Origin of the sequence: Streptomyces sp. PH10-H1 (assembly GCF_030063355.1) — a bacterium.
Classification (GTDB): Bacteria; Actinomycetota; Actinomycetes; order Streptomycetales; family Streptomycetaceae; genus Actinacidiphila.
On sequence record NZ_JASISZ010000065.1, the window covers coordinates 1 to 46848 of the forward strand.

A 46848-nucleotide genomic window follows, 5' to 3' on the forward strand; every position below is an offset into this window, starting at 1 on the left:
CACGCGCCATCAAACGCATCATCTCCCGCTACCGCATCAAGAAACCCGACGACCGGCAAGCTCCCACACCACCCCGCACCCCCACGCTCATACCACCCCACCCGAACTCTTAACCTAACGGCATTGGTTCCTGATCGGCTCCGCACGATCCGGGCCGACCATCGGGGAGCCGGCAGGAGGACGGTCAGGCAACGGGGAGACCGCCGACCGGATCAGCGCCGGCCTGCACGCGCTCATGGGCGCGGCCATGAGCGCGATGGTGTGGCCGTGGGGGGTGTCCGTGCCCGTCTGGCTTCAGGCGGCGGTCTTCGGGCCGGCCACGATCTGGTTCCTCGCCCGGGCCGCAGACCAGCGCCTGCGCGTCTCGCCCCGCCCCATCGGCCTGACCGCGCTGCGACGCTTGCATCACGCGCTCATGGCCGCCGCCATGCTGTGGATGACCACCGCACTGTCGATGCCTGGGACGATGCCCATTCCGGAGTCGATGTCCAGGTCGATGAGCATGTCGGGATCGATGGCGATGGCGATGCCGGAGTCGCCCCGGTCGCCCACGGTCGTCGCCGTCGTCAGCGTCCTGCTCGGCGGGTACTTCGTGCTCGTCGGCCTCGCATGGGTGCCGGGGGCCGTCGCCGCACATGCCCCGCGCCGCCGCGTACTGGACGCGGCCGGCCACGCGGCGATGAGCCTCGGCATGGGAACGCTCCTACTGGCGAGGCTGTGATCTGCGCAGCGATGAGTTTTCGCCGCCTGTCGGATCTGTACAGGTGACGATGAGTGCGGGCGGTGAGAGGAGCAACGGTGTCATCGACCACCCAGCCCCCGGCGGCGACAGCCGGGCCAGTCGGCAAGGACTTCGCCACGCTCACCGATCCGTTTCGACGGGAGCTGCTGGCGCACTGCTACCGGATGCTCGGCTCGGTCCACGAGGCCGAGGACCTGGTCCAGGAGACCTACCTGCTGGCCTGGCGCGGATACCGCGCCTTCGAGGGACGGTCGTCGCTGCGCACCTGGTTGTACCGGATCGCGACCCGGGCGTGCCTGAAGGCTCTGGAGCGCGGAGCCCGGCGCCCGCTGCCGTCCGGACTGGGCGGCCCCAGCAATGACCCGGAGGGCCGCTTGGACCCGCGACAGTCCGAGACGCCGTGGCTGCAGCCCATCCCCGACGCGCTGTTCGGCTCCGCGTCGGCCGATCCGGCCGCCACCGTGGAATCCCGGCACTCCATGCGGCTGGCCTTCATCGCGGCATTGCAGCACCTGCCGCCGCGACAACGCGCCGTGCTGCTGCTGCGTGACGTGCTCGCCTGGCGGGCGGCCGAGGTCGCCGAACTGCTCGGCTCCACGACAGCCTCCGTCAACAGCTCGCTCCAGCGCGCCCGAGCACAGCTCGCCCAGGTGGATCCGGCCGAGGACGAGGTCGTCGAGCCCACCGACCCGCAGCAGCGCGCGCTGGTCGACCAGTACGCCACCGCCTTCGAGAACGCCGACATCGCCGCTCTCATGCGGTTGCTGACCGCGGACGCGGTCTTCGAGATGCCGCCGATCCCGACCTGGTTCGCCGGCCGCGAGAACATCGGACGATTCCTCGCCACCCGGGTGCGCACCCCCGGCGACATGCGAATGGTCCCCACCTCGGCCAACGGACAGCCCGCGTTCGGGGTCTACATGCGCGACGAGGGAGGCGAGCACCGCGCGCACGCCATACTGCTGCTCACCCTCACGGCCGCAGGGATCACGCGGATCACCATGTTCCACGACCCCGGACTCTTTGGGGTGTTCGGACTCCCGGACCGCCCGACGTCGCCGTGATCGATCACCTCAGGTAGTCGTGTCATCAGCCCGGGCTGCCCGTCGCTCGGCTTCCTGCCGGATCGACACCAGCGAGGTGGTGACGGCCGCCTCCCAGCGGCAGGCGACGATCCGCCTCCAGCCCTCCCCGATCCCTCCTCAGGTCGGAGCTCAGCTCGCCTGCGTAACTCCAGGCGTGTGCCCGCTCCGTGCGCGCCGCCGCAGCGGTCCCGGCATCACGGGTCATGGTCTTGTCCTCCGGGTCCGGCCGGACGGCATACTCCAAGTGCGGCCGAGGTCGACCTGAAGATGAGCAGGATTCTGGTGACCGGCGCGACTGGCAATGCAGGCAAACACGTCGTCTCCTCGCCGGCCGGGGCGGGGCAGACTCCGCCAGGAGTTCCCCACCCACATAGGGCAGCTGCCGCCACGTGCACCCCGAAGTGGCCACGAACACGATTGCCGTCAGGACCTCCCGGTCACCCGCCCGCCACCGGCCACCGCCCTGCGGGCGTACTACCTCAGTCGGTCCTACGTTGTTGATGGGTCGGATGGGCCAGTCGTAAGGTCCGGAGATCCAGAGACACCGGGTATGGCTTTCAGTCGGTTGCCCTCGATGGTTCCCGCGACCTGGCCGCCCGGTGTCTCACGACGACTCGACCGCTGATTAGGAGGTGGCACCACCCGCCAAAACAGTGCCCATATCTCATCCGACACCAACCGCTCAGCGTGAAGCGTTCCGGCCTTCTTCTGCGACATGCCAAGGAGGTAATCCTCTGCGTCCTATAGGGTCAGCCAGCTCACCAGAGAACGGATGAACTCGTGCCCATATCCATGGCCCGCACCACCACGGGCGTGGTCGCCCTTCTGGCCGCCGTTGCCCTGGCCTCCTGTTCCGCCGGCCCTTCCGACCAGTCGCGACAACAAGTGCCAACCCCCCGGGCGACGTCAGCACCGGCGGCGAGCCAATCGCCGGCCGAGAGCTTTACAGACATGCCCAGCGCACCCCCGTCGCCAGACGTCGAGAAGGTCCGTGACGCCTTCGCGGGCCTCCAGGCCACCTTGCAAGACAGCTGCACCCCGGGGAACTGCGAGTACTTCCTGGGCCGTGTGCACGATGAGCTCACCCGCATGGACGGAGCGATGAAGGCGGACCCGCGGGGCCCCGGGCACTTCAACGCGCCCCTGGCGTGGATCGCCCAGCTGCGCAAGAAGCTGGGCAGCGACACATCGTTCCCCAACCTCAAGGCGCACCAAGACGCCCTCATCAGCACGCGCGGCAAGATCAACACGTGGATGCAAAGTCATCCGGAGGACTACCGCTGACGCCGACGGCTGTGCTGTCGCACTGCGGTTGAGGTGGTGAGCGTGCCTCTCACCTGCGGGACCGCAGACACGGTCGCTGGCCCGACCTGGTGCCGACAGGGCCATCAAGACCGCCCCGACGGCGGCGATGGCGATGCCGGCCAGGCACACCGCGGTCCAGCCGGCCAGGGTCCAGGCGATCGAGGCGATCGCAGATCCCAGAGAACTGGTTCGCGGCCAGTGCGCCGGCCGCGCCGAGCAGTGCGAACAGGCCGATCGTCGAAGGGCTGTAGCGGTAGTGCTCGCCGGACAGTACGAAGGGGACCGTTGACCAGAACAAACTGAAGGCAGCGAACGCCACCGCGCCGAACGCGGAACGCAACCGCAGTTGGGGGTATTGGCGGTACAGGCCGATGGTCGAGCGCAGGACCGCTGCATACGCCGGGTGCGCCGTGTCCGATCGCGGCCCGGCCAGCACCCGAGTCATCACGATCGCGTTGACCACCATCAGCCTGGAAGCGAATAGGTACATCGGGACGCCAGCCGACGAGATCGCCGACGGCCCCGGACACGGTGCGGGCCAGCAGCATCCCGGTGAGCATGCCGCTGATCACCGTGCCCACGACTTTCCCGCGACTTTCGGCATCGGCGAGGGCGGCTGCGGCCGGTACGACGACCTGCGCGGCCACATTGGCCAGCCCGACCATGTCGTCCAGCGGCAGCACGAACACCAAGCCGACGGCGAACAGCGCCTGCGAGATCGTGACGGTCATGCCGACCAGCCCGGCGCCGACGTGGAAATCGGTGCTGATCAAGTGCAGCAGCGGCTGGACGTAGTACAAGTTCGCGACGATCGTGCCGGCGGATACCGCCAGCACGGTCACCTTGCCCCAGCTCAACGTCGTCGGCGGGGCCGTGTCTCAAGGACCGCACTCATATTATCGGCTCCTTTCCCGATTTCTGTTCCGGAATTCGAGCGATATCCACAATGCGCGGCCGCCGAGCCTGTCGTCCAAGACATTTTCGGGTTGCTGTGATACCCGGAGTACATCACAGCGGATAATACCCAATGGGTATCACGGCAGGCAGAACAGGTATTGGATCGACGACCCAGGCGGCACCCTGTCGATCACCCCGTCGACGGACATGCTGATGCAGTTCAGCACGTTCCCGGCCACCGGGCGCGCGATCGCCCACGGCATCACCTCCGGCTTCGGCGTGGACACCATCACCAGCGCCGGCAGCGACCTGTTCTCCGAGATGCGTCTCGCCCTGGCCGCCGAGCGCTCCCGGGCCAACGCCGGAACCCTCGCCGCCGGCCAGGCGGTGCCCACCGTTGACCTGCATCCGCGTGACATGCTCCGCCTGGCCACCCTGGACGGCGAGAGAGTGTGGTCGCTCGACGCCGAGACCGGCAGCCTCACCCCGGGCAAGCAAGCCGACATCGCGGTGATCGACATGCGCACACCGCACCTGGACGGCCACGGCGACCCCATCGCCCATCTGGTGTTGGGCGCCGGCCCGGCCGACGTCGAGACCGTGGTGGTCGGCGGCGACGTCGTCAAGCTGAACGGAAGGCTCCTCGGCGACCGGGCCGCGGCCGCCCGAGAGCTCATTGCGCGGATCCGGGCACGGCTCGAAGCCTGACCCGCGGCCACATCGCCGTCCCCCACGGCGGCTGTCCCGCTTCGAGAGTCGCCGCCTCCACGGCCGCGAACATCCACGCAACCCACGCCCAGACGTGCGATCCGCTACCCGCCACACGCATCACCGCTACCCGCGCCAACACTCCGAAGGAGCCTTCATGTCCACCCCGCGACTCGAACTCGATCCTGAACATGTGCTCTGGTCGGCACCGGAATCGCAGCGGGCCGACCGCCCGCTGCTGGTCGCCATGCACGGCTGGAGCTATGACGAAACCCACCTGTTCGCCTTCGCCGATCTGCTCCGCGACGAGGTCGTCATGGCCTCGGTTCGCGCGCCCTACGCCGAGGCCGGAGGTTACGCCTGGTTCCCCAGCCGCGGAAACCCGATCGGCGACCCGCAGCCTAAGGTCGCCAACGCCGCCGCCAGGTGCGTGCTCGACTGGCTGGACACCACACCCCCTGCTCCGTCGATCGGTCTCCTCGGATTCTCCCAGGGCGGTGCAATGGTGCTACAGCTCATGCGACAGGCGCCTGAACGCTTCGCGTACGGGGGCTCAACTTGCGGGGTTCATCGTGGATGACCGGCTACCGGGTGACGACACCCTCGCTCATACCCGGCCACCGGTCTTCTGGGGGCGTGGCGAACACGACACGGTCATTCCCCAGAGGGCCATCGCGCGCACCCAGTCGTGGATGGCCACGCACGCCACCCAGGACAGCAACATCTATCGCGGTCTCGGCCACGACGTCGCCGGTCCCGAAGTGCAGGATTTCGTCACCTTCGTCAAGCGACAGATCCGATCGAGCATGAACACATCCATGGCCTGATATACCCGGCCAGCCGTTCGCGGATCCGGGCGGGCGTGGACGACACCGACGCCGCCCTGACCTACGGATCCGTCGTCCCGGCGGTCGTCCGCAGCGTGGTCGGGTCCGACTCGCTGCTGCTCGGCGGCCTGGCGCTGTTCACCCTCGCCGGAAGCGGCGCGGTGTCCGTGCTCCGGCTCCGCAAGGCAGCCCCGGCCCGGGTGATGCTGCTCGGCACCGTCGCCCTCATTGTGGGCGTCGGCGTCCCCCTGCTCGCGGTCGCCCATAGCTCGGCGGCCGCCTTCTTCATCGGGACGGTCATCGCAGGAGTCGGCTTCGGCGGCGGTTTCCAGGGCGCGATTCGCACCGTCGTCCCGCTGGCCGCACCGCACGAGCGGTCCGGACTGCTGTCCACCATCTACGTGCTGTCCTACCTGGCCATGGGACTGCCCGCGGTGATCGGCGGCTACCTGGTCGTGCACGGCGGGGGACTGCTGCCGACGACGCGGGAGTACGGGATCGCCGTGATGGGCGCTCGGTGCGCTCGCGCTGCTCGGACTGGCGGTACCGGCGCCGGGGCTCCGGCGGGGCACAGGGGTCCATCGTGGTGAGCGGCAGCGTTTCCGCGGTGCAGCGGGCCGCGGTGCAGGAAGCGGAGTACGCGAAGCGGTAGCAGGGAACGAGACCCCGCAGGCCGTTCCGGCGTGGACGACGAAGGCCCTGCCGCCCCGCTTCAGCGGGACGGCAGGGCCTTTCGGCAGCCAGGGGCTGCGTCAGATGGTGGCTGTGTCGATGACGAAGCGGTACCGGACGTCGCTGGCGACGACGCGGTCGTACGCCTCGTTGATCCGGTCGGCGGAGATCAGCTCGATCTCGGCGCCCAGGCTGTGCTCGGCGCAGAAGTCCAGCATCTCCTGGGTCTGGCGGATACCGCCGATCATCGAGCCGGCCAGGCTGCGCCGGCCCCCGATCAGCGAGAACACGTTCAGCGAGACGGGGTGCTCGGGCGCGCCGACATTGACCAGAGTGCCGTCCACCCGCAGCAGGGCGAGGTACGCGTCCAGGTCGAGGTTGGCCGAGACGGTGTTCACGATAAGGTCGAATGTCCCGGCGAGCTGCTGGAACGTCGACTCGTCGTTGGTGGCGTAGTAGTGGTCTGCGCCGAACCTCTTGGCGTCGTCCTGCTTGCGCAGGCTCTGGCTGAGAACGGTGACCTCGGAGCCGAGAGCGGCGGCGATCTTGACGCCCATGTGCCCGAGGCCGCCCATGCCGACGATGGCGACCTTCTTGCCGGGGCCGGCGTTCCAGTGCTTCAGCGGTGAGTAGAGGGTGATCCCGGCGCACAGCAGCGGGGCGGCGACATCGAGCTCGACGCCCTCCGGAATGCGCAGGACGAAGCTCTCGTCCACGACGATCCGGGTGCTGTAGCCGCCGTAGGTGGGCTCGCCGTCCCGCCCGGTGGAGTTGTAGGTGCCGGTGCCGCCGTTCAGGCAGTACTGCTCGTCACCGGCCAGGCAGTTCTCGCACTTACGGCAGGAGTCGACGAAGCAGCCCACGCCGACCCGGTCGCCGACGGCGTACTTGGTGACGCCGGGGCCGACCTCGGTGACGATGCCGGCGATCTCGTGGCCCGGCACCATGGGGAACTTGGCGCCACCCCACTCGTCGCGGACCTGGTGGATGTCGGAGTGGCAGATGCCGGCGAACTTGATGTCGATCAGCACGTCGTGCTCGCGCACGGCGCGTCGGGGGATGGTGGTCCGCTCCAGCGGCGAGTTGGCGGCGGGAGCGGCGTAAGCGGGGACAGTGATCGTCATCGTGCGTGAATCTCCAGAGAATCGTCGGGATCGGCGAGCGCGGGCCGCAGCGCGGCCGGAGTCGGTGAGGTCAGGGGTGCGGTGAGGTTGGCCAGCAACTGCAGCGCGGTCTCGGAGGGCGAACCCGGCTCGGTGGTGTAGACGAAAAGGGTCTGGTCCGCGTCGCCCGGCGGGGTGAGAGCCTCGTACGCGACGGTGATCTCCCCGACCTGGGGGTGGCGGTAGCGCTTGGTGCCGTGCGAACGGCGGCTCACGTCGTGCGCTGCCCACGCGGTACGGAACTCCTCGCTCTTGACCGCGAGTTCGCCGATCAGCTCGCAGAAGGACCGGTCCTCGCAGTTGCGCCCCGCATCGAGCCGCAGGACGGCAGCGGTCTCCGCGGCGATCCGTTCCCAGTCCGGGTACAGCTGCCGGGCGGATTCATCCAGGAAGATGAACCGGGCCAGATTCCGCTCCCGGTGCGGCAGCGCCTCGAAATCGGAGATCAATGAGCGGGCCAGCCGGTTGCTGGCCAGCACCTGCATCCCGCGGCCGACGATGAATGCCGGCGTCAGTCCGTCCAGCGTCTCCAGCATCCGGTGCAGCCCAGGCCGTACCCGTTGGGGGCGGGCCGCCGGACGCCGGGCGGCGCGCGGCTGCGGACGGGCGAGCTGGATCAGATAGGTGTGCTCCACTTCGTTGAGCTGCAGCGCGCGGGCGACGGAATCCAGCACGCTTCCGGAGACATTGCGGTGCCGCCCCTGCTCCAGCCGCGCGTAGTAGTCGGTACTGACCCCGGCCAGCCGGGCCAGCTCCTCCCGGCGCAGCCCCGGCACACGGCGGGCAGATCCATTGACGGCGAGCCCCGCGTCCCCGGGACCCAGCCGGGCCCTGCGGGAGCGGAGGAACTCGCCCAGTTCGACGTTGTGGTCCAGACCCATGACTCAAGTATTGACGCTGCCGGAGCGCTTATACGGCCCCAGGGTAGGTCTGCCAGACCCACCCCCCTCGGCCGGCGCTAAGCGGGAGGCGCGGGTGGCTTTCCGGCGAGGATCGTCGTGGTCAGGCTCTGGAGTGCGCGCATGTCGGTCAGGGGGTCGTTGTCGACGACGATGGGGTCGGCGTCGTAGCCGGCCCGGACGTGGCCCTTGCGGGCGCCCAGTCCGCAGGCCTCGGCGGCGACCGATGTCGCGGTCGCGAGCGCGTCGGCCGGTGACACGCCGCCGGACACCAGATCGGCGATGGCGAGGGGGAGGATGCCGTGCGGCTTGACCGGGTTGATGCCTCCGTCTGTACCGGAGACGATCGTCACTCCCGCACGGTGTGCCTGGGCGACCTGCTCGCGCCGGGTCTCGTAGTCCATGCCGGCCTTGAGCAGGCGCTCGAGCAACTGCGGTGGCGGTACCGCGCCCGGAGCACGGCCGAGTGTCGGGCAGACCACAATGCCCTGCGCGGCCAGTGCGGACGACGGACCACGCCTTGTCGCCCAGGTCCCGGACCGTGGTGACACCGGTCGACAACTGGACCCGGAGGGATTGTTCGATCGTGCGCGACAGGTCGTCGGGGGAGAACCCGGTCAGCCGCTCCAGCGCCCCCGGCCCGGAGTCGCCGACCAGGTGCACGTGGGAGTCGATCAGACCGGGAAGCAGGGTCCCGGTCGGGTGATCGAGGACCTCGCAGCCCTCCGGGATGTCGAACCCGGCCGGCTCGACCCCGGCGATCCGTCCGCCGTCCACAAAGGCGATGCCCGCGCCCGGCACGAGGTCACGTCCGTCGAAGATCCGTGCGACGCGAAGAGCCAGCATGGTGATCCTCCCGCTGTCCGCCGCCATGGGGGCGCCGAATCGCCACTATCGCCACTATCGCCACCGGGACGGGATCGGGTGGGAGGATCTGGTGAGGCATCGCCGCCCCGCGCGCTGAGCCCGCCGGTCATCGGATCGGAGTCGCGGAGCGCGGCTGAGACCGGCACGGCGGAGGGGTTCCCTACTGGGTCAGCGCTGCTTGCCCAGTGTCGAACCCCGGACCACCAGCTCCGGCTGCAGCACGATCTGCTGGTGCCGGTGCTCGCCGGCACGGTCGCCGGTCTCCGCGATGAGCAGTTCGGCGGCGGTCCGGCCCATGCGGTGGGCGGGCTGGCGCACCGAGGTCAGCGGGACCGCGGCCGCCGCCGCGAACTCGATGTCGTCATAGCCGACGAGCGCGAGCTCCTGCGGCACGGCGACCCCCGCCGCGTACAGTGCCTGCAGCACTCCCAGCGCGAGGAGGTCGTTCGCGCAGAACACCGCGGTGGGCCGGCCGGCCATGCCCAGCAGCCGGGCGCCCGCGTCCCGTCCCGCGGCGACGTCCAGCCGGTCCGTCTCGATGTGGGACAGCGCCTCCGGGGGCAGCCCCGCCGCGGCCAGCGCGTCGAGTGCCCCGGTCCGGCGGTCCCGGCACTGGGTGAGATGCATGGGGCCACTCACGTAGACCAGACGTTGGTGGCCCTGGTCCAGGAGGTGGCCGGCGGCCAGCCGGCCGCCGGCGATGTCGTCCACCGACACCGAGCACGCCGACGCGCTGGGCACCACGCGGTCGACGAAGACGAAGGGGATGTCGTGGCGCCGGAAGGAGTCGAGGTTGCGCCCCGTGGTGTCGGCGGGCGTGACCAGCACCCCGCGTACCCGGTGCTCGGCGAACAGGCCCAGGTACTCCGCCTCCTCGGTCGCGCTGCCGGCGCTGTTGCAGAGCATGACGCCGAGTCCCGCCTCGCGGGCTGCGCGCTCGGCGCCCGACGCCACGTCGACGAAGAAGGGATTGGCCATGTCCAGGACGAGCAGGGCGATGATCCGGCTGTGACCGGCGCGCAGCTGGCGGGCCGACTCACTGCGCACGTAGCCGAGTTGGTCTATCACCTCGAGCACCCGGGTGCGTGTCTGCTCGGAGACCATGTCCGGGCGGTTGATCACGTTCGATACGGTGCCGACGGAGACCCCGGCCTCCCGTGCGACGTCCTTGATGCCCATCATGCGCGCCACGAGCTCCGAACCACCGTCTTCCGCGGCTCTCCGCGGCCGCGGTCTCATGCTACGCACATCTTGTGTGGTCAGCCTCCGCCGCGAGGACCGAGCGATGACGTCCTGACGACCAGTTCCGGCTGGAACACGATCTTCTGGTGCCCATGTGTGTCGGGGCGCCCGTCCGTCTCCTCGATCAGCAGTTCCGTGGCGGTGCGGCCGATGCGGAACGAGGGCTGGCGCACGGAGGTGAGCGGGACGGCGGCGCCCGCGGCGAACTCGATGTCGTCATAGCCGACGAGCGCCATGTGGCCCGGCACCCGGATCCCGGCCGCGAACAGCGTCTGCAGCACGCCCAGAGCCAGCAGATCGTTCGCGCAGAACACGGCGGACGGGCGGTCGGCGGCAGCCAGCAGACGGGCCCCCGCGTCCCGGCCCGAGGCGACGTCGAACCGCTTCGCCTCGACCACCGTCAGACTCTCCCGTGCGACGCGCGCCTCGTCGAGGGCGTACAGCGCGCCCTGATACCGGTCCCGGGACTGGGCCAGGTGCGGGGGACCGCTGACGTAGGCGATACGGCGATGGCCCGATGCGAGCAGATGCCGCACGGCGAGCCTGCCGCCGGCCACGTCGTCGACGGACACCGAGCACGCCTCGGCACTGGACCATTCCCGGTCGGCGACGACGAAGGATATGCCCCGGCGCCGCAGTGCCCGCAGATTGTTGCGGGTGCCGTCGGTGGGAGTGACCAGCACACCGCGCACCCGCTGTTCGGCGAACATGTCCAAGTACTCGGCCTCCTGCGACGGATCGCCCGCACTGGTGCACACCATGACGGCCAGTCCCGCCTCACGGGCCGCCTGCTGGGCCCCACGGGCCAGCTCGACGAAGAAGGGATTGGCCAGGTCCAGGACCAGGAGCGCGAGCATCCGGCTGCGACCGGCCCGCAACTGGCGGGCCGTCTCACTGCGGACGTATCCGAGCCGCTCGATCACCGCGAGCACCCGCCGCCGGGTGGGCTCGGACACCGTGTCGGGCTGGTTGAGGACATTCGAGACCGTGCCGAGTGAGACACCCGACTGTTCAGCGACCTCCTTGATGCCGATCGTGCTGCGCTTCACCCGGCTTCCCGGCGCGCGGCCGGGGCGCTGAACGGGTCCGCCGGCGCCGTCCGCGCGGTGGGAGAGCGACCGGTCCCCGGTCAAGAGACCTCGACCAGTTCCAGGCCCGTGAGGTCGGCCACCGCGCGCAGTTCGGGCACGATGTGACCGGTGGCCAGTGCCCAGTGATGGGCGACGCCCGTGGCGCTCCAGGCGTCGGTCCACTCGCCGGGATCGGTGCCGAAGTCCACCCGGGACGTGGTGTTGCCGATTTTCAGCAGCGGGCCGCCGACCACCTCGCCCTGGGAGGTGACCAGCTTGTAGCGGCCGTCGCGGGTCTGGCCGAGACCGACCAGGGTGACCGGGCCGTGCCGCACATCGAACTCGACGGACACGCCCCAGCCGCGTTTGCCGTGGAAGACCCCGAGGCCGCGCAGGAGCGGCCGGTGCTGGCTGATGCCGAGGTGCGCGGGCCCGTCGTGGCCCATCTCCACCACGCCGTCGCGGAAGTTGAGCGCTTGCAGCTCGGTGAAGGAACCGCCCGCGCCGAGCCGGTCGGCGATCAGCATCGCCAGCGACGTACGCAACTCGTACTCGCCCGCCGCCGGGACACCGCGGGCGGTGAGCAGTGACGCGCCGAGGATCATGCCGGCGCCCAGCCGCTCGTGGATCTCGCCGTCCAGGCCCCGGTGGTAGTACGCGAGGCTGTCGAGGTCGAAGTCGGCCACCAGCCGGTCGAGCCCGGCCGACACCCGGGCGGCCCACTCCACGTCGTCCGCGACGACGGAATCGTCGAACTCGAAGGTCTCCCTGGCCTCGGCGAGCTTGTCGGAGACCTCCGCCTCGGTGACGCTGTCCACCCGCACCCGCAGATCGTCGAACTCCAGCACCTCGACATGGCCGCCGAGGTTGCCGGAGACCATGGCCAGGTCGGTCGAGACGTCGTACATGCCCGGGTAGAGGTGGCCCATCAGGCCGTGCCGGCCGTTGCGGAGCACCGATCGCACTCCGGCCGCACGAATCCACCGGCCGATGCGGGCCCAGGCCCGTTCGTCCTCCAGATAGCCGGAGACGGAGCGGAACGGGACACCGGCCCGCTCGAAGGAGTTGGCCATCTCGGGCAGCGGGCAGGCGCCGCAATACGCGAGCCACTGGCCGGTGTCGAAGGTGGCGTGGTCCATCGCCTCGGTGGGCTGCAGATTGATCAGCAGGACCGGAGCGCCCGAGCGCTGGGCCACCGGCGTCAGCATGGTGGCGGTCATGTACGTGGTGAGGAACCCGACGATGAGGTCGCATCCGGCGGCGCGCAGCTTCTCCGCGGCCGCCGCGCCCTCCTGGGCGTCCGAGATGAACCCGACGTCCACGACCTCGGCGTCGAAGTCCTTCATGCGCTCGGTGACGCGTGCGGCGGAGCGGCGCAACTGGGGCAGCAGGTCGGGGAACTGGGGCCAGTAGGCGCCCAGTCCCCCCGCCACGAGACCGATCTTCGGCCTGCGCGCGGTGGCGGGGGTGCGGGTCATGGCGGATGTCTCCGTTCGTGGGGTCGGCCGGGGAGGGGGCCGGGTCGCCGGCCGTCACACGAGGTGGAAGACCTCGGTGAGGGGGCGTATGGCCCGGTCGGGCCGGTCGTCGTCGGGGGCTTCGAAGAACTCGGCCATCTCCGTCTGCCAGCGGGTGTTGACCTCGGTGGCGGCCATGGCGCTCTGGGCCGCGGCGAAGTCGTCGGTCTCCAGATAGCCCACGAGCAGTCCGTCCTCGCGGAGGAAGAGGGAGTAGTTGTGCCAGCCGGCGGCGGACAGCGCGGCGGTCATCTCCGGCCACACGGCGGCATGCCGGCGGCGGTATTCGTCGATCCGGTCCCTGCGGACCTTGAGCAGGAAGCAGACACGCCGCATGTTCCCTGGCCTTTCGCCGTTGACGGCCGGCCGCGCCGCGCGCAGGCGGCGGGCCGGGATGCGGGGCACGCTCAGAAGTCGAAGCCATCGATGTTGGATGCGTCGAAGACTGTGGGCTTGCCGAGGATGACCTCGCCGTTCTTACCGACGGTGAAGGTACCCAGGTCGCCGGCCTTGAACGTCTGCCCCTCCGCGCCGGTGATCTGGCCGGAGCACAGGGCGGACGCGGCGTACGCGGCGAGTCGGCCGAGCTTCTTGGGATCCCACAGGGAGAACTGCGCGACGGTGCCGTCCTTGACGTACTTGCGCATCTGGTTGGGGGTGCCCAGCCCGTTCACCACGACCTTGCCCTTGTAGGACGAGGAACTGATGTAGCGGGCGGATGCCGCGATGCCCACGGTGGTCGGGGCGATGATGCCCTTCAGGTCCGGGTAGGCCTGCAGCAGGCCCTGGGTCTGCTGGAAGGACTTCTGGTCGTCGTCGTCCCCGTAGGCGACCTTGACCAGTTCCATCCCCTTGTACCCCGGCAGCGCCAGCTCCTTCTTCATGAACTCGATCCAGGTGTTCTGGTTCGTCGCGTTCTGGGTGGCGGACAGGATCGCGATCTTGCCCTGGTAGCCGAGCTGCTTGCCGAGGTTCTGCACCAGGCTGCGGCCGATCTGTTCGGAGCTCGCCTGGTTGATGAACAGCTGGCGGCAGTCCTTGGCGGTGTCGGAGTCGTAGGCGACGACCTTGATGCCCTTGGCCATCGCCTGCTTGAGCGGGCCGCAGACCGCGTTGGGGTCGTTGGCCGCCAGCAGGATCGCGTCCTGCTGCTGCTGGATGAGCGTGTTGATGTAGGAGACCTGCGAGGACGCGCTGGCGTCGGAGGGTCCGACCTCCTTGGCGGTGCTGCCGATCTTCTTCGCCGTGGCGATGCCCGAGTTGTCGACGATGGTCTCGTAGGGGTTGTTGATCTGCTTGGGCAGGAACGCGAGCTTCAGACCCTTCTTGAGCGCGGCGCCGGGGTCGGCGGAAGCCGTCGAGGCCGTGCCGGGACCCTGGTCGGCGCTGGACTTCTTCGTCGTGCCACCGCAGGCGGTCGCGGTGAGGGCGAGAGCGCAGACGGCGGTCAACGCGGTGAGCGCGCGCACCGAGGCGGTGGTGGGGAGGGACATGGCGAAGCCCTTCTTCGGGTTCGGGGAATTCTTCGGGTAGCGGTGGTGCGGAGGGGGCGGTGCGCGCCGTCAGACAGCCGCGGCCGCGCGCCGGTGGCGCCGTTCGAGTGCCGCGGCGATCACCCGCGGGGTCAGTACAGAGGCCACCAGCAGGAGTCCGGTGACGATCACCTGGACCTCGTTGGCCACATCGTTGAGGATGAGCAGGTTCTTCAGCAGGCCGATCAGCAGCACCCCGGCGATGGCGCCGCCGAGCGTGCCCTTGCCGCCGTCGAAGTCGACGCCCCCCAGCAGCACGGAGGCGATGACGAGCATCTCGAAGCCCTGGCCGTTGTCTGCTCGGGCGCTGCCGTAGCGCAGGGTGAAGACGATGCCCGCGAAGGCCGACAGCAGACCGGTGAGGACGAACAGCAGCAGCTTGATCCGCTTGACCCGGATACCGGAGAAGTAGGCGGCCTCCTCCTGGGCGCCGGTGGCGAACAGGGAGCGGCCGAACCCGGTGGCGTGCAGAACCACGCCGGTGACGGCGGCCAGGACGATGAACAGGGCGAAGGGGTAGGGAAGGATCCCGAGCACGGTGTTGGTGTCCGACGTCCACCGGGCGTACGTGTCGGGGAAGTCGGTGACCGCGTTGCTGCCCAGCGCCACCGATGCCAGGCCCCGGTAGAGCGTCAGCGTACCGATGGTGACGGCCAGTGAGGGCAGCCCGACCCGGGTGACCAGCCAGCCGTTGAGCAGGCCCCCGAGGACTCCGATGGCCAGGACCACCGGAATGATGGTTTCGAACGCCCAGCCCGATTCCCACAGTTTGCCGCTGACCGCGCTGGCCAGGCCCAGCATGGAGGCGACCGACAGGTCGATCTCGCCCGCCACGACCAGCAGCGTCATCGGCAGTGCGATGATCGCGACCTCGGCGATGTCGTTGAGGGCGAAGGACAGGTTTCCGGTGGTGGCGAACCCCTCGGTGGTGCCGGCCCCGGTGGCGAAGACGGCCACGAGCAGGACGCCGACCGCGACGTCCCAGCGCAGGAACCTGCTCAGTTCAGGCTTGGTGGACATGGCGCGCGTTCCTCTTCCTCAGGGCGCTGGTCATGCGCAGGGTCACGATCCGGTCGACGCTGATGGCCGCGAGCAGCAGGGCTCCGGTGATGGCGCTCTGCCAGAAGGAGTCGACCTTCAGGACGACCAGGACGCTTCCGACGGTGGTGAGCAGTAGTGCGCCCAGGGCCGCACCCCAGACGCTGCCGGTGCCGCCGGTGATGGCGACGCCGCCGACCACCACCGCGCTGACCACCGTCAGTTCCCAGCCGTGGGCGTTGTCGGCGACGACGGTGCCGAAGCGGGCCAGCCACAGGGCGCCGGCGAATCCCGCGATCGAGCCGGAGAAGACGTAGGCGGCCAGGATCCTGCGGCGGATCGGGATGCCCGCCAGCCGGGCGGCCTCAGGGCTGGAGCCGATGGCGTACAGCTCCCGGCCGCTGCGGTAGGACCGCAGGTAGTAGGAGGCCGCGGCGAGTACAGCGACGGCGATCAGCGCGAGGTACGGGACGCCGAGGACGCTTCCGCTGCCCAGGTCGAGGACGGAGGCGGGGACGTCGGCGGCGTTGATCTGCTGACCGTGCGCCCACCAGTAGTCGGTGCCCTGGATGATGTAGAGCATCCCCAGCGTGACCACGAGCGCCGGTACCCGCCCGAAGCTGACGAGCAGTCCGCTGATGAGGCCGCAGAGCGCGCCGACGCCGATGCCGATCAGGAGGGCGAGGACGGCGTTGCGGTCGGTTCCGGAGACGAACTTCCCGCAGGCGAAGGCGGACAGTCCCACCACCGAGCCGACCGAGAGGTCGATATTGCGGGTGAGGACCACGACCGACTGGCCGACGGCCAGCAGGATCAGGATCGACGCGTTGAGGAGCAGGTCCTTGATGCCCTGCTCCGACAGGAAGCGGTGGTTGGCCGCCCAGGTGCCGAGGACGAGCAGCGCCAGGCACCCGGCGATGCTGATCTCCCGGGCCCGGAAGACGGTCTCGGTGAGCGAACGCGCCGTCACCTTGCGAGCGCCGGGCGGCGCCGTGGGCTGTTCCACTGTCGCTGTCATCAGGCTGCCCTCTCTCCGCCGGCGTTCCGGCCCGTGGCCGCGGCCATGACCGATTCCTCGGTGGCCAGTGCGCGCGGGAGCTCCGCGGTGATACGTCCCTCATGCATGACCAGCACCCGGTCGGCCATGCCGAGGACCTCCGGCAGGTCGGAGGAGACCATGAGGACGGCGAGTCCTTCGGCGGCGAGGGAGGACAGCAATCGATGGACCTCGGCCTTGGTGCCGATGTCGATGCCCCGGGTCGGCTCGTCGACGATCAGTACGCCGGGTTCGGTGGCCAGCCATTTGGCCAGCACGACCTTCTGCTGGTTGCCTCCGGAGAGCACACCCACCGGGTCGGAGAGCCGGTTGTACTTCAGTTGGAGCCGCACCGCCCAGTCCGCCGCCCGGCCGTGCTCCAGTGCCCTGCGGACCAGGCCGCCGCGGCCAAGCCGGTCGAGTCCGGTCAGGCCGATGTTCCGTTCGATGGACAACTCCATCACCAGGCCCTGTTGGCGCCGGTCCTCCGGAACCAGGGCGACGCCGGCGGCCATCGCGGCCGTGGGCGAGCCGGCCGGCAGTCTGTTGCCGGCCACGTGCACGTCGCCGGCGTCGGCGCGGTCGACGCCGAAGACGGCGCGCACGACCTCGCTGCGGCCGGCGCCCACCAGTCCGGCCAGCGCGACGATCTCTCCGCGGCGGACGTCGAACGAGACATCGGTGAAGACGCCCTCGCGGGTGAGGCGGCGCACGGACAGGGCCGTTTCGCCGATCCGCGCCGGCTGTTTGGGGTAGAGCTCGTCGAGGTCGCGGCCGACCATCAGGCGTACCAGGTCGTCCTCGGTCAGCCCGCCGATGGTGTCGCTGGAGATCAGCCGGCCGTCCCGCAGGGTGGTGACGCGTTGGCAGAGGGCGAAGATCTCCTCCAGCCGGTGGGAGATGAACAGCACGGCGGTGCCCTGTTCGCGCAGCGTCCGCACCACGCCGAAGAGCCGGGCCACTTCGGCTCCGGTCAGCGCCGCGGTGGGTTCGTCCATGATCAGGACCCGGGCGTCGAAGGAGAGTGCCTTGGCGATCTCGACGAGTTGCTGGTCGGCGATGGACAGGCCGCGGCAGAGCTGCCCGGGGTCGAGATCGACGCCCAGCCGTTCGATGAGGGCCTGGGTCGCGTCCCGTACCGACCGGTGGTCGACCCGGCCGAAGGAGCGGCGCGGCTGGCGGCCCATGAAGATGTTCTCGGCGACGGTGAGGTCGGGAAAGAGCGTCGGTTCCTGGTAGATGACCGCGATGCCGGCTTCCCGGGCGTCGGAGGGTCCGTGGAAGGTGGCGGGCTCGCCGTCGACCAGTACCCGCCCGGCATCGGGCCGGTGTACTCCCGCGAGCATTTTGATCAGGGTGGACTTGCCCGCTCCGTTCTCGCCGGCGAGTGCGTGTGCCTCCCCGGCGAAGAGAGCCAGGGAGACACCCTGCAGGGCCCGGACCGCACCGAAGGACTTGCTGGCGTCCTCCAGCGAGAGTACGGGCCGTTCCGCCGACTTCGGCTGGTCCATGGTGGGGCCTCACATGAAAGGTTTCAACTGAGTTGCACGGACGTTAAGGCAGCGCGACATGACGCGTCAATGGTTTCGATTCAAGTTTTCCGCTCCGGCGTCCACAGTCGGTTGAACTCCCGCAACCAGGAGGTTGACACTCCCTCGTCGGGCACCTAGCTTCCCCTCAGTGAAACGATTCATGGCGGGAGCGATGAACATGACCGACCTGTCCACGGTGAAGGCCGCGCTGAAGGCCCAGTCCATCGAGACGCCGTCCTGGGCGTACGGCAACTCCGGCACGCGCTTCAAGGTGTTCGCGCAAGCGGGCGTGCCCCGCACCCCGACGGAGAAGATCGACGACGCGGCGCGCGTCCACGAATGCACCGCGGCCGCGCCCTCGGTGGCGCTGCACATCCCGTGGGACAGGACCGACGACTACCCGGCGCTGGCGGCCCATGCGGCCGAGCGCGGTGTGCGGCTCGGGGTGATCAACTCCAATGTCTTCCAGGACGACGACTACAAACTCGGCTCAGTCACCCACCCCGATCCCAAGATCCGGCGCAAGGCCACCGACCATCTGCTGGAATGCGTCGACATCATGGACGCCACCGGCTCGCGCGATCTGAAACTGTGGTTCTCCGACGGGACGAACTACCCCGGACAGGACGATATCGCCGATCGTCAGGGACGGCTGGGCGACGCGCTGACCGAGGTCTACGAGCGGCTCGCCGTCGACCAGCGGATGCTGCTGGAGTACAAGCTCTTCGAGCCCGCCTTCTACGCAACGGACGTACCGGACTGGGGCACCGCGTACGCCCACTGCCTCAAGCTCGGCCCCAAGGCACAGGTCGTCGTCGACACCGGCCACCACGCCCCCGGCACCAACATCGAGTTCATCGTGGCGACGCTGCTGCGGGAGGGGAAGCTCGGCGGCTTCGACTTCAACTCACGCTTCTACGCCGACGACGACCTGATGGCCGGCGCGGCGGATCCGTTCCAGCTCTTCCGGATCATGTACGAAGTGGTGCGCGGCGGAGGGCTCGCGGCCGAGACCGGAGTGGCGTTCATGCTCGACCAGTGCCACAACATCGAGGCGAAGATCCCGGCGATCATCCGGTCCGTGATGAATGTGCAGGAAGCCACCGCCAAGGCGCTGTTGGTCGACCCCGACGCGCTGCGCGCCGCGCAGCAGGCCGGTGAGGTGCTGGAGGCGAATGCCGTGCTGATGGACGCGTACAACACCGACGTCCGTCCGCTGCTGCGCGAGGTCCGCGAGGAGCAGGGCATCGACCCGGATCCGATCGCCGCCTACAAGCGTTCCGGCTGGGCCGATCACATCGTCGCCGAACGGGTCGGCGGGACGCAGGCGGGCTGGGGGGCGTAGAGCCTTTCCGGCGGGCCCCAGCCCGCTCCGACCTCAGCCGCAGCACAGTGCCCGCGACGCCGGTGACCCCGACGCCGATGCCCCGTCCGTCCGCCCCGCCCGACGATTCCGCTCCCATCCGCAAGGGGTTCCACGATGACCGCAGAACTGCACCCGCAGGCGGCGGAGCTGCTGGCGCGCAGCCACCGACTGGGCGCCGATCCCCGAAACACCAACTACGCCGGCGGCAACACTTCCGCCAAGGGCACCGCCACCGATCCCGTGACCGGGCAGGACGCGGAGCTGATGTGGGTCAAGGGTTCCGGGGGCGACCTGGGCACCCTGTCGGCGTCCGGGCTCGCCGCGCTGCGGCTCGACCGGCTGCGCGCCCTTGTGGACGTCTATCCGGGCGTCGACCGCGAGGACGAGATGGTGGCCGCCTTCGACTACTGCCTGCACGGCAAGGGCGGTGCGGCGCCCTCCATCGACACCGCGATGCACGCTCTGGTCGGGGCCGTACATGTCGATCATCTGCACCCGGACTCCGGCATCGCGCTCGCCTGCTCCGCCGACGGCGAGGCGCTGACCAAGGAGTGCTTCGGCGACCGGGTGGCCTGGGTGCCGTGGCGCCGCCCGGGATTCCAACTGGGCCTGGACATCGCCGCCGTCAAGGAGGGGAATCCGCAGGCCATCGGCTGCGTCCTCGGCGGTCATGGCATCACCGCATGGGGCGCGAGCTCGCAGGAGTGCGAGCAGAACTCCCTCGACATCATCCGTACTGCCACCGCGTTCCTCGACCGGCGCGGCGGCAGCGAGCCGTTCGGGCCCGTCCTGCCCGGCTTCGAGCCGCTGCCCTCGGCGGAGCGCAGGGCCAGGGCGGCCGCGCTCGCCCCCGTCCTGCGGTCCATCGCCTCCGCCGACCGACCCCAGATCGGCCATTTCTGCGACTCCGAGGCGGTGCTGGACTTCCTCGCCCGGGCCGAGCACCCGCGCCTGGCCGCGCTCGGCACCTCCTGCCCCGACCACTTCCTGCGCACCAAGGTCCGCCCGCTGGTCCTTGACCTGTCCGGCGACGCGCCGCTCGACGAAGCGGTCGCGCGGCTGCGGCAGCTGCACACCGAGTACCGTGAGCAGTACGCCGCCTACTACGCGCGGCACGCCACGCCCGACTCGCCTCCGATGCGCGGCGCCGACCCGGCGATCGTCCTGGTCCCGAGCGTCGGGATGTTCTCCTACGGCAAGGACAAACAGACCGCACGGGTCGCGGGGGAGTTCTACCTCAATGCGATCAACGTGATGCGCGGTGCCGAGGCGGTCTCGTCGTATCTGCCGATCGAGGAATCCGAGAAGTTCCGTATCGAGTACTGGGAATTGGAGGAAGCCAAGCTGCGCCGTATGCCCCGGGCGCAGCCGCTGGCGACCAGGATCGCGCTGGTGACCGGTGCCGGCTCGGGCATCGGCAGGGCGATCGCCCACCGGCTCGCCGCCGAAGGTGCCTGCGTGGTCGTGGCCGACGTCAACGCGACGAGCGCCGCCGCTGTCGTCGAAGAGCTCGGCGGGGTGGACCGCGCGGTCGCGGTGACGGTCGACGTCACCTCCGAGGAGCAGGTCCTGGCGGCGTTCGACGCGGCGGTCCTCGCCTTCGGCGGAGTGGATCTGGTGGTCAACAACGCGGGCATCTCCATCTCCAAGCCGCTGTTGGAGACCACCGCCGCGGACTGGGACCTGCAGCACGCGATCATGGCGCGCGGATCCTTCCTCGTCTCACGGGAGGCCGCGCGCGTCATGATCCAGCAGAGCCTGGGCGGTGACATCGTCTACATCTCCAGCAAGAACGGGGTCTTCGCCGGCCCCAACAACATCGCCTACGGCGCCACCAAGGCCGACCAGGCCCACCAGGTGCGGCTGCTCGCCGCCGAGCTGGGGGAGTACGGCATCCGGGTCAACGGCGTCAACCCCGACGGGGTGGTCCAGGGCTCGGGGATCTTCGCGGGCGGTTGGGGCGCCCAACGCGCAGCGGTGTACGGGGTGAGCGAGGAGAGCCTCGGCGAGTTCTACGCCCAGCGCACCCTCCTCAAGCGCGAGGTCCTGCCCGAGCACGTGGCCAACGCCGTCTTCGCTCTGACCGCTGGTGACCTCAGCCATACGACGGGCCTGCACATCCCCGTCGACGCCGGCGTGGCAGCGGCGTTCCTGCGGTAACGGGTCCCGGCCGGCTGTCGGGCGGATCCCCTCCGGCGGCCGGCGAGTCTCCGTTCCCAAGACTTTCTGTGAGGCCCTTCATGTCACTGCGCGACCCCCGTGCCCTCGCCGCCGTCGACCTCGGCGCTTCCAGCGGGCGGGTCATCGTCGGCCGGGTGACCGCACGGTCGGTCGCCCTGGACGAGGTCCACCGCTTCCCCAACATCCCGGTACGCGTCGGCGGCACCCTGCACTGGGACGTGCTGGCGCTGTACCGCGGGGTCCTGGAGGGTCTGCGCGCGGCCGGTCCGGTGACGTCCGTCGGTATCGACACCTGGGCCGTGGACTACGGGTTGCTGGCGGCGGACGGTTCGCTGCTCGGCAACCCCGTCCACTACCGCGACGGCCGGACGGAGGGCGTTCCGGAGCGGATCTGGCGGACGGTGCCGCAGGCCGAGCTGTACGCGGCCACCGGTGTGCAGCATGCACCGTTCAACACCCTCTACCAGCTGGCCGCCGCCCGGGGGACTCCGCAACTGGAAGCCGCCGCGCAGCTGTTGATGATGCCGGACCTCATCTCGTACTGGCTCACCGGGACGGCCGGCACCGAGCTGACGAACGCCTCCACCACCCAGCTCCTGGACCCCCGCACCGGCGACTGGGCGCACGCACTGGCCGGGCGGCTCGGCATCGACCTGTCGCTCTTCCCGCCGCTGCGCCGGCCCGGCGACCCGGCGGGTGAGCTGCTGCCCGAGGTCCTGGAGGCGACCGGGCTGCAGCGCCCCGTGCCGGTGGTCGCGGTCGGATCGCACGACACCGCCTCGGCGGTCGCCGGGGTGCCGGCGGACACCGACCGTTTCGCGTACATCTCCTGCGGCACCTGGTCGCTGGCCGGAGTGGAACTGGACGCTCCCGTCCTGACCGAGGACTCGCGCGCGGCGAACTTCACCAATGAGCTGGGCGTGGACGGCACTGTCCGCTATCTGCGCAACATCATGGGCCTGTGGCTGCTGCAGGAATGTCTCCGCTCCTGGCAGGCCGCGGGGCTTCCGCACGACCTCGACCACCTGCTGGCTCGAGCCGCACAGGCCCCGCCGCTGCGTTCGGTCGTGGACGCCGCCGACCCGGGATTCCTCGCCCCGCTCGGCATGCCGGACCGCATCGCCGCATCCTGCCGCCGGACCGGACAGCCCGAACCGCGCGATCCCGCGGAGACGGTGCGCTGCATCCTGGACTCCCTCGCGCTGGCACACCGCGCGGCGATCGAGGACGCCCAGCGCCTGTCGGGACGGCACGTCGACGTCGTCCACATCGTCGGTGGCGGCGCGCGCAACGAACTGCTCTGCCAACTGACGGCGGACGCCTGCGGGCTGCCCGTCGTGGCAGGTCCCGCCGAGGCGGCGGCACTGGGCAACATCCTGGTGCAGGCGCGGGCCGCAGGGGTGATCGGGGGCGGCCTCGCCGACATCCGCTCCCTGCTGCGCGCCACCCAGCCGCTGCGCCGCTACGAGCCGTCCGGCGACCGCACCCGATGGAACGAGGCGGCCGCCCGGCCGGGCCGCGCGAAGGACACGGTTCGTACGTAAGCCCGGGTGAGGCGCTGCGCGACGGCTGTACCGCGCCGACTTGAGCCACCCCACATCGCCGAAGGCATCACTGCAGACATCCGGCGTGTCACCCACCCACCCCGGGTCCCGGCCGGCGCACCGTTCTCCGGGGTCCGGTGTCCGGATCCACCGGATTCGGCAGCTGATCGGCGGCAGCCGGGCATGGCGGTTGCGTCGGGTGATCCGGTGGATGTCCCTGGCCTGCACTTTTTTCCTTTCCAACCCGGGCACAATCGGGCAACCTCTTGCCCGGAACGGGGCGGTGCACGGCCTTGGCGCGACGGTATAACTCATGGACGGGCCCATTCGGGCCCAGGATGCCCGAACGGGCGCAGAAGGGCGGGTGCGGGCGATGCAGTCGGAAGAGAGGCACCGCCGGTTGCTCGCTCTGGCGCGCCAGGCGGGCCGGGTCGAGGTCGCTGTCGCGGCCGCCGACTTCAGGGTCGCTCCGGAGACCATCCGGCGGGACCTGAGCGCACTGGAGCGCAGGGGGCTGGTCCGTCGCACCCACGGCGGCGCCTACCCCGTCGAGAGCGCGGGCTTCGAGACCAATCTGGCCCAGCGCGTCACGCTGCACGTCGAGAGCAAGCGCCGTATCGCCGCAGAGGGGGTCCAGCTCCTCGACGGTGCGGAAACGATCTTTGTGGACGAGGGCTACACGCCTCAGATCCTCGCCGCGGTGCTGCCGACCGACCGGCCCCTGACGGTGGTGACGGCATCGCTGTCGACGGCCGCGGCGGTCGCCGAATCGGACAACACCACCGTCCTCCTCCTGGGCGGCCGAGTCCGCGCCCGGACGCTGGCAACCGTGGGCTCCTGGGCCTGCGCCATGCTCTCGGGCTTCGTCATCGATCTGGCGTTCATGGGATCGAACGGGATCTCCCGGGAGTTCGGGCTCACAACGCCGGACCCGGTCGTGGCGGACGTCAAGGCCAAGGCGATCGAGGTCTCCCGCAGACGGATCTTCCTGGGGCACCACGGCAAGTTCGGAGCGAACAGCTTCTGCCGGTTCGCGGAGGTCGCCGACTTCGAGGCCATCGTCACCGACACCGGACTGTCCAGCGCGGAAGCGCACCGCTACACCCTCCTGGGCCCTCAGGTCATCCGCGTCTGACCCGACCGCTCTCCAACCCCCTGTATCCGGCTGCTCCTGGGTGACGGGCACCTGTGGCGTGGGCGAAATCAACTGACACCCGGTCCCACCCGACCGGATCACCAACGAAGGGATCCAGCGTGACGACAAGACCGAAGAACGCGCCTCGCACCGTTGCGATGGGAGCCATCGTCCTCTGCACCAGCCTGCTGGCGGCGTGTTCGGGCGCCGGTGGCGGGGGCGGCGGTTCCCAGGCGCACTTCATCAACGTGCTGATGGTCAACAACCCGCAGATGGTGGATCTGCAGAAGCTGACCGCGGGCAACTTCACGAAGTCCACGGGCATCAAGGTCAATTTCACCGTGCTGCCGGAGAACGACGTCCGGGACAAGATCAGCCAGGACTTCGCCAGCCAGGCCGGACAGTACGACGTGGCGACCATCAGCAACTACGAGACGCCGATCTACGCCAAGAACGGCTGGCTGTCGCCGCTGACCGCCCAATCCAAGGCCGACACCGCGTTCGACCAGAGCGACATCCTGCCGAGCATCAGTGAGTCCCTGACCTCGGGCGGACAGATATACGCAGAGCCGTTCTACGGCGAGTCGTCGTTCCTGATGTACCGCAAGGACGTCTTCGCGGCCAAGAACCTGACCATGCCCGCCAACCCGACCTGGACCCAGGTCGCGGACCTGGCGGCGCAGGCCGACGGGGCGCAGCCCGGTATGAAGGGCATCTGCCTGCGCGGGCAGCCCGGATGGGGTGAGCTGATCGCGCCTTTGACCACGGTCGTGAACACCATGGGCGGCACCTGCTTCGACAAGGACTGGAAGGCCCAGGTCAACAGCCCGGAATTCATCAAGGCGACGAAGTTCTATGTCGACCTGGTGCGCGCGCACGGTGAGGCAGGCGCCCCGCAGGCCGGATTCACCGAGTGCCTGAACAACATGGAGCAGGGCAAGGTCGCCATGTGGTACGACGCCACCTCGGCCGCCGGCCTGCTGGACGGAACGGGTTCACCGGTCGCCGGGAAGATGGGGTACGTGCCCGCGCCGGTCGACCGGACCAAGAGTTCGGGATGGCTCTACACCTGGGCCTGGGGTCTGCAGAAGGCCAGCAAACACCAGGACGACGCCTGGAAGTTCATCTCCTGGGCGTCGGGCAAGAACTACGAGAACCTCGTCGGCGGCAAGCTGGGCTGGTCCAAGGTCCCGGCCGGCAAGCGCACTTCGACGTACTCCAACGCCCAGTACCTCACCGCCGCATCGGCGTTCGCCGCGGCCACCAAGACCGCACTGACCAACGCCGACCCCCTGAATCCCGGTGTGCAGGAACGACCCGCCCCCGGCATCCAGTTCGTCGGCATCCCCGAATTCACCGATCTCGGCACTCAGGTCTCCCAGGAGATCAGCTCCGCCATCGCCGGCCGGACCAGCGTCGAGAGCGCCCTGAAGACCAGTCAGTCCCGCGCCGAGGCGGTCGCCGCCAAACACGCGGGCCAGTGACGACGGGGTTCCGCACCCGCCGGCACGCTCCCGGCCCACCCTCACCGGCACACTCCCGACCCACTCCCGGCCCGCCCCGCGCGGGCCGGGAGGCCACCCGCGCGAAGCGGAGAGACACCATGACCGTCCCCCTGACCGCAAAACGCCCGCGACTCCTGCGCCAGGGCCTGCGGGAATCGTCCCCTCCCGCCAACAACCGGCCCCGTGGCGCCTGGGCCCGCCGGGCACCACTGCTCCCCGCACTGGTCTTCCTGATCGTGGTCACCCAGCTGCCGTTCCTGGGAACCCTGGGCATCTCGTTCATGCGCTGGAACGCCCTGGACCCCGGTGACCGGGGCTTCGGCGGCCTGGCCAACTACAAGACCGCACTGACCGATCCGGCGCTGCGCTCGTCCATCACCACCACTGTCATCCTGACAGCCGCGGTCGTACTGGTGAGCCTGTTGTTCGGCCTGGGCCTGGCCCTGCTGCTCGACCGGCAGTTCCGCGGTCGCGGCATCGTCCGCACGATGCTCATCACCCCCTTCCTCGTCGTGCCGGTGGCGTCCGCCCTGCTGTGGAAGCACGCCCTGTACAACGCCTCCTACGGGCTGATCAACGGCACTCTGACCTGGATCTGGAGCCTGTTCGGCAGCTCCGACGCACCCCAGACCGACTGGCTCTCCACCAACCCCCTGATAGCGGTCGAGGCCTCACTGGTCTGGCAGTGGACACCGTTCATGATGCTGATCCTGCTCGCCGGACTGCAGAGCCGACCGCTGGACATCGTGGAAGCCGCACGCGTCGACGGAGCCGGCACGTGGCAGGTCTTCCGTTACCTGACCTTCCCCCACCTGCGCCGCTACCTGGAACTGGCCTCGCTGCTCGGCAGCATCTACGTCGTCCAGAACTTCGACGCCGTCTTCACCCTCACCTCCGGCGGCCTGGGCACCGCCAACCTGCCCTACTCCGTCTACCAGACCTTCTACCAGGCCCACGACTACGGCCTGGCCTCCGCGCAGGGCGTCATCGTCGTCGCCTGCTCCATCCTCATCGCCACCTTCGCACTGCGCACCGTCTCATCCCTGTTCCGAGAGGAGACGTCATGACGAGCACGACGACCACCGCTCCGGCCCGTCGACTCCGCCGTCGTACCGGCCCGCTGCGGCACCGCGGCAGCATCTGGGGCCTGCTGGCCTGGGTCTGTGGTCTGCTGTTCTTCCTGCCGTTCGGCTGGATGCTGCTCACCTCTCTGCACAGCGAGCCGGCTGCCGCGACGAACCCGCCCAACGTCGGCGCGGGCCTGACCCTTCAGGGCTTCCGCGAGTTCTTCGGCGAGAGCACCGGAGTCAGCCCCTGGCCGCCATTGATCAACTCGCTGACGGCGAGCATCGCCTCCACCGTCCTGGTGCTGGTCCTGGCCATCCCCGCCGCGTACGCACTGTCCATCAAGCCGGTCCTCAAATGGACCGACGTGATGTTCTTCTTCCTGTCCACCAAAATGCTTCCCGCGGTTGCCGGGCTACTGCCCGTCTATCTCATCGCCCAACACGCCGGTCTGCTCGACAACATCTGGCTGATGGTCATCCTCTACACCTCGATGAATCTGCCGATCGCGGTATGGATGATGCGCTCCTTCCTCGCTGAAGTCCCCAAAGAGATCCTGGAAGCGGCCTCCATCGACGGGGCGGGTCTGCTGACCACGCTCACGCGGATCGTGGCCCCGGTCGCCGCACCCGGTATCGCGGCCACCGCACTGATCTCCTTCATCTTCAGCTGGAACGAGCTGCTGTTCGCCCGGGTCCTGACCGGTGTCGTGGCCGGCACGGCACCGGTCTTCCTCACCGGATTCGTCACCAGCCAGGGCCTGTTCCTCGCCAAAGTGTGCGCCGCCGCCGTCTGCGTCTCCCTGCCCGTACTCATCGCCGGGTTCGCCGCCCAGGACAAACTCGTCCAGGGCCTGTCCCTTGGAGCAGTCAAGTGAAAGCAGCCGTCATCAGCGCCCCCGGCGTCGTCGCGATCGAGACCGTCGACGATCCGACGCCCGGCCCCCGGGACGTGGTGGTCCACGTCGCCGCCGTCGGCCTGTGCGGCACCGATCTGCACATCCTGCAGGGCGAGTTCGCACCCACCCTGCCGATCGTCCCCGGGCATGAGTTCGCCGGCGAGATCGTCGCTGTCGGCAGTCAGGTCCACGAGTTCACCCTCGGCGACCGGGTTGCCGTCGACCCGTCCCTGTACTGCCACGAATGCCATTACTGCCGCATCGGACGGAACAACCTCTGCGAACGCTGGGCCGCGATCGGTGTCACCAACCCCGGCGGAGCCGCCGAATATGCCCTCGCCCCGGCGGCCAACTGCGCGAAATTGCCCGACCACATCCACACCCAGGACGCCGCCCTGATCGAACCCCTCTCCTGCGCTGTCCGCGGATACGACGTCCTCCGAAGCCAACTGGCCACCAACGTTCTCATCTACGGATCCGGCACCATGGGCCTGATGATGATGGAACTCGCCAAGCGCACCGGCGCCGCCACCGTCGACATCATCGACATCAACCCCGACCGCCTCGAAACCGCCCGAACTCTGGGCTGCACGCATGCTGTCACCTCCGCCGACGAGATCGCCCGACCGCGCGGCTGGGACGTCGTCATCGACGCCACCGGAAACGCCAAGGCCATCCAGGAAGCCATCGGCCGCGTCGGCAAGGGGGGCACGTACCTCCAGTTCGGTGTGGCGGACTACGCGGCGCGCGCCACGATCGAGCCGTACAGGATCTACAACCAGGAAATCACCATCACCGGCTCCATGGCGGTCCTCCACAGTTACGAACGCGCGGCCCAGCTGTTCGCCGCAGGGGTGCTCGACCCGCAGGTCTTCATCAGCGACCGGCTGCCGCTGACCGACTACGCAGCCGCCCTCCAGCAGTTCCAGGACGGCAAAGGCCGAAAGATCCTGGTCACTCCCTGACCCGGAACACCGTCCCGACCGGTCCGGGAAAACCCCGTCCTCCAGCGCCCGGCGAGCCCGCCGCCGCCGGACGATCCCTCTCCCACGGAGTTGCTCATGCCGCCGCCCCCGCCGATACCCCTGTCGCCGACAGCTGAAATGCCGACGCTCGTCATCGGTGAGGCACTCACCGACATCATCACCGGTCCCGACGGATCCCGGCGCTGCTGTCCGGGCGGAAGCCCCGCGAACGTGGCGCTGGGCCTGGCCCGGCTCGGCCACCCGGTCCGACTGGCCACCCGGATGGGCCGCGACCCCTTCGGCCAGGTGTTGCAGACCCATCTGGGCCGAAGCGGCGTGGTGCTGACGGAAGGGTCCGTTTCCGACGTCCCGACATCGACCGCCACCGCGCGTCTCGATGCCGTCGGGGCGGCCGACTACACCTTCGACATCACCTGGCAGCTGCCTGCCAGGGCCATCGAGTCCGCCCGTACCGGTGCGACAGGCCACCTCCACACCGGATCGATCGCCACGGCGCTCGCTCCCGGTGCCGATCAGGTGCTCGCCGCCATCGAGTCCGCACGTGACGCAGCCACCGTCTCCTACGACCCGAACCTCAGGCCCGTACTGCTCGGAAAGCCCGGCGACGAGCGTCCCCGCGTCGAGCACCTTGTCTCGGTCAGCGATGTGGTGAAGGCCAGTCAGGAGGACATGGCCTGGCTCTACCCCGGGCAGGACATCCATGAGGTGGCCCTCCGCTGGTCGCGAAGCGGACCCTCGCTGGTGGTCCTCACCTTCGGCGCCGATGGCTCAGAGGTCTGGTGGCGACAGGGCCGACACGCCATGCCGGCACCGTCGATCGAGGTCATCGACACCGTCGGAGCCGGCGACGCCTTCATGTCGGGACTGATCAGCGGCCTGCTCCGGGCCGGTTTGCTCGGCGCGGGAAGAATCGCCGGGGAACCCGGCGAATCCCCACCGCGGACGAGACTCCACTCCGCGGCCTCCAGCACCCACCTGCACCAGGACGTGCTCCGCGCCCTGCGCCTGGCCACCCGCGCCGCAGCCCTCACCTGCACCGGAGAGGGCGCCGACCCGCCGACCCGGGCCGACATGAAGGAACGGTGGGGCCCCCGGCCGCGCCCGGCGCCGTGACGTGACTTCGTCCGTGCCCGGCGCGCTTCTCCGGTCGCGTCGGTCAGGCGCCGAAGAACTCGGCCAGCACCGGGGCGAGAGCTTCAGGGGCCACGTCCTGCGTCTGGACGTTGAGCGTCCGGTGGCCGGCCGTGGGGAGCGCGTCCGCGGTGGCCCTGGCTGCCTGCTGAAGGCCCCATGGGCCGGCGCCACCGGCGAGGACCAGCGCCGGTACGGCGATCATCGATGCCAGGTCGCGCGGCACGCTGCCGTCGCCGAGTACCTCGTCGTCGTACTCGAGTGTCGGAGCGATCGCCTCCAATGCGGCCCAGCCCGGCTGTGTCCGGATGTGAGCCACGGCCTGCGCGGGGATACCGACGTGCGTCATGAACAGCGCCACGGCATCGCCCCTGCGCCCGGCGTCGAGCAACTCGTGGAGCTGTTCGGTGTACTTCTTGATTCCGGTGCCGTCTTCGGACTCGGCCATGAACGGTGGTTCATAGAGCGCCAACTTGGTGATGCCGGGGCTCGCTGCCGCGGCCGCCAGCGCGAGGGCAGCACCGGAGGAGATGCCGTAGAGGTATGCCTGGCCGCCGGTCTGTGCGATGAGGGCGTGCAGGTCCTCGACTTCGCGGGCGACCGCGTACGGCGCGGTGGTGCGGCCTCGTCCGTTCGGGCAGCGGTTTGTACCTCCTGCCGAGGCAGGAGTGGATGGTCGTGGAGACTCCGGGATCGCAGTCATCGCTGCACCGGGCCAACCTTCCTGCGGGTGGCGGTGGGGAACCTCGCCCCACCAGGGCTGGCCGCCAATGACGGCATGGCCGGCGGTATCGCCACCGCCCTCAAGGGCGCGGGCATCAACGTCCCGCTGACCGGTCAGGACGCCGAGCTCGCCGGTGTCCAGCGGATCCTGGCGGACCAGCAGAGCAGCACCGTCTACAAGGCCTTCAGGCCCGAGGCCGACGCGACCGCCGAGATCGCGGTCAAGCTGCTCAACGGTGAGGACATCAAGTCCGTCGCGGACATCACCGCACCAGCGGCTCCGGCACCACCGTCCCCGCGGTGTCGGTGACCAAGGCCAACATCAAGGACACGGTCCGAGAAGAGCCAGGTAGTTGCGGGGATGACGCTCGTGCCGGTGGTTGAGTCGGCGGTAGCCGGTCAGCCAGGACATCGTCCGCTCGATCACCCATCTACGACGGCCCAATCATTCGCCGGACTTGATGCGTTGACGGTCGACGCGGACGCCGATGTGCTTGCCGCATAACCATTTCTGCAGGTGAGGGATGTCGTCGGCCTTGTCATCGAGCAGGCCCGCGTCGTCGAGGCGACGCAGGATCGTCTCGTGCGGGCGGCCCCACACGCCGGCCCTGGGCCACAGCAGGAAGCGGCGGTGCGCGGTCGACTTCGATACCCCGGGACGCGCTTCCGGGCCGGGCTCGGGCCGCCCGCGGTTGCGGCCGGCCCGATTCGCGGAACCACCACCAAAACGATGACCAGCTGAGCCGCCCGATGTCCTGCACCGACGCTGATGGCGATGGGTCCCTGCCAACGCCCTGGGCCTCTGTAGAACTGCGAATGGGCTAACCGCGTGGGAGCGATTCCGGCCAGGCGGGGGGTGCCGGCATGTCGCCCCGCACGGACGGCCGGCACCGCCTCGGTGTCCGGGGAAGTGCCGGGAACAGACCCCATCGACCCCGCCGACTGGCGGAGGGAACGTCATTCTGCGCACATCCGGGGAGAGTCGAACGCATCGCGCCACACCGCCCCAGGACGCGGCCGGTTCGATACCGTTCGGTAACTTGGTTGTTCCAGAGGGTGATACACATGCTGCGAGACTGCTCGGGCGTACGTGGGTGGGAACCGCCCGGATGGATGCCGCACAGGCTTGTGTTGCTGTTGCGCGTCCGTAGGGAGCGGCCGGCGGCTCGGTGATCCCGATCGCCGTCGGCGAGCAAGGCCATCCGGCCCCGGTGGGCGCAGGGCCCGACGCCGCGGACGAGTACCAGGGGCTCGATCGCCCCGGCGTGCGACGTTCCGCCGTGACCCACGGTGCGCCGCAGCCGCGCGGTGAGGGGCGCGTGACCGAGCCCGCGGGCCGGCAGTCGTCCGAGGCGCGTGCGCGAAGGTGCCGTCGCCGTCCGCTGGAACGATCGGAAGGGGCATCGATGTCCACCAGGGGTACCGCGGCCGTGGGGAAGCAGCAGGTCGGGCACAGGTCATATCCCAGGTCGCAGGGCACGGCCGTGCCCGAGGGGGCCGACGCCTCCGAGGGCCGGATCACAGGAGGCCCGCCGGGCAGGGCTCGCGAGGGCCGGCTGGAGGAGTTACCGGGCCGTGAGCATCCGGCAGTCGACCCGGATCCTGCCTCCGCCCGGGTCGTCGCGGAGGCCTCCGGCCATGGAGAAGTGGTACCGCTCTCCTGGCATCACGGGGAGAGCGGACCCACCCCGGTGGTACGGGGCCTCGCTGAAAGTCTGCTGAGACAACTCCCTCACCTCGTGGAAGAGCTCATGGATCTGACGGTGGGCAGGGGGGTGCGGCACCTGGAGCTCGTACCAGGTGCCGAGATACGTCGTTCCCTCCACGAAAACGTCCTCGGGTTCCTGCGGATCCTCGCGGGGAAGCCTCACGCCAGCAGTGACCCGTTGGCCGTGCCGATGGCGTGGGGACGCTACCGCGCTCAGGAGGGGGTGTCGGTGGAGTCGCTGCTCCGCGTTCACCGGCTGGCCACGCAACTGCTGTGGGAGAAGCTGTTCGACGAGGCCCGAGCGCTGTCCCCGGAGGTTCTGCAGCGACTTCTCGACGAGAGCGGGCCCGTGTGGGAGGCGCTCGACAGCTACTCGCAGGCCTTCGTCGAGGGGCACCGCGTGGCAGAGGCGGAGACCCAACGCCGCAGCACCGAGCGCCGCGAGACGCTGATCGACGCGCTGATCGAGGGGCGGGGCGTCGAGCCGGTGGTCGCAGCTGAGGCGCAGGTGACCCTCGGTCTTCCAGCGCGTGGCCGGTTCGTCGTCATCGCCGTGGCCGTAGAGGCGGCCCCGGTGACGGGCGGCGAGCACGACGGCGCCGGGGACTGGAGTGGAACGCTGCGGGCGCTGCGTCATGCCCTGCCCTCCCATGCGGTGCCGGCCGTCTGGCGCAGCCGGGCCGACCGGCACATCGGACTGCTGGAACTGGGCAGCACTCCGCTGGGGCGCCTGGTCGAAGGGCTCGCCGCCGGCACGGGCCGGCGCGTGGGGATCTCCTGCGAGGTCGGCGGCCTCGCTGACATCGCCACCGCCTACCACTGTGCCGAGACCGCCCTGCAGACGCTGCCCCCGGCCACGGAGGGAGTCGCGTCCTTCGACGACCACCTGCTGGAGGCCCTCGTGGTGACCAGCCCGCACGTGGCCCAGCGGCTGGCCCACCACACATTCGGGCGGCTGCTCGACTGCCCTCACGAGGAGCGGGACCTGCTGCTCGCGACGCTGGACGCCTGGTTCCGCTGCGGTTGCTCGGCCGCCAGGGCCGCGGATGAGCTGCATTGCCATCGCAACACCGTGCTCAATCGCCTGCGCCGTATCGAGACGCTCACCGGCAGCATGCTCGATGACGACCGGCACCAACTCGCCTGCCGAATGGCACTTGTCGCGGTGCGCTGCCCCTGACCGTCCTGACCTGGTGCGTTGTGCTCGGTGCACAGCCGGGTCGGGGTAATCCGCAGCAAGCGACCATCGACTCCGGCGGCGCCGCACGGGACGCTGGATCCGGGGGAACACGCACACGTGGCCGGCTTCACCGCCGGTTCATGGCCCGGCTTCCAGATGAGCGGCCGACCCTCTCGGGCCGACGGTCCCGTCTGCAACGGAGCAGACGGCGAGGACCGCGGTGCGGCGCCTGGTCCCCGATTGCGTGCTGGGAGAGATGCTGTGACCGACATATTCGTCGACTCGTTCGTCCACGCACTGGGCGAACGGAAAACACATGTCAGTGAGACAGGTGCCGCAGGGCGCCTGATCTCCACCGCGCGGGACCTGGAGTCGGCCGGTTTCCGCTGGCACCACGTCTGTGAACCCACGACCGGCGCCTATGACCTGGCCAAGGACGTCACCGCGCAACTCGCCGACTCCGGCCGGCTGGGCGACGTGGACGCGATCGTCTACGCGACGTGTCTGCCAGGCAACGGCAACGCCGGAGACACCGCGGCATGGGAGCGCAGCCGGGATGTGAAGCACCTCATGGACTTTCCCGCCGGCCGGCTGCAGGCCGACTTCGGGCTCGGGAAGGCCGTCGTCATCGGGCTCAATCAGCAGGCGTGTACGGCGATGCTGGGCTCTCTGCGGCTGGCCGGGGCGATGCTCCAAGCCGAGGAGGGCTGGGAGCGGGTGTTGTGTGTGACGGCCGACCGCTTCCCGGAGGGGGCGCGGTACGAGCAGGCCTACAACCTGATCTCCGACGGCGCGGCCGCCTGTGTCGTCAGCCGGAGGCCCGCCGCTTTCCGCCTGGTGACAGCACATCAGATCACCAACGGCGGCCTCGGGCAGGCAGGGGACGACGAGACGGTCGGCATGTACTTCGCGTACACCCACCGCCTGGTGCGCGAGACCCTGGCCCGCGCCGGGATGACGGCCGCGGCCCTCGACTGGGTCGTCACCCAGAACACCAACGACAAGGCATGGCAGATCCTGGCCCGGCTGCTGGGGGTGGACGCAGGGAAGGTCTTCTTCTCGTCCATGCGAGACGTGGGTCACGTCATCTCCGCCGACAACATGATCAACCTCGCGGAACTGATCGCTTCCGGCCAGGTACGGCCCGGTCAGTACGTCGCGCTCGTCATGGCCGGATTCGGTCTGAACTGGCAGTGCGTCATCCTCCAGGCCACCGAGAGGATCGTGTGAGCAGTCCATCGAACGCCCCGAAGGCCCAGCTGGCAGAGGCGATCACCTCGCTCGGTGACACCGTGAGCAGGCTCAGCCACCTGTCGAAGCGCTCCTACCGGAACCCCTACACCACGCTGCGGCAGTGGCCGCCGGAAGTCCGGCCCGAAGCGGAGTGGTTCAGCTCCCCCGAGTACCTGAGCCTGTACGGCACTCCGTTGTGGGTCACGCTCGGCGAGCCCGCCAGGCGACGGCTGGCCTTTTATGAGGCCGTCAACTTCTACAGTCTCAACATTCACGGCGAAAAGGGTCTGATGCAGGGGCTGGCGGAGCGGCTGTACCGCAAGGACCTGCTGGAGGTCTCGGAGTATCTGCACCACTTCCTCGACGAGGAGAACAAGCACAGCATCTACTTCGGCGGTTTCTGCACCCGGTACGCGAAGGTGTACCGGAGCCGCCAGTTTCCGCTGCGGGAGCCCCGTCCGCAGAGTGTCGAGGACTTCCTCTTCTTCGCGAAGACCATGATCTTCGAGGAGATCGTGGACCGCTACAACTGGGTGCAGGCCCGGGACGCCCGGCTGCACCCCGTGGCGCGGTTCATCAACGACAACCATCACGTCGAGGAATCGCGGCATCTGGTCTTCGGACGCCAGCTGGTAACGGCGTTGTGGGGGGCCTGCGTCCCTTCCTGGGGTGACGCCACGGTGGCGGATCTGCGCCGCCAGCTGGAGCAGTTCTTCGTCGTCAGCTGGCGCGAGTACTACAACCCCGACGTCTACACCGACGCAGGGATCGACGATCCCTGGGAGGTCGCCGAACAGGCCTGGTCCGCACCGGCGCAGCGCGCTCACCGCCGCGAAGTGTCGACCAAGGTCGTGTCGTTCCTCACCGCGGCGGGAATTCTCGACAAGGAGCCAGCCGATGCCTTCTGACCAGGAAATCCGGGACCTGCTCCGGTCCTGGGTGCTCACCAAGGCCCCCGATCTGTCCGCCGACGCGTTCACGGACCGGACGCTCCTGTTCGAGGAGCGGCATCTCAGGTCCGTGCACCTGCCCGAACTTCTCCTGCTCCTGGAACGGCTGCGCGCCGCACCAATCGATGTGGAGGACCTGCGGCCCGGGGACTTCCGTGACATCCGCACGATGGTGGACCGGTTCGGCGGCCCGGGGGTGACGCCGTGACGGGCCCGACGGCGGGCGCTGCCGGCCCCGACCGGCTCGCCGCTCTGCAGCGCATCGGCCTTTCCTGGCAGCCGTCCGGGCAGGCGGCCCTGCGCGGCCCCCTGCTGCGGCTTGCCGAGGACTGCGACCGCGCCTTCGTGTGCCTCGCCTCCCTCTGGGACGCGGAAGAGGAGCGGCACCCCGCGTCCCTGCCCGCCGCACGGCTGCAACAGGCCGGCTACCTCCGCTCCTTCCCGCACCAGGCGACCTTTGTGGCCAGGCTGAGCCCGGAGGAGCCGAACGTCGACGCGTTCCTCGACGGCCCCGTCATAGACGAGGACGGCCGGGTCGCGCTGTCCGCGCTCTCCCCGGTCACCGAGGTCCTGACCCCGGCGGCCTGCTACCACCTCTACAACGGCCACCAGGGCGAAGCTCTCGACCGGCCCTTGTACCTGACGACCCGTAACACCTGTTTCCGCCAGGAGACACACCACGTGCCGCTGCGGCGGTTGAGCAGCTTCACGATGCGGGAGATCGTCTGCCTCGGCACCGTCGCCGAGACGGTCACTTTCCTCGAACGGGCCCGGGCCGCACTCGACCTGTTCTTCGGGCTGCTCGACCTGGATCTGGAGTGGCTCGCGGCGACCGACCCCTTCTTTCGGCCGGAGGACAACCCGCGCCACCTGCTGCAGCGCGTTCAGCCGGTGAAGCACGAGGCGACGTACGGCGGTGACCTGGCCATCGCCTCGGTCAACCGTCACCACGATCACTTCGGATCCGGTTTCGGGCTGACCCGTGACGGCCGGGCCGCCGACAGCTGCTGCGTGGCCTTCGGCATCGAACGCTGGCTGTGGGCGATCAGCGACCGCCACGGCCTCGACCCGGCTTCCTGGCCCGCCCTGGAGGATGCCGCTGCGACGGTGCGGGCGAAGCTGCGGGGAGGCACGGCATGAGGGGAACCACCGTCATCACCGGCGCGGACGGCTACCTGGGACGCCGGCTTGCCGCCGCTCTGCTCGACGAAGGGGACGACGACCTGATCCTGGCCGTCCGCGCCGCCTCCGAAGTCGAACTCGACGGGAAACGGGAGCGGCTGGCACAGGAACTCGGCCCGGACGCCACCGGCCGGACCCGGTGTGTGGCGGCGGACGTTCGCCGTGACAGCCTGCTGGCCGACGTCGATCCCGGCGTGGTCACCCGCATCGTCCACGCGGCGGCCGTTACCCGCTTCAACGTCGAGCGCGATGTCGGCGACGGCGTCAACGTGGCAGGCACCGTTCGGCTGCGGGCCTTCGCCGCCCGATGCGAGCACCTTCAGCGGTTCGCCCTGCTGTCCACGCTGTACGCCGCGGGCCGCCATCAGGGCGACATCGCGGAGGAGCGGCTCGAGTCCACCGGATTCGCCAACCACTACGAGTGGTCGAAGTGGGCAGCCGAGGAGCAACTCCTGGGAGCGGCTGGGGAGATGCCGGTCTCCGTACTGCGGCTGCCCACGATCGTCGCCGACGACGACAGCGGTCATGTCACGCAGTACAACGTCTTCCACAACACCCTCAAGCTCTTCCACTACGGACTGCTCTCGCTGCTGCCAGGTGACGAGAAGACGCCGCTTTCCCTCGCGACGGCCGCCTTCACCGTCTCGGCGGTCACCCGCCTGCTCGATCCCGCGGTCGCCGACGGTGTCTACCATGTCTGCCCCGACCCGGCGCGGACGCCGACTCTTGGGGAGCTCGTCGACACCGCCTTCACGGTCTTCCAACGCGACGCGGGATTCCGGCGGCGCGGGCTGATCCGGCCCGTCCCCTGCGACCGGGAGAGTTTCGAGGATCTGCTGCACGCCGCCACCGGGCTGCGCGCCGGGCCGCTCCACCAGGCCCTCGCGTCGGTCTCTCCCTTCGCGGCACAGCTGTACCTGCCGAAGACGTTCCGCAACGAAGCGCTGCGCGCGGCCTGGCCCGCCTACACAGCCCCCGATCCTCACGCGCTGACGGAAGCCACCTGCACCCGGCTGGTCGCCTCGAAGTGGGGCCGCCGGCCAGAGGAAACATCCTGACCCTTTCCGAGAACGACCTGTGGCTGCTCAGCTACTACCGCTCCTCCGAGATCAACGGCGCCCTGTTCTTCGGCCGGGTCGCCCGCACCCTGCGCGGCGGCCCGCTCCAGGCGAACGTGACCCACCACTTCGCCGACGAGGCCAACCACGCGAAGTACTGGACCCGCTGTATCGAGGACCTCGGTCACCCGGCGACGAAGTTGTCCGGCAGCTACCAGGATCAGTACCTGGAAGCCGTCGGCCTGCCCGCCAATCTCATGGAGGTCATGGCGATCACCCAGGTCTTCGAGAAGCGGGTGATCGCTCAGTACCGGCGCCACCTACGGGCCGGGGACACACATCCGAGGGTCGGACAGACCATCCGGACGATCATGGAAGACGAGCGCTGGCATGTGAAGTACGTCAAGGACGCCCTGGAGGAGATGGCGGCCCGGTACGGCCAGGAGTACATCGACTCCACCCTGGCCCGGTTCACCGCGGCCGACGAGGAGGTCTACGCGAAGACCCTCGCGGAATACGGCGAACGCATCACGTTCCTCGGCGGCCCCGGTCTGCCCTACGAGGATCTGCCCTTTGAGGGGGACGCGCCGTGACCGGCCGCGCGGTTCCCCCGGCCCGCGACGGGACGAAGGTGCTTGCCGTATGGACCCGGCGACCGCTTCACCCCACTTCGCTGACCGGACGGGAGAGCGCGCGGTTCGCCACGCTCACCGGCCGGGTGCAGCGGCAGCAGTGGCTGATCTCACGGCATGCCCTGCGGACACTGCTCGGGGTTCTGGGGCTGCCCGCCGACACGACCACGTACGCCTTTCCCCACCGCCGGCTGTCGCTCTCCCACGTCGAGGGAGCAGCCGTGGCCGCGGGCCTGGCCGTCCCGGCCGGGGATGTGGCGGGCATCGGAGTCGACCTCGAAACGGCCCGTGAGGCGCGCGCGGAGTCCGCGCGCTTCTTCCTCGACGAACGCGAACGCGCCTGGCTCGACAGTGTCCCCGAAAGCGCCCGCGCGGCGGAGCACGTACGGCTGTGGACGGTCAAGGAGGCGCTGTACAAGGCAGATCCCGACAACCGGCACACGGTCCTTCGTGACTACACCACCGACGACCCGGCGGCCGGATCCGGCCGTGCCCGGCGACGGCCGCCGCACGACACCGCCTTCGGCTCCACCGCCTTCGGTTACATCACAGGCCGGTTCGGCGATGCCCGGCTGTCCGTGGCCGCGGCCTTCGACCGCCCATCGATCACACCCGTAAGGACCGTAACCGTGCCTTCTGTCACCTTCGACGACGTCGCCCACCGCATCAGCGCGACGCTCTCCGTTCCCGTCGACACCCTGACGCCCGAGACCAACCTGCGAGATCTTGCCGCCGACAGCTTCCTTCTCGTCGAAATGGCCGTTGACCTGCAGGAGGAGTTCGACGCGATGTTCACCCAGGCCGACCTGCGGGAGGTGACCACCCTGGGGCAGCTGGCGGGGCTCGTGGGAGCGCAGCCCTGACCCGGAGCACCGGCTCCCGCTCTCGGACGGCCGCCCCGGCCGGCACGGGGGCAGCCCCGCAGATCCCGTCCGGCGCACGCCCATCCCATCGCCCGAACCCTCCCGGCCACCCGACCCACCGGAGTGCGGAATGTCGCAGCGTCTGAGCCAAGCCCTCCACCGGTTCCGCGGACCCCTGCTGGGCCTCTGGCTGGTGGCGCTCGTCGCGGCCGCCGTCGCGGCTCTGCCGCTGGCCGACCGGCTGAGCGGCGGTGGCTGGTACGCACCCGGATCGGACTCGCTGAAGGCGGTGCAGTCGATGCGGTCGGGTTTCGCCGACCGCGGCGCCAGCAACCTCACGCTGGTCGTGACGGACGAACGGAACCTCGCCGGGAGCCCGGAGTTCGACCGCCGTATGAGCCAGGTCATGCGGGAGGTCACCGGCGACAAGCGGCTGGAAACGTCCGGCAGTTACGGCTGGCTCACCCTGTCCGGTGACTCCCGAAAGGAATTCGTGGGCAAGGACCGCCGGACCGCCGTCACCATGGTCGGGCTGGCCCTGGACGACGGGACGGCCCGCCGCGTCCTGCCGGACGTGCAGAAGGAGATCGACCACCGCTACGCGCCACAGGGGCTGCGGGTGTCGATGGTGAGCGCCGGAACGTTCTGGGGCGAGATCAACAAGCTGAGCGCGGAAGGCCTGCAGAAGGCCGAACTCATCACCTTCCCGCTGGTGCTGCTCATCCTGCTGCTGCTCTACCGCGGCGTGGTCGCGGCGGTGGTCTCGTTCGTGGTCTCGGTGACCGCGATCGCCCTCACCTTCGGGGTGATGTCCGTGCTGGCCGGGCACCACGAGCTGTCGATCTTCGTCCAGAACGCGGCGACCATGATCGGCCTCGGTGTCAGTGTCGACTACTCCCTCTTCATCATCTCCCGATATGTCGACGAACTGACCGCGGGACGCGATCGCACCGCAGCACTCGCGATCGCCCTGCGCACCAGCGGAAGAACAGTCCTCTTCTCCGGACTGATCGTCGTCCTCGCCATGTCCAGCCTCTTCCTGGTGGACCTCAACGTCATCCGCTCCATCGCGCTGGGCATCGTCGTCGTGGTCGCCTTCGCCACCCTGGCGAGCGTCGTGGTCCTGCCCGTCGTCCTCCACCTGATCGGCGACCGCATCCTGTGGGGACGCCTGCCCGTGCAGCGCCGGACGCCGAGGGATAAGGGACACCGCTGGGGGAGCGTGGCGCGGCAGATCATGCGCCGCCCCGTGCTGTTCCTGACGTTGGCGAGCGCTGCCCTGCTGGCACTGGCCGTACCCTCCCTCGACCTGCGCACCTTCACCCCCGACGCGCGCATCGCGCCCTCCTCGTCGCCCGTGCGCCAAGGGTTCGACGCCGTGCGCGAGCAGTTCGGTCCGGGCACGGCCTCACCCCACCAGGTCGTCATCACCTCGCGAACCGCGCTGTCCGCGTCATCCGACGCCGGGAGGGTCGCCGACCTCCAGGAGCAGCTCGCCCGGCTGCCCCATGTCACCGCGGTCCGCTCCCCGCTGGACGTCCTGCGCACCGTCAGCCCCGAACGACCGCTGGCGGGACTGGACACGGCACCGTTCTCACGACTGCCCGGTGATGCCCGCCGCACTGTCGACCACTACGTCTCCGCCGACCGCCGCAAGATCGTGCTGGAGGTCATCGGGGACGACTACGCCTCCGCCGACGCGTCCCGCGCGCTGCTGGCATCCATCCGCTCGGCCGCGGACGGGATGGGTGCCCCCGGCCTGCACGCGGTGGTCGGCGGCGAGACCGCCGAAGGCGCCGACGCCAACACGGCGATCGGGGACGCCCTGCCCGAAGTGGTCGCGGTGATGCTGGCGGTTCTGTACCTGATGCTGCTGGTCACTTTCCGGTCGCTGCTGCTCCCGGTCAAGGCGATTGCGATCAATGTGCTGTCGCTCGGCGCGACCTACGGTGTGCTGGTCCTGGTCTTCCAACACGGCCTGGGTGCCACCCTCTTCGGGTTCGACCGGTCCGATCACCTCCAGAACTTCGTTCCGATCCTGCTGCTGGCGATCTTGTTCAGCCTCAGTACCGACTACGAGGTCTTCCTGCTCCGCCGTATCCGTGAGGAGCACGACGCCGGCGCGGACAACACGAGCGCCGTGGCCGCCGGAATGGCCCGCACCGCGCCTCTGATCTCCGGGGCCGCGCTGCTGATGGTCGCGGTGTTCGGCGCCTTCGCGCTGACCGGCATCATGCCGATCCAGCAGCTCGGCCTCGGCCTCGCGCTGGCTATCGCCCTGGATGCCACCGTGATCCGGCTCATCGTGGTGCCCGCCGCCATGCGGCTGATGGGCCGCTGGAACTGGTGGCTGCCGGGCCGGCGCCCGACCCCGGCCACACCGTCCGAAGCGGCCTCCGAATCCTCCGGGCCATTGGGCCGATGGTGACTCGCGACAGCTCCGGCAGTCCCGACAGCCCCGCCGCACCGTAACTGCCGTACATCCCGGTGCCCTTGATCGAAAGGAAACGACCCCGTGGACAAACCCTCCGCACTCCTCTTCCTGTTGAACTTCGTCGTCATCGGAGCGCTTCCCAGAGTCTTCTTCCGGTCCGACGGCCGCTTCAACAGGAAATGGTGGCTCACGGCGCTGCCCTTCGGCCTCAGTCCGCTGTTCGTCGCGGTGTGCGCCGCTGTCGGCTGGGAGCCGATCACTCCCGACTCCTGGCGATCGGGGCTGAACCTCGCGGCGGTGGCACTGAACGCCGTCTCGATCGCTCTGATCTTCCTGACACTGGGCACCCACCGGATCCCTGTCGCGCTGTGGCACCAGGAGAACGACGCCCCGCGCCACCTTGTCACCCACGGTGCCTACAGCCTGATCCGGCACCCGTTCTATGCGGCGTTCCTTCTGGCGTTCCTCAGCGCAGCCGTGCTCTTCCCGCACGCGATCACCCTGGCTCTGTTCTGCTACGGGTTCGCCGCACTCAACGCCACAGCCGCCCGGGAGGAACAGCGCCTCAGCGAATCGGAGTTCGGGTCGGAGTACCGGGGATACCTCGCCCGGACGGGACGCTTCCTGCCCCGTCCGGGCAGGGCCGCACCGGCGGAGACCAGCCGGGTAGGAGGCTAGCCGTGGACGTCCTTCCGCCGCTCACCGCCTGGCTGACAGACCCGCACCCCGGGAGAGGTGTGCGGCTGGCCGACGACTCAGGTGGCTGGACATACGTCCCCTATCCGGAACTGGCGGCCGCCGCCCATCGGGTCGCCGCCTCGATGCGGGCGGCCGGTGTCCGCCCCGGCGACGTCGTGTGTGTACTGATGCCCACCGGCCTCCCGTGCCTGGCCACGCTGTTCGGTGCCTGGGCGGCGGGCGCGACGATCTCCCCGCTGCCGCCGCCCTCGTTCCAGACCGAGGACGCGTACGTCGAGCACATCGTCGCCGTCCTGGAACAGGCCGCACCCGCCCTTGTGGTCGCGAGCGGGGAGTTCACCGTCCTGGCGGCCCGCGCGATGACCGGCGCGGGGCTTCCGGGCCGTCCGTGGACGCCTCAGGAGACCGCCGCCGGGGACGCATCCGAGGCGGCCGGGGCCTGAGCCGGGGCCGCGCCTGAGGCCCCGACCGTATCTTCGCCCGCTTCTCCGCCCGTGGGTCCGCGCGGGGAGGGAATCGCCCTGCTGCAGTTCACGTCGGGTTCCACCGGCCGGCCACGCGGTGTCCAGGTCTCCTGGCAGAACCTCGCGGCCAACCGCGCCCTGCAGAGCCGCCTGATCGGATGGAAGGACGGGGACGGCTTCGCGTCCTGGCTGCCGCTGCACCACGACATGGGCCTGATCGGCTGCTGCCTCTTCCCGGTCGCCTCGCAGAGCAACCTGTGGCTGATGCGCCCCGACCAGTTCATCCGGGACCCGGCCCGATGGCTGGACTGCTTCGGACCCGGCCGGGCGTCGCACTCGGCGGCGCCGTCGTTCGCGTTCGCCTATGCGGCCCGGCGGATCCGGCCGCGGCGGCTGGACGAGCTGGACCTGTCCGGCTGGCGCAGCGTCTGCGTCGGCGCCGAGGCGGTCGATCCGGCGGCGCTCGGCGCGTTCGCCCGATTCGCCGCACCGGCCGGGTTCTCCCCGGACGCGTACGTGCCCTGCTACGGCCTGGCGGAGAACACGCTGGCGGTGACGGGCGCCGCAGCGCCGGTTCTGATCGTACGCCCCGACTGGGCCGCGCTGCGGATCGGCCGGGCGGTGACCGTCGAGGACACCGCCCGGCTGGGTGACCGGGCCGTCGAGCCGGGCTCCGGCTGGCTCGTCGGCCACGGCTTCTCCCAGGAGGGTGACGGGGTCGGCGTCCGCATTCTTGACGAGGACGGCCGTCCCGTCCCGGCCGGACATATCGGGGAGATCGCCGTGTCCGGCACCTCGGTGGCACGGGGCTACCACGCGGGACGGGAGGGCGGACCGCACGCCACCCGCTTCGTCGACGGTGAACTCCGCACCGCCGACGCCGGGTTCCTGCACGACGGCCAGCTCTTCATCCTGGGCCGGATGGGCGATAGCCTGAAACTCCGCGGGCGCAGCGTCTACGTCGACGACCTCGACGCGAAGGTCGCGGCCGTTGCCGGGCTGGACCGGGACCGCGCGGCGGTGGTGGCACTCAACGACCGCGGCCGGGCCGGTGTCGCCGTCTTCGTGGAGGCCGCCCCCGGTCCCTGGACGGAGAAGGTGACCGAAATGCTGCGTGCCGAACTCGGCCCCGAGCCCACCCTCACCCTCGTCGCCGGCCGCCGTGGCCTGCTCAAGCGCACCACCAGCGGCAAGTTGCGCCGCCGCCATATGTGGCAACTACTCCAGGAGGGCAGGCTAGAGGCGGTCACGACCAGGCTGTGACGACCAGGCCGTGACGGGACCCTGAGGCAGTGGGCGCAACCAGCTCCCGGGAGCCGCCACTGGCCGGCCCTGGCCGGCACTACGATGGCCACTATGGGATCACTCCTTCACCGGTTGCCGGCCGACTTCTGGACCGTCCCGTACACCGGCTCCCGCTTCCCGGGGTCGGCGGCTGTGGTCGGCCGGCCCGGCCTCGCGGCGGGCGCCAACTGCCAGCTGTTCGCCTACGAGGTGCTCAGGCACTTCGGTCTGGCTCCGCCGGCTCAGCGTTCCAGCGACCTGTGGGACGACACGGAAGTCACGGTCCGCGTTCCGGTTCCCCGGCCCCTCGACCTGCTCCTCTTCAATGCCGTTGATGATCCCTACAGTGCCCACGTCGGCGTCTGGATCGACAACGACGCCGTCCTTCACCTGTGCGCGGAGATCGGCCGCCCGGCCGTGTGGGGACTGGCCGACTTCGCGGAGCGGGAGCGCTACCGAGTCCTGGTCGGCGCGAAACGGGTGATGACCCCCTCCTCTGTCACCGCGTCACGGAATACTTGATCGACCAGGTGGCGCTCTCGGCTACGCGGCCAGCGAGCTCGGGCCCGTGCGAACCCAGCGGCCCACTGTCCCGATCAGCCGGACCCGGACGTTCATCGTCACCTGTGTGATGTCGCTGGGGCTCTCCGCGCTGACGTCGAGTCTGATCATGCTCGCCACGGTGGTGATCCTGGGTATGGATGCGTCTCATCTGCCGTTGTTGTGGGTCTTCTCGTTCTGCGCGACCGCCGCTGTGGGGCTCGGGGTTCAGGCGCTGCTCGCCGTCTTCGGCGGGATCGGGCAACTGATCAGCAAGTTCGTGTTCGAGGTCGGAGCCGTCGCCGCTCTGCTCTTCGGCTTCGCCATGACCGGCTACTACGACCGCAAAGGCCTGCACCGCATCGTTCCCGAACATGCCTCACATCCCGCGTCCGGACGGAAGCCCCGCACATCGCGACCTCGCGCAGGCGGGGCCCGCCAGGAGGTCCGCGCCGGTGACAGGTCGCACTGCCTGGGACGATGCCTGCTCCGTCGACAGGCCGAGGCAGCACCACTTGCCGGCCTCCCGCACCATCCGCCCCTGCTGGAGATCGGTGTCAACAGCTGCGCGGGGGAGGGCGGGCAGAGGTGCACCGGCGGCGCTGAGACAATGGTGGCTGACGGCCTCAAACTCGCGCGCTGCTTGACCTCGACCCGGACCGGGCCGCTGATTCCATCGGAGAGATTCATGACGACCCCGACCACGGTCGCCGCCACCACCGGTACCGGTGGTAGCGCCACTGGGCCGATCGCGCAGGCCGGCTGATGAGCGCGCTGGAGCCCGTCGCCCTGGTGCTTGACGGCTACATCGAGGACGCCCCGGCTCCGGGGCCCGGCGATGAAAGCGGTGCAACGGCGGCGTTCCGTCTGATCCATTCGCCCACGGACCACGCCGCGGACGAGATGCTGCTGCCGTGCCTGGTGACCGACCCGGTCCTGGCCAGAACCGCACTGGACGAGCTGGAGGAGGGCGACCTGCTGCGCGTGGAGGGGCTTCTCATGCTGCCCTGCGCGACAGCCGATGGAGTGCTACGCCTGCAGGTGGAAGCCATTGAGGTCCTGTCACCGGCCCCGATACGCGAGATCGAGCCCGACTCGGTCGAGCGCTACGGCCCGTATGTCATCGTCAACGGCAACACCGACAGCATCGGCGCCGACCCGGTCCAGATGTGGACCGATGCCGGTGCCTGGGTCGGCATCGCGCCCGGACCCGCCGCCGTCCAGGACATGATCACCGCCTACGAGGCCCGCACCAACGACGCCTGATACGGAACAGAACCGCTCGGTGTACATACGACGGCCCGGCCCCGGAGCGGTCTGCGCGCAGGGCCGGGCCGTTGCGCAGCGTCCCACGGAAGTACGCGACATTCAGCGGGCGGGCGCGACGCCGTGAGTTCTGGATGTTTGCCCTGGTCAACACCGCCATCACCATCGCACTGATCATCCTGGACGCGCGTATTGACACGGACCCCTACCTCCAGTATTCGTATGCCCTCGCGACGCTGCTGCCGAGCCTGGCCGTCACTGTCCGGCGTCTGCACGACGTCGTCCGGTCGGGAGTGAACATCTTCTGGGGGGCGATCCCGCTCATCGGCCTCATCATCCTTACCGGGCTCCTGGCCGGCGACGGTGAGCCGTACATCAACAAGTACGGGCCAAACCCGAAGACCGGCTATCCGGACTATGCGGACGACGACGCCGAGTTCGCCAAGTCCCACGTCAGGCGCTACAGCGACACCCCCGGTTAGGGGCGTGGCCGGAACCAGGGGAGGAACTGGGCGAGCTCCGGGTCGAACGCATGCGCATCGGCGAGCTCCCGTCCGCCCTGCTAGGGCGCGTATTTGGTTGTGATCAATTGGCAGTCCGGGTGAGGTCTTTGATCCAGATCATCGAGGCGCGGAGGTGGACGCCGGCGAGGTAGCTTTCCGGGGTCTTGTCGTACCGGGTTGCGACGC

47 protein-coding genes and 3 pseudogenes are annotated in these 46848 nt (G+C 69.6%); 34 read left to right on the forward strand and 16 right to left on the reverse strand.

Features of this window, described 5'->3' with window-relative positions; genetic code table 11:
• Positions 1–211 precede the first annotated feature (211 nt).
• From QMK24_RS30625 to QMK24_RS30640, 3 genes are all read left to right on the forward strand, one after another.
• On the forward strand, positions 212–721 hold the full coding sequence (locus QMK24_RS30625) for a DUF5134 domain-containing protein (protein WP_283470128.1): 510 nt from the start codon (positions 212–214) through the stop codon (positions 719–721).
• A 77-nt stretch (positions 722–798) separates the two neighbouring features.
• On the forward strand, positions 799–1806 hold the full coding sequence (locus tag QMK24_RS30630) for a sigma-70 family RNA polymerase sigma factor (RefSeq protein ID WP_283470083.1): 1008 nt from the start codon (positions 799–801) through the stop codon (positions 1804–1806).
• Positions 1807–2778: 972 nt separating this feature from the next.
• Complete coding sequence (locus QMK24_RS30640; protein ID WP_283470084.1) at positions 2779–3111, forward strand: hypothetical protein; 333 nt, start codon at positions 2779–2781, stop codon at positions 3109–3111.
• A gap of 49 nt (positions 3112–3160) precedes the next feature.
• Here the strand turns inward: QMK24_RS30640 and QMK24_RS30645 are convergent, their stop codons facing one another.
• Positions 3161–3598 carry a hypothetical protein gene (locus tag QMK24_RS30645; protein WP_283470085.1) on the reverse strand — a complete coding sequence of 146 codons (438 nt, stop codon included), beginning with the start codon at positions 3596–3598 and terminating at the stop codon, positions 3161–3163.
• Here QMK24_RS30645 and QMK24_RS30650 point away from each other — a divergent pair.
• The 5 genes from QMK24_RS30650 (at position 3588) to QMK24_RS30670 (ending at position 6154) form a co-directional block, all read left to right on the forward strand.
• Complete coding sequence (locus QMK24_RS30650) at positions 3588–4127, forward strand: hypothetical protein (protein ID WP_283470086.1); 540 nt, start codon at positions 3588–3590, stop codon at positions 4125–4127. The two genes, QMK24_RS30645 and QMK24_RS30650, sit on opposite strands and share 11 nt — an antisense overlap.
• A 115-nt stretch (positions 4128–4242) precedes the next feature.
• Positions 4243–4737: an amidohydrolase family protein gene (locus QMK24_RS30655; protein WP_283470087.1), complete on the forward strand. Its 495-nt coding sequence runs from the start codon at positions 4243–4245 to the stop codon at positions 4735–4737.
• A gap of 157 nt (positions 4738–4894) precedes the next feature.
• A complete protein-coding gene (locus QMK24_RS30660; RefSeq protein ID WP_283470089.1) occupies positions 4895–5317 on the forward strand; it encodes an alpha/beta hydrolase in 423 nt (140 codons plus the stop codon).
• A 112-nt stretch (positions 5318–5429) separates the two neighbouring features.
• On the forward strand, positions 5430–5564 hold the full coding sequence (locus QMK24_RS30665) for a hypothetical protein (protein ID WP_283470091.1): 135 nt from the start codon (positions 5430–5432) through the stop codon (positions 5562–5564).
• A gap of 35 nt (positions 5565–5599) precedes the next feature.
• The gene (locus QMK24_RS30670; RefSeq protein ID WP_283470092.1) at positions 5600–6154 is read left to right on the forward strand and encodes a hypothetical protein; all 555 of its coding nucleotides are present in this window, start codon (positions 5600–5602) and stop codon (positions 6152–6154) included.
• 162 nt (positions 6155–6316) lie between these two features.
• Here QMK24_RS30670 and QMK24_RS30675 read toward each other — a convergent pair whose 3' ends face one another.
• The 12 genes and pseudogenes from QMK24_RS30675 to QMK24_RS30725 form a co-directional block, all read right to left on the reverse strand.
• Positions 6317–7360, reverse strand: coding sequence for an NAD(P)-dependent alcohol dehydrogenase (locus tag QMK24_RS30675; protein WP_283470093.1), 1044 nt, complete (start codon positions 7358–7360; stop codon positions 6317–6319).
• Positions 7357–8280: a helix-turn-helix transcriptional regulator gene (locus QMK24_RS30680; RefSeq protein WP_283470094.1), complete on the reverse strand. Its 924-nt coding sequence runs from the start codon at positions 8278–8280 to the stop codon at positions 7357–7359. Before QMK24_RS30680 ends, QMK24_RS30675 begins: the two co-directional genes overlap by 4 nt.
• A 77-nt stretch (positions 8281–8357) precedes the next feature.
• Positions 8358–8729: an amidohydrolase family protein gene (locus QMK24_RS30685; RefSeq protein ID WP_283470095.1), complete on the reverse strand. Its 372-nt coding sequence runs from the start codon at positions 8727–8729 to the stop codon at positions 8358–8360.
• A gap of 100 nt (positions 8730–8829) precedes the next feature.
• Positions 8830–9171, reverse strand: a pseudogene (locus tag QMK24_RS41990) (amidohydrolase family protein); the annotation flags it as partial.
• A 162-nt stretch (positions 9172–9333) separates the two neighbouring features.
• On the reverse strand, positions 9334–10347 hold the full coding sequence (locus QMK24_RS30690) for a LacI family DNA-binding transcriptional regulator (RefSeq protein ID WP_283470129.1): 1014 nt from the start codon (positions 10345–10347) through the stop codon (positions 9334–9336).
• 77 nt (positions 10348–10424) lie between these two features.
• A complete protein-coding gene (locus tag QMK24_RS30695) occupies positions 10425–11456 on the reverse strand; it encodes a LacI family DNA-binding transcriptional regulator (protein WP_283470096.1) in 1032 nt (343 codons plus the stop codon).
• An 80-nt stretch (positions 11457–11536) separates the two neighbouring features.
• Entirely contained in the window at positions 11537–12955 is a 1419-nt protein-coding gene (locus tag QMK24_RS30700) for an L-fucose/L-arabinose isomerase family protein (RefSeq protein WP_283470097.1), read from the reverse strand.
• Positions 12956–13009: 54 nt separating this feature from the next.
• Positions 13010–13330, reverse strand: coding sequence for an L-rhamnose mutarotase (locus QMK24_RS30705; RefSeq protein ID WP_283470130.1), 321 nt, complete (start codon positions 13328–13330; stop codon positions 13010–13012).
• A 71-nt stretch (positions 13331–13401) separates the two neighbouring features.
• Entirely contained in the window at positions 13402–14487 is a 1086-nt protein-coding gene (gene rhaS, locus QMK24_RS30710) for a rhamnose ABC transporter substrate-binding protein (RefSeq protein WP_283470098.1), read from the reverse strand.
• 69 nt (positions 14488–14556) lie between these two features.
• Complete coding sequence (locus QMK24_RS30715; protein ID WP_283470099.1) at positions 14557–15546, reverse strand: ABC transporter permease; 990 nt, start codon at positions 15544–15546, stop codon at positions 14557–14559.
• Positions 15530–16582: an ABC transporter permease gene (locus QMK24_RS30720; RefSeq protein WP_283470100.1), complete on the reverse strand. Its 1053-nt coding sequence runs from the start codon at positions 16580–16582 to the stop codon at positions 15530–15532. Before QMK24_RS30720 ends, QMK24_RS30715 begins: the two co-directional genes overlap by 17 nt.
• A complete protein-coding gene (locus QMK24_RS30725) occupies positions 16582–18111 on the reverse strand; it encodes a sugar ABC transporter ATP-binding protein (RefSeq protein ID WP_283470101.1) in 1530 nt (509 codons plus the stop codon). Before QMK24_RS30725 ends, QMK24_RS30720 begins: the two co-directional genes overlap by 1 nt.
• Positions 18112–18310: 199 nt before the next feature.
• Here QMK24_RS30725 and rhaI point away from each other — a divergent pair, with 199 nt between their 5' ends.
• The 9 genes from rhaI (at position 18311) to QMK24_RS30770 (ending at position 29925) form a co-directional block, all read left to right on the forward strand.
• Positions 18311–19477 (forward strand): L-rhamnose isomerase, encoded by a 1167-nt coding sequence (gene rhaI, locus QMK24_RS30730; protein WP_283470102.1) that lies wholly within the window; start codon positions 18311–18313, stop codon positions 19475–19477.
• Positions 19478–19612: 135 nt separating this feature from the next.
• A complete protein-coding gene (locus QMK24_RS30735) occupies positions 19613–21658 on the forward strand; it encodes a bifunctional aldolase/short-chain dehydrogenase (RefSeq protein WP_283470103.1) in 2046 nt (681 codons plus the stop codon).
• 80 nt (positions 21659–21738) lie between these two features.
• A complete protein-coding gene (locus QMK24_RS30740; protein ID WP_283470104.1) occupies positions 21739–23223 on the forward strand; it encodes a rhamnulokinase in 1485 nt (494 codons plus the stop codon).
• A 373-nt stretch (positions 23224–23596) separates the two neighbouring features.
• Positions 23597–24358 (forward strand): DeoR/GlpR family DNA-binding transcription regulator, encoded by a 762-nt coding sequence (locus tag QMK24_RS30745; RefSeq protein ID WP_283470105.1) that lies wholly within the window; start codon positions 23597–23599, stop codon positions 24356–24358.
• A 119-nt stretch (positions 24359–24477) separates the two neighbouring features.
• On the forward strand, positions 24478–25842 hold the full coding sequence (locus tag QMK24_RS30750; protein WP_502962678.1) for an ABC transporter substrate-binding protein: 1365 nt from the start codon (positions 24478–24480) through the stop codon (positions 25840–25842).
• A 119-nt stretch (positions 25843–25961) separates the two neighbouring features.
• On the forward strand, positions 25962–26930 hold the full coding sequence (locus QMK24_RS30755) for a carbohydrate ABC transporter permease (RefSeq protein WP_283470106.1): 969 nt from the start codon (positions 25962–25964) through the stop codon (positions 26928–26930).
• Entirely contained in the window at positions 26927–27805 is an 879-nt protein-coding gene (locus tag QMK24_RS30760) for a carbohydrate ABC transporter permease (protein WP_283470107.1), read from the forward strand. Before QMK24_RS30755 ends, QMK24_RS30760 begins: the two co-directional genes overlap by 4 nt.
• Positions 27802–28791 carry a zinc-dependent alcohol dehydrogenase family protein gene (locus QMK24_RS30765; RefSeq protein ID WP_283470108.1) on the forward strand — a complete coding sequence of 330 codons (990 nt, stop codon included), beginning with the start codon at positions 27802–27804 and terminating at the stop codon, positions 28789–28791. Before QMK24_RS30760 ends, QMK24_RS30765 begins: the two co-directional genes overlap by 4 nt.
• Positions 28792–28887: 96 nt before the next feature.
• On the forward strand, positions 28888–29925 hold the full coding sequence (locus QMK24_RS30770; protein WP_283470109.1) for a carbohydrate kinase family protein: 1038 nt from the start codon (positions 28888–28890) through the stop codon (positions 29923–29925).
• Positions 29926–29968: 43 nt separating this feature from the next.
• On the opposite strand, the gene QMK24_RS30775 is transcribed toward QMK24_RS30770, so the two are convergent.
• Complete coding sequence (locus QMK24_RS30775) at positions 29969–30646, reverse strand: alpha/beta fold hydrolase (protein ID WP_283470110.1); 678 nt, start codon at positions 30644–30646, stop codon at positions 29969–29971.
• Positions 30647–30706: 60 nt separating this feature from the next.
• Here QMK24_RS30775 and QMK24_RS30780 point away from each other — a divergent pair.
• Positions 30707–31002: pseudogene (locus QMK24_RS30780) on the forward strand (substrate-binding domain-containing protein); the annotation flags it as partial.
• Here the strand turns inward: QMK24_RS30780 and QMK24_RS41995 are convergent.
• Both QMK24_RS41995 and QMK24_RS30795 read right to left on the reverse strand, forming a co-directional pair.
• Positions 30989–31321 (reverse strand): annotated as a pseudogene (locus QMK24_RS41995) (transposase); the annotation flags it as partial. The pseudogenes QMK24_RS30780 and QMK24_RS41995 sit on opposite strands and share 14 nt — an antisense overlap.
• 910 nt (positions 31322–32231) lie before the next feature.
• Positions 32232–32537: a hypothetical protein gene (locus QMK24_RS30795; protein WP_283470112.1), complete on the reverse strand. Its 306-nt coding sequence runs from the start codon at positions 32535–32537 to the stop codon at positions 32232–32234.
• Here QMK24_RS30795 and QMK24_RS30800 point away from each other — a divergent pair.
• From QMK24_RS30800 to QMK24_RS30875, 16 genes are all read left to right on the forward strand, one after another.
• Positions 32418–33554: a PucR family transcriptional regulator gene (locus tag QMK24_RS30800; protein WP_502962679.1), complete on the forward strand. Its 1137-nt coding sequence runs from the start codon at positions 32418–32420 to the stop codon at positions 33552–33554. The two genes, QMK24_RS30795 and QMK24_RS30800, sit on opposite strands and share 120 nt — an antisense overlap.
• 261 nt (positions 33555–33815) lie before the next feature.
• The gene (locus tag QMK24_RS30805; protein ID WP_283470114.1) at positions 33816–34784 is read left to right on the forward strand and encodes a 3-oxoacyl-[acyl-carrier-protein] synthase III C-terminal domain-containing protein; all 969 of its coding nucleotides are present in this window, start codon (positions 33816–33818) and stop codon (positions 34782–34784) included.
• On the forward strand, positions 34781–35695 hold the full coding sequence (locus QMK24_RS30810) for a diiron oxygenase (RefSeq protein ID WP_283470115.1): 915 nt from the start codon (positions 34781–34783) through the stop codon (positions 35693–35695). The genes QMK24_RS30805 and QMK24_RS30810 overlap by 4 nt, the downstream gene beginning before the upstream one ends.
• Complete coding sequence (locus tag QMK24_RS30815) at positions 35685–35945, forward strand: hypothetical protein (protein WP_283470116.1); 261 nt, start codon at positions 35685–35687, stop codon at positions 35943–35945. Before QMK24_RS30810 ends, QMK24_RS30815 begins: the two co-directional genes overlap by 11 nt.
• Positions 35942–36877, forward strand: a complete 936-nt coding sequence (locus QMK24_RS30820) for a class-II aminoacyl-tRNA synthetase family protein (RefSeq protein WP_283470117.1) — start codon at positions 35942–35944, stop codon at positions 36875–36877. The genes QMK24_RS30815 and QMK24_RS30820 overlap by 4 nt, the downstream gene beginning before the upstream one ends.
• Complete coding sequence (locus QMK24_RS30825; protein ID WP_283470118.1) at positions 36874–37977, forward strand: SDR family oxidoreductase; 1104 nt, start codon at positions 36874–36876, stop codon at positions 37975–37977. Before QMK24_RS30820 ends, QMK24_RS30825 begins: the two co-directional genes overlap by 4 nt.
• Positions 37947–38570 carry a ferritin-like domain-containing protein gene (locus QMK24_RS30830; RefSeq protein WP_283470119.1) on the forward strand — a complete coding sequence of 208 codons (624 nt, stop codon included), beginning with the start codon at positions 37947–37949 and terminating at the stop codon, positions 38568–38570. Before QMK24_RS30825 ends, QMK24_RS30830 begins: the two co-directional genes overlap by 31 nt.
• A complete protein-coding gene (locus QMK24_RS30835) occupies positions 38567–39472 on the forward strand; it encodes a 4'-phosphopantetheinyl transferase superfamily protein (RefSeq protein WP_283470120.1) in 906 nt (301 codons plus the stop codon). The genes QMK24_RS30830 and QMK24_RS30835 overlap by 4 nt, the downstream gene beginning before the upstream one ends.
• Before the next feature lie 130 nt (positions 39473–39602).
• The gene (locus QMK24_RS30840; RefSeq protein WP_283470121.1) at positions 39603–41900 is read left to right on the forward strand and encodes an MMPL family transporter; all 2298 of its coding nucleotides are present in this window, start codon (positions 39603–39605) and stop codon (positions 41898–41900) included.
• Positions 41901–41987: 87 nt separating this feature from the next.
• Entirely contained in the window at positions 41988–42584 is a 597-nt protein-coding gene (locus QMK24_RS30845; RefSeq protein WP_283470122.1) for a methyltransferase family protein, read from the forward strand.
• A 2-nt stretch (positions 42585–42586) separates the two neighbouring features.
• Positions 42587–43048 carry an AMP-binding protein gene (locus tag QMK24_RS30850; RefSeq protein ID WP_283470123.1) on the forward strand — a complete coding sequence of 154 codons (462 nt, stop codon included), beginning with the start codon at positions 42587–42589 and terminating at the stop codon, positions 43046–43048.
• Between the two features lie 51 nt (positions 43049–43099).
• Positions 43100–44332 carry an AMP-binding protein gene (locus QMK24_RS30855; RefSeq protein WP_283470124.1) on the forward strand — a complete coding sequence of 411 codons (1233 nt, stop codon included), beginning with the start codon at positions 43100–43102 and terminating at the stop codon, positions 44330–44332.
• Between the two features lie 93 nt (positions 44333–44425).
• A complete protein-coding gene (locus QMK24_RS30860; protein ID WP_283470125.1) occupies positions 44426–44875 on the forward strand; it encodes an NlpC/P60 family protein in 450 nt (149 codons plus the stop codon).
• Between the two features lie 46 nt (positions 44876–44921).
• Positions 44922–45659: a hypothetical protein gene (locus QMK24_RS41570; protein WP_349307940.1), complete on the forward strand. Its 738-nt coding sequence runs from the start codon at positions 44922–44924 to the stop codon at positions 45657–45659.
• Positions 45659–46159 carry a hypothetical protein gene (locus QMK24_RS30870; protein WP_283470126.1) on the forward strand — a complete coding sequence of 167 codons (501 nt, stop codon included), beginning with the start codon at positions 45659–45661 and terminating at the stop codon, positions 46157–46159. Before QMK24_RS41570 ends, QMK24_RS30870 begins: the two co-directional genes overlap by 1 nt.
• Positions 46063–46641: a DUF805 domain-containing protein gene (locus QMK24_RS30875; RefSeq protein WP_283470127.1), complete on the forward strand. Its 579-nt coding sequence runs from the start codon at positions 46063–46065 to the stop codon at positions 46639–46641. Before QMK24_RS30870 ends, QMK24_RS30875 begins: the two co-directional genes overlap by 97 nt.
• Positions 46642–46848 lie beyond the last annotated feature (207 nt).

Excerpts from the sequence above, each read along its gene's own strand:
- QMK24_RS30800 (WP_502962679.1), top strand. The coding sequence starts at position 32,418 with ATGGATCTGACGGTGGGCAGGGGGGTGCGGCACCTGGAGCTCGTACCA.
- QMK24_RS30690 (WP_283470129.1), bottom strand. The coding sequence starts at position 10,347 with ATGATGGGCATCAAGGACGTCGCACGGGAGGCCGGGGTCTCCGTCGGC.
- QMK24_RS30725 (WP_283470101.1), bottom strand. The coding sequence starts at position 18,111 with ATGGACCAGCCGAAGTCGGCGGAACGGCCCGTACTCTCGCTGGAGGAC.
- QMK24_RS30675 (WP_283470093.1), bottom strand. The coding sequence starts at position 7,360 with ATGACGATCACTGTCCCCGCTTACGCCGCTCCCGCCGCCAACTCGCCG.
- QMK24_RS30720 (WP_283470100.1), bottom strand. The coding sequence starts at position 16,582 with ATGACAGCGACAGTGGAACAGCCCACGGCGCCGCCCGGCGCTCGCAAG.
- QMK24_RS30755 (WP_283470106.1), top strand. The coding sequence starts at position 25,962 with ATGACCGTCCCCCTGACCGCAAAACGCCCGCGACTCCTGCGCCAGGGC.
- QMK24_RS30860 (WP_283470125.1), top strand. The coding sequence starts at position 44,426 with ATGGGATCACTCCTTCACCGGTTGCCGGCCGACTTCTGGACCGTCCCG.
- QMK24_RS30745 (WP_283470105.1), top strand. The coding sequence starts at position 23,597 with ATGCAGTCGGAAGAGAGGCACCGCCGGTTGCTCGCTCTGGCGCGCCAG.
- QMK24_RS30655 (WP_283470087.1), top strand. The coding sequence starts at position 4,243 with ATGCAGTTCAGCACGTTCCCGGCCACCGGGCGCGCGATCGCCCACGGC.
- QMK24_RS30740 (WP_283470104.1), top strand. The coding sequence starts at position 21,739 with ATGTCACTGCGCGACCCCCGTGCCCTCGCCGCCGTCGACCTCGGCGCT.
- QMK24_RS30825 (WP_283470118.1), top strand. The coding sequence starts at position 36,874 with ATGAGGGGAACCACCGTCATCACCGGCGCGGACGGCTACCTGGGACGC.
- QMK24_RS30815 (WP_283470116.1), top strand. The coding sequence starts at position 35,685 with ATGCCTTCTGACCAGGAAATCCGGGACCTGCTCCGGTCCTGGGTGCTC.
- QMK24_RS30640 (WP_283470084.1), top strand. The coding sequence starts at position 2,779 with ATGCCCAGCGCACCCCCGTCGCCAGACGTCGAGAAGGTCCGTGACGCC.
- QMK24_RS30840 (WP_283470121.1), top strand. The coding sequence starts at position 39,603 with ATGTCGCAGCGTCTGAGCCAAGCCCTCCACCGGTTCCGCGGACCCCTG.
- QMK24_RS30680 (WP_283470094.1), bottom strand. The coding sequence starts at position 8,280 with ATGGGTCTGGACCACAACGTCGAACTGGGCGAGTTCCTCCGCTCCCGC.
- QMK24_RS30715 (WP_283470099.1), bottom strand. The coding sequence starts at position 15,546 with ATGTCCACCAAGCCTGAACTGAGCAGGTTCCTGCGCTGGGACGTCGCG.
- QMK24_RS30665 (WP_283470091.1), top strand. The coding sequence starts at position 5,430 with ATGGCCACGCACGCCACCCAGGACAGCAACATCTATCGCGGTCTCGGC.
- QMK24_RS30660 (WP_283470089.1), top strand. The coding sequence starts at position 4,895 with ATGTCCACCCCGCGACTCGAACTCGATCCTGAACATGTGCTCTGGTCG.
- QMK24_RS30735 (WP_283470103.1), top strand. The coding sequence starts at position 19,613 with ATGACCGCAGAACTGCACCCGCAGGCGGCGGAGCTGCTGGCGCGCAGC.
- rhaI (WP_283470102.1), top strand. The coding sequence starts at position 18,311 with ATGACCGACCTGTCCACGGTGAAGGCCGCGCTGAAGGCCCAGTCCATC.
- QMK24_RS30645 (WP_283470085.1), bottom strand. The coding sequence starts at position 3,598 with ATGGTGGTCAACGCGATCGTGATGACTCGGGTGCTGGCCGGGCCGCGA.
- QMK24_RS30760 (WP_283470107.1), top strand. The coding sequence starts at position 26,927 with ATGACGAGCACGACGACCACCGCTCCGGCCCGTCGACTCCGCCGTCGT.
- QMK24_RS30870 (WP_283470126.1), top strand. The coding sequence starts at position 45,659 with ATGAGCGCGCTGGAGCCCGTCGCCCTGGTGCTTGACGGCTACATCGAG.
- QMK24_RS30775 (WP_283470110.1), bottom strand. The coding sequence starts at position 30,646 with ATGACTGCGATCCCGGAGTCTCCACGACCATCCACTCCTGCCTCGGCA.
- rhaS (WP_283470098.1), bottom strand. The coding sequence starts at position 14,487 with ATGTCCCTCCCCACCACCGCCTCGGTGCGCGCGCTCACCGCGTTGACC.
- QMK24_RS30770 (WP_283470109.1), top strand. The coding sequence starts at position 28,888 with ATGCCGCCGCCCCCGCCGATACCCCTGTCGCCGACAGCTGAAATGCCG.
- QMK24_RS30700 (WP_283470097.1), bottom strand. The coding sequence starts at position 12,955 with ATGACCCGCACCCCCGCCACCGCGCGCAGGCCGAAGATCGGTCTCGTG.
- QMK24_RS30705 (WP_283470130.1), bottom strand. The coding sequence starts at position 13,330 with ATGCGGCGTGTCTGCTTCCTGCTCAAGGTCCGCAGGGACCGGATCGAC.